We start from the raw sequence: 56,691 nt of genomic DNA, 5'->3' as shown, positions 1-56,691 counted from the left end.
GATCCGGCTCCGTCGGCCACGTCCTGGTCATCGGCTCAGAGAAGATGACCGACATCGTGGATCGTACGGACCGCCAGACGGCCTTCATCTTCGGCGACGGAGCAGGCGCGGTCGTCGTAGGACCGGCCGGCACACCGGGGATCGGCCCCGTGGTGTGGGGAGCCGACGGCAGCCGGCACGGCCTGATCGCTCACAACCGGAGCTGGCTGGAGACACGGGAGCAGCACGCCCCCTGGCCCGTTCTGCGCATGGCCGGACCGGAGGTGTTCCGCTGGGCAGCCCTGAAGGTGCCGGAGATTTCCCGGCAGGCCCTGAACGCCGCCGGCATCGATGCCGGTGATCTTGCCGCGTTCATTCCGCACCAGGCCAATGCCAGGATCGTGGACGTCGCAGCCAGGGCACTGAAGCTGCCCCCTCACGTTGTGGTGGCCAAGGACATCGTCGAGTCCGGCAACACCTCGGCGGCGTCGATCCCGCTTGCCATGGACAGTCTGCTGTCCATGGATGCCGGGTTGTCCGGGGGACATGCCCTCCTGGTCGGCTTCGGCGCGGGCCTGGTGCATGCTGCACAGGTGGTGACGCTGCCATGACGGAGGGACAGATGCCGGCGTCGCCATCGGCGTCGGCGGGAGCGGATAAGAACGGCGGCCTGCACCACGGCAAGGAGACAGTCCAACACGAGTACGGGCAGACCGCGAGCGTTGTACCGGTCGGCGAGAGCATCTTCCTCCCCGCGACCGAGCTCCTTCAGTGCTTCCGCGCTGGGACACTCAGTCCCGTTCAGGTGATCGAGGACTGCATCGCCCGCATCGAGAAGGGCAACGAGGATCTGAACGCGTTCGTCCTCACCCGTTTCACTGCCGCCCGCGAGGCCGCTGATGAGGCAACTCGGCGCTATCGGGACGGCACCGCCCGCCCCTTGGAGGGCGTACCCATCGCCATCAAGGATCTGAGCGACTTCGAGGCGGGCGTCCGCACCACCTTCGGCTCAAGGATCTTCACGGAGGACTTCGAGTTCATTCCCGATGCTCCGTCCCAGCACGTACACCGGCTCCTGGAAGCGGGAGCGATCTCCCTGGGCAAGACCGCGACGCCTGAGTTCGGTCACAAGGGCACCACCGCCTCCCCCGCTTGGGGCGACACCTCCACCCCCTTCCGTATCGGCATCAACGCCGGTGGATCATCCGGCGGGGCTGCAGCAGCAACTGCCGCCTTCATGGTCGCAGCTGCCCAGGGAACCGATGCGGGCGGCTCCATCCGCATTCCGGCCGCCCAGACGGCGACTGTCGGCCTGAAACTCACCCATGGCCAGGTTCCCACCAACGTGGCACCGCTGTCCGTGAACCCCTACCTCCACACCGGCCCGATCACACGCACCGTCGCGGATGCCGCCCTGCTCGGCGACGTGCTGGCACAACCATGGATCGGGGATCCCACCGGCGTCCCCAGGCAGACGCGTCTGTCCGGGGCTCTGAACCGAGGCGCCGAGGGCCTGCGCATCGCCTTCAGCCCGGATCTCGATCTCTACCCAGCCGACCAGGACGTGATGAACCTCGTCCGCGAAGCGGCACATACCTTCCGGCAAGCCGGTGCGGAGGTCGTGGAAACCCCTGTCGGCCTGGGCGGGATCACGATCGGCCCGACCCCGGACCAACAACGCCCGCTCACACAGGACGATCTGTCACGTATGTGGCGGGAGCTGATGGGGGTGATGTACTCCGGATCCGTCGTCGACTTCTTCGCGGAGAACGGCATCGACATGAGACGGCACGCCGACAAGATGACCCCTGAGTTCCGAGAGCTGATCGACCTGGGCGACTCCGTCAGTGGGCGACACATCCGCAACCTCGAAGTCGTCCAGGCCAAGATCGTGGATGCCTTCTACCGGCTCTGGACGGAAAAGGAGTTCGACCTGCTGATCACTCCCACGCTGGCGTGTTCTCCTCATGCCCTTCCCAACGCCGGCGACGGATCCACCCTCGGACCGGCCCGCATCGGCGGCGTTCCGGTGGAGAGGACCATCGGCTGGTGCATGACTGTTCCTTTCAACTACACGGGAGAGCCTGTCGTGTCAGTGCCGGCCGGGTTCCTCGACGGGCTCCCCGTCGGTATGCAGATCATCGGCCCCCGCTGGGCAGACGAGCGAGTCGTCGCGGCAGCGGCCGCCTACGAACGGCTCCGCCCCTGGCATGACCGTTACCCTCGGGACATGGGCTTGTACAGCCTCAGATCTTCGTGATGCGATCAGCCGTTGGTCGCGGGTGCTCGCCGGGGACGGAGGCGGGCGGAAAACCGCCTGCCGGGCCCGCCGGGCGGCCGCGTGCGCAGCTGGTGCGGCCTCGCGGTGAGGTGGCCGGTGTATCCACCGTCGGCCCAGATGCGCGCCAGCCGCCGGAAGTGCTTCTTTGCTGCGGGCAGCAGGATGCGGGCCGCGTCCCGGTCTGTCGTGGAAGCCGGCGTGACCAGCACGGCCAGCAGGAGCCCGAGGGTGTCGGTGAGCACGTGGCGCTTGCGCCCATTGATCTTCTTCCCGGCGTCGTATCCCCGTGAAACGAGGGCGACCGTGGCGTCCGCCTTCACCGACTGCCGGTCCACGACCACAGCACTGGGCTCCACGCTGCGGCCCTCAGCCTCGCGGACGGCCTCGCAGCCGCTCATGCAGCTCGGCCGCCAGCCCCGCATCCCGCCAGCGTGCGAAGAAGGCGTACACCCGCGGCCAGGGCGGGAAGTCGGCGGGCATCGCCCACCATTTGATGCCGTTGTCGACGAGGTAGCGCACCGCGTCGGTCATCTGCCGGTGGCAGTAGCCCGCCGGCCGCCCGCCCGCCAGCCATCCCGGAACCGGCAGCAGGTCCCGCACCGACGCCCACTCCATATCGCTCATGTCCGAGTCGTACCGGGGCCGGCGCTCTGGCCTGTCGGCCGCGTTCCCGAACCGATGGGCGAGTCGGTCACACCCAGGAGTGGACCAACTGGACCCGGCAACCACGTCCACGCGACACTTCGACACCAGGGCCTCTTGCTTCTCGCTGGACTCGACAACCGCGAGCTACTGAGAGGCCCTTCCTTCATGCCCCGATGCCGGCCAACTCACCGTATCCAGGACCCCGTTCGAAGCAGATCGAGCACGCGAACGGATAGAGAACGGCCAGCGAGCAGTTGGGCGGTCCCGGCTCCACCCGGCCTCTCACGGCCTCGAGCAGGGTGAGCCGGAAGGCCGCCACGGTACGCATGGCGGCCTTCCGGCTCACCTTTTCGCAGTTCAGAGCGCTTACGCAGAGGGAAACGCTTCTCCTGGGAGAGGTGAGTGTGGGGCGGGTGGGACTCGAACCCACGGCCGACGGATTATGAGTCCGCTGCTCTAACCGGCTGAGCTACCGCCCCGTAGCGGCGCGTCGCGTACAAGTGTGCGCGCCGTCTGCCGCAGCATAGCCGCTCATACGATCTCCTGCTTCGGATGGTCGGCTACACGTGACCTTGAAGACTCCGCCGCGGGCGTGACGGTTCCTGCGGACATGAAAAAGGACCCCAGAGGGGTCCTCTTCAGACGCTCCCCCGACTGGACTCGAACCAGTAACCTGCCGGTTAACAGCCGGCTGCTCTGCCAATTGAGCTACGGAGGACCGAGCTCCCCCGACTGGACTCGAACCAGTAACCTGCCGGTTAACAGCCGGCTGCTCTGCCAATTGAGCTACGGAGGAATGCCTCGTTGCATCGAACGCACCCACCCGGGTATCCGCCAGGGGGCGCGCGCTCGCTGCGACACATACATTAGCGCAAGCAGAGGGGTGCTCCGCCAATCGGTACCCGCCGCGCCGGGTGCCCACCCGAGGGACGACGCAGACGCAAGGGAAGGATGGCCGCCATGCGCTATCGGCTCACGTTCGCCGCCGGGCTGGTCCTGGGCTATGTGCTCGGCACACGAGCCGGACGCGAACGTTACGAGCAGCTGAAGAAGTCGGCCCGTCAGGTCGCGCAGAACCCGGCCGTGCGCAACACCGCCGAGACGGCGGCCCACCAGGGGCGCGAGATCGCGGGCAAGGCGTTCCACGCGGTGAGCGAGAAGGTCGGCGACCGGATGCCCGACTCGGTGGCGGGCCGGGTGCGCTCGCTGCGGGAGCGGAACACCAACGGCAGCGGCCCGGACGACTGGGGCACCAGCAACACCTGAGACCCGCCGTAGCGGCGGCGAGGTGAGCACACCGGCACATCCCGCACCGTCCGCCACTCGCGCCCCACAGGGCCCCGCAGCCGTCACGGCAGCGGGGCCCTCGCCATGCGGGACGGCCCACCCTCCACCGAGGCAACGCACGACCCCCTCCATACGGCAGAATTTCCGCCATGGGGATAGTCGCCGGGTTGGACAGTTCGCCCGATTTCACTCGTATCGTCGTCTGCGACGCGGACACCGGAGCCGTGCTCAGGCAGGGATATGCACCGCACCCGGTGGAGAGCCCCGAGGGCGGGGCCCGTCCCTCCGACATCGATCCGCAGGCCTGGCTGCTGTCCCTCGGGGAGGCCGCCGGTGGCGGCCTGCTGGAGGGCGTGCAGGCCATCGGTGTCTCGGCGCAGCAGAACGCGCTGGTTCCGCTGGACGCCCAGGGCGCCACCGTGCGGCCCGCGCTGGTCGGCGGTGACCGGCGGGCGCAGGCCGCGGCGGCCGACCTCATCGACGGGCTCGGCGGACGGCAGGCCTGGGCCGAGGCCGTGGGGAGCGTGCCGCAGGCGGCGCAGCCGGTGACCAAACTGCGCTGGCTGGCCCGGGCCGAACCCGAGAACGCGCGGCGCACCGCCCTGCTGCTCCAGGCCCACGACTGGCTGGTGTGGCAGTTGCTCGGGCGCCCCCTGCGCAGGACCACCGATCGCGGTGGAGCCTCCGGGACCGGGTACTGGTCGGCGGCCACCGGCAGCTACCGCACCGACCTCGTCGAGCTGGCGCTCGGCCACCAGGCGGTGCTTCCCGAGGTGCTCGGCCCCTCGGAGGCGGCGGGCACCACACCGGAGGGGCTGCTGATCTCCGCGGGCAGCGGCGAGACCATGGCGGCCGCCCTGGGCCTCGGGATCGGGCTCGGCGACGCGGTCGTCTCGCTGGGCGCCTCCGGGTCCGTGATGGCCGTGCACCCCGAGGCGCTCGTCGACTCCAGCGGAATGATCACCTCGCTGGCGGACGCGACCGGCATGCACCTCCCGGTGGTGACCACGCTCAACGCCGTGCGCACCCTGCGCGGCACCGCCGAACTCCTCGGCCTGCCCGACCTGGAGTCGCTGTCCGAGCTGGCCATGAAGTCCACGCCCGGCTCGCACGGGCTGGTGCTGCTGCCCTATCTGGAGGGCGAGCGGACCCCGAGTCTGCCGCACACCGCGGGCACCCTGGCCGGGCTGCGGCGCGAGTCGATGAAGCCCGAACACCTGGCGCGGGCCGCATTCGAGGGGATGCTGTGCGGGCTCGCGGACGCCCTGGACGTGCTGCGCGGACGCGGGGTGGAGGTGCGGCGGGTCTTTCTGCTGGGCGCCGCCGCGGAGCTGCCCGCCGTCCAGGCCGCCGCGCCCGGGCTGTTCGGGGTGCAGGTGGTCGTGGTGCAGTCCGCCGACTACGCGGCGATCGGCGCGGCCCGGCAGGCGGCCTGGTCGCTCGGGGTGTCGCAGGGCACCCTCGACCCGCGCAACCCGCCGGCCTGGCAGGGCGCGGTGGCCCAGGTCCTGGAGCCCGGCGAGGAGCTGGCCGTGGGCCAGGCCGTACGCCAGCAGTACGTGTCGGTACGCGAACAGACGCATCCGGGAGCCTTCAGGTCGTAGACCCGTCCAGGGGCCAGGTCGTAGACCCGTCCAGGGGCACTGCTCGTAGGTTCACAGGCCGTCGGGCGTGGTCCTCGAGCGCGCCCCGGGGCCGCCCGGGGTCCGGGAGCCGGGAGCCCGCCCGGAGTCGTGGCTTTGTGCGACCGCGGCCCGCCGGGGCGGGTTGGCAGCACGCGCGCCCGGCGGCCACCCGGCCCTCCGCCGCACGCTGGCCCAGCGGTCACGCGGGCCGTCGGCCATCCGCCGCACGCTGGGCCCAGCAGTCACGTGGGCCGTCGGCCCCGAGCGGGCCCCACAGCCGCCCGGAGCACCCCTGGGTGCCCGGGGGCGCTCAGCGCCCCCGGCCCCGGGACCGCCCGGCGTTCAGCGTCGCGACACCTGGTGTAACGCACCTCACACTTCCGGGCGCGCCCCGCGCCGCCCGGCCCTCACCTCTGCCTTTCCCGGACCCCGGGTTGAGGCCATGTCAGCCCGACGGGGCCGCCCGCCGCTAAATCGGTTGAGGTAACACGGGTGGGGTGTCCGACGATAGGGGGTGGTGCATCACCTCCCTCCCCGCCGTCCGTCAGCGACTCCGAGAGATCCCGCGTGCTCATACGACTCCTGAGGGCCCACCTGGCCCCGTACCGGAAGCCCATCGTGCTGCTGGTGCTGCTTCAGTTCCTACAGACCTGCGCCACGCTCTATCTGCCCACCCTCAACGCGCACATCATCGACCACGGTGTCGTGAAGGGGGACACGGGTTACATCCTGACCTTCGGCGGTCTGATGATCGCCGTCTCGCTCGGCCAGGTCCTCTGCAACATGGGGGCCGTCTACTACGGCGCCCGCACCGCGTCGGCGATGGGCCGGGACCTGCGGGCCGCCGTCTTCGACCGGGTGCAGTCGTTCTCGGCGCGCGAGCTGGGTCACTTCGGTGCGCCCTCGCTGATCACCCGCACCACGAACGACGTGCAGCAGGTGCAGATGCTCACCCTGATGACGTTCACCCTGATGGTGTCGGCGCCGATCATGTGCGTGGGCGGCATCGTCATGGCGCTCGGTCTGGATGTGCCGCTGTCCGGTGTGCTGGTGGCCGTGGTGCCCGTTCTCGGTCTCTCGGTGACGCTGATCGTGCGGCGGCTGCGGCCGCTGTTCCGCAGCATGCAGACCCGGCTGGACACGGTGAACCGGGTGCTGCGCGAGCAGATCTCCGGCAACCGGGTGATCCGCGCCTTCGTCCGCGACGAGTACGAGAAGGGCCGCTTCGGGGCGGCCAACACCGAGCTGACCGAGGTGTCCCTGGGCACCGGCCGCACGCTGGCCCTGATGTTCCCGCTGGTGATGACCGTGGTGAACCTCTCCTCGATCGCCGTGGTCTGGTTCGGTGCCCACCGGATCGACAGCGGCGGTATGCAGATCGGCGATCTGACCGCGTTCCTCGCCTATCTGATGCAGATCGTGATGTCCGTCATGATGGCGACCTTCATGTTCATGATGGTGCCGCGCGCCGAGGTGTGCGCCGAGCGCATCCAGGAGGTGCTGGACACCGAGTCCAGCGTCGTGCCTCCCACCGCGCCGGTGGTCGAGCTGCGTCGGCACGGGCATCTGGAGATCCGCGGCGCCGGTTTCCGCTACCCGGGTGCCGAGGAGCCGGTCCTGAAGGGCATCGACGTGGTGGCGCGGCCGGGCGAGGTGACCGCCGTCATCGGGTCCACCGGCAGCGGCAAGTCGACCCTGCTCGGGCTGATCCCCCGCCTGTTCGACGCCACCGACGGCCAGGTGCTGGTGGACGGCGTGGACGTCCAGCAGCTCGACCCCGCGCTGCTGGCCAGGACCGTCGGACTCGTGCCGCAGAAGCCGTATCTCTTCGCCGGGACGGTCGCCACCAATCTGCGCTACGGCAATCCGGACGCCACCGACGAGGAACTGTGGCACGCGCTGGAGGTGGCGCAGGCCAAGGACTTCGTGTCGAAGCTGGAGAACGGCCTGGACTCCCCCATCGCCCAGGGCGGCACCAATGTCTCGGGCGGCCAGCGGCAGCGTCTGGCCATCGCCCGCACCCTGGTGCAGCGCCCGGAGATCTACCTCTTCGACGACTCGTTCTCCGCGCTCGACTACGCCACCGACGCAGCCCTGCGCTCGGCGCTCGGCCGGGAGACGGCCGAGGCGACCGTCGTCATCGTCGCCCAGCGGGTGGCGACCATCCGGGACGCCGACCGGATCGTGGTCCTCGACGAGGGCCGGGTGGTCGGCGCAGGGCGCCACCACGAGCTGATGGCGGACAACGAGACCTATCGGGAGATCGTGCTCTCCCAGCTCACGGAAGCGGAGGCTGCCTGATGGCCGGGCCCATGGGACGCATGATGGGCGGGGGCGGCCCCGACCAGCGCTCAATGGATTTCAAGGGGTCCGGCAAGCGGCTGCTCGCCCAGTTCAGGCCCGAACGCCCCACCATGATCGTGATGCTGGCATGCGGTGTGCTGAGCGTGGCGCTGTCCGTGGTCGGGCCGAAGATCCTCGGCCGGGCCACCGACCTGGTCTTCGCCGGGATCATCGGCCGACAGACCCCGGCCGGGCTCACCAAGCAGCAGGTCCTGGACGCGATGCGCAGGCGCGGCCAGGGCGGCGTCGCCGACATGCTCTCCGGCACGGACTTCACCCCGGGCAAGGGCATCGACTTCGGTGCCGTCGGGAACGTACTGCTGCTGGCGCTGGGGACGTTCCTGGTGGCCGGTCTGCTGATGGCGGTCTCCACCCGCCTCTCCAACCGGGCCATCAACAAGACCGTCTACCGGATGCGGGAGGACGTGCAGGCGAAGCTGTCGCGGCTGCCGCTGTCCTACTTCGACCAGCGGCAGCGCGGTGAGGTGCTCAGCCGCGCCACCAACGACATCGACAACATCGGGCAGACGCTCCAGCAGTCGCTGGGGCAGCTCATCAACTCGCTGCTGACCATCGTGGGCGTGCTCGCGATGATGTTCTGGGTGTCCTGGCTGCTGGCGCTGGTCGCGCTGGTGACCGTGCCGCTCTCGTTCGTGGTGGCGACCCGGATCGGCAAGCGGTCGCAGCCGCACTTCGTGCAGCAGTGGCGCACCACCGGCCAGCTGAACGCGCACATCGAGGAGATGTACACCGGGCACACGCTGGTGAAGGTGTTCGGACGGCAGCAGGAGTCGGCACAGCAGTTCGCCGAGCAGAACGACAAGCTGTACGAGGCCGGGTTCAAGGCGCAGTTCAACAGCGGTGTGATGCAGCCGCTGATGATGTTCGTGTCGAACCTGAACTATGTGCTGGTGGCCGTCGTGGGCGGTCTGCGGGTGGCGTCGGGCTCGCTGTCCATCGGTGATGTGCAGGCCTTCATCCAGTACTCGCGGCAGTTCTCGATGCCGCTGACGCAGGTCGCGTCCATGGCGAACCTGGTGCAGTCGGGCGTCGCCTCGGCGGAGCGGATCTTCGAACTGCTGGACGCCGAGGAGCAGGGCGCGGACCCGGTGCCGGGCCTGCGCCCCGAGGAACTGCGCGGGCGGGTCGCGCTGGAGAACGTCTCCTTCCGCTACGACCCGGAGAAGCCGCTGATCGAGAACCTGTCGCTGACGGTGGAGCCGGGGCACACGGTCGCCATCGTCGGCCCGACGGGAGCCGGGAAGACGACCCTGGTCAATCTGCTGATGCGGTTCTACGACGTCACCGGCGGCCGGATCACGCTCGACGGGGTCGACATCGCACAGATGTCCCGGGACGAACTGCGCGCCGGGATCGGGATGGTGCTCCAGGACACCTGGCTGTTCGGGGGGACCATCGCGGAGAACATCGCCTACGGTGCGGCGCGCGAGGTCACCCGCGGGGAGATCGAGGAGGCGGCGCGGGCCGCGCACGCGGACCGGTTCGTCCGGACCCTGCCGGACGGCTACGACACCGTGATCGACGACGAGGGCACCGGCGTCAGCGCGGGTGAGAAGCAGCTGATCACCATCGCGCGGGCGTTCCTGTCGGACCCGGTGATCCTGGTCCTGGACGAGGCGACGAGTTCCGTGGACACCCGGACCGAGGTACTGATCCAGAAGGCCATGGCGAAGCTGGCGCACGGGCGGACGTCCTTTGTGATCGCGCACCGGCTTTCGACGATCCGGGACGCGGACACGATCCTGGTGATGGAGAACGGCTCCATCGTGGAGCAGGGCTCGCACGGGGAACTGCTGGACGCCGACGGGGCGTACGCCCGGCTGTACAAGGCGCAGTTCGCGCAGGCGGTGGCGGAGGTCGACTGACGGAGGCCGACTGACGGTGGTGGGGCCGCTCCCCGTGAGCGGCCCCGCTCAGTCGAGATAGCCCCGCAACTGGTCGGCGAACGCGTGGTCCCGCAGCTTGTTCAGGGTCTTGGACTCGATCTGGCGGATGCGTTCGCGGGTCACACCGAAGAGGCGGCCGATCTCCTCCAGGGTGCGGGGGCGGCCGTCGGCGAGGCCGTAGCGCAGCTGGACCACCTTGCGTTCGCGCTCGCCGAGGGTGGAGAGGACCGCCTCCAGGTGCTCCCGGAGCAGCAGGAACGCGGCGGACTCCACCGGGCTCGCGGCGTCCCCGTCCTCGATGAGGTCGCCGAGCGCGACATCGTCCTCCTCGCCGACGGGGGCGTGCAGCGAGACGGGCTCCTGGGCGAGCCGCAGCACCTCCACGACCCGCTCGCCGGTGAGTTCCAGCTGGGCGGCCACCTCGTCCGGGGTCGGTTCGTAGCCGCGCTCCTGGAGCATGCGCCGCTGGACGCGGACCACCCGGTTGATGAGTTCGACGACATGCACGGGGACGCGGATGGTGCGGGCCTGGTCGGCCAGGGCACGGGACATGGCCTGGCGGATCCACCAGGTGGCGTAGGTGGAGAACTTGTAGCCGCGGGCGTAGTCGAACTTCTCCACGGCCCTGATCAGGCCGAGGTTTCCCTCCTGGACGAGGTCCAGCATGGTCAGTCCGCGGCCGACATAGCGTTTGGCGACGGAGACGACGAGCCGCAGATTGGCCTCGATCAGCCGCCGTTTGGCCATCCGGCCCATGACCACCAACCGGTCCAGGTCCAGGGCGAGTTCGGTGTCGAGGTCGGGGGTGCGGGCGAGTTTCTCCTCGGCGAAGAGACCGGCCTCGACCCGGCGGGCGAGTTCGACCTCCTCGGCGGCGGTGAGCAGCGGGATGCGGCCGATCTCGCGCAGATACTGGCGGAACAGGTCCGAGGAGGGGCCGCTGGTGTCGGTGTGCTCGCGCGCCGGTGCCACGGGCTCGGGCTCGACCTCGGGCTCGGGCTCGGGCTCGACCTCGGACTCGGGCTCGGCCTCGACGGCCTCTGGGGCGGCTTCCGGGGCGGCTTTCGGGGCGTCTTGCGGACCGGCGGGGGCCGGTGGCTCGGGGTCCGTACCGGGGCGGTGCGCGGGCCTGCTGCGCGGGGGCGCCGCCCCGGGGGCGCCGCTGTCGGCCTCCGGGGCGGCGTGGGCGGTCCCGGTCTCTATCAGGGTCTGGGTCTGCACGGGGGCGACCTCCAGGAATGTCGCTGCCGGGGCGAGCGGCAGCGTTTTGTCGGGGATGGGACCGGTGGTCCGCCCGCCGGTCATCCCGTAGTCGTCGAGCGGAACCGCGGGGATGCCGGGCCCGTCGTGGACGGGCCGGCCGCGCTCCGGGGACTCAGGCACCGCACCCAGTGTGGGGTACGACACATCGCCGCCACGAGGGGCGTGCGTCCACTTTTTGAGTCCGGTGCGTGACCGCCCGGTTACCCGGCCCGAACGGGCAGGGGCCCCGCGGCGCTCAGAGCGCTGCCACGCCGCGTTCCCGCAGGGCCTGGTCGTACTGCTGGAGGACCCACAGTTCGTTCTGCACGGCGGCGAGCTGGGCCGCGTCCGCGTAGGAACCGAGGCGGGTCAGGGTGCTCTGGACGTCGCGGACGCGGCGTTCGACCGCACGGCGGCGGACCGTGACCAGCTGGGCGCCCGCGTACGCCTCGTCCACCTCCTTGCGGAGCAGGATCGCCTCCACCGCCAGCTCGGTGACCATGGCGCGGACCGCGTCGTCGGGTGCCGCCTCGCGGACGCGGACCAGGTACTCCTGCGGGTCCTGGGCGCCGTACTCGGCACCTCCCGCGTCCATGATCGCCTGGCGTACGGCCGCGTAGGGCGCCGCGGTGAACTCGTCGATCCCGTACGCGTCGAACGCCGGGGAGACCAGCTCCGGCCGCTGGAGGGCGAGTTTGAGCAGCTCCCGCTCGGTCGCGTAGACCGGGTTGCGGAGGGTGAGCGCCGGTCCCGACACCGCCGGGCGGGGGGCCGCCTCGTACGGCTGCCGGGTGTGCTGTCCGGCCGGTGCCGGTCCGCGGCCGCCCCGGTCCCGGGCCCAACGGGCCAGCTGCGCCACCCGCTTGACCACGAACTGGGTGTCGAGAATGCCGAGCATTCCGGCGAGCTGGACCGCGACCTCGTGCTGGGCGCCGCTGTTCTTGATCCGGGCGACGACCGGGGCCGCCTCGTCCAGTGCGGCGGCGCGGCCCGCGGGGGTGTCCAGGTCGTAGCGGCCGACGATCTGCCGGAGGGCGAACTCGAAGAGCGGGGTGCGGGGCTGGGCGAGGTCGGCGACCGCTTCGTCGCCCTTGGCGAGGCGCAGTTCGCAGGGGTCCATGCCGTCCGGGGCGATGGCGATATAGGTCTCGGCGGCGAACTTCTGGTCGTCCTCGAAGGCCCGCAGGGCCGCCTTCTGGCCCGCCGCGTCACCGTCGAAGGTGAAGATCACCCGCGCGGATCCGTTGTCCATCAGCAGGCGCCGCAGGATCTTGATGTGCTCGCCGCCGAAGGCGGTGCCGCAGGTCGCGATGGCCGTGGTGACACCGGCGAGATGGCAGGCCATGACGTCGGTGTAGCCCTCGACGACCACCGCCCGGCTCACCTTCGCGATCTCCTTCTTCGCCAGGTCGATGCCGTAGAGCACCTGGGACTTCTTGTAGATCGCCGTGTCGGGCGTGTTCAGGTACTTGGGTCCGTTGTCCGCCTCGTAGAGCTTCCTGGCGCCGAAGCCGACGACGTCCCCGCCGATGTCGCGGATCGGCCACATCAGCCGGCCGCGGAAGCGGTCGATGGGGCCCCGGCGGCCCTCCTGGGAAAGGCCGGAAAGGATCAGCTCCTTGTCGCTGAAGCCCTTGCCGCGCAGAAAGCGGGTGAGGTGGTCCCAGCCCTGGGGGCTGTAGCCGACGCCGAAGTGCACGGCGGCGGCCTGGTCGAAGCCCCGCTCGGCGAGGAAGGCGCGGCCCGTGTCGGCCTCGGGGGCGGTGGCCAGCTGCTCCGCGTACCACTCGGCGGCGAGCCGGTGCGCCTCGACCAGGCGGATGCGCTCGCCGCGCTGGTGGGTGGGGTTGTACCCGCCCTCCTCGTAGCGCAGGGTGATGCCGGCGCGGGCGGCCAGCCGCTCGACCGCCTCGGAGAAGGTGAGGTGGTCGACCTTCATCACGAAGGTGAGGGTGTCGCCGCCCTCCTGGCAGCCGAAGCAGTGGAAGAGTCCCTTGCTCGGGCTGACCTGGAAGGACGGTGACTTCTCGTCGTGGAAGGGGCACAGGCCCTTCAGATTGCCGCCGCCCGCGTTCCGCAGCTGGAGGTACTCGGACACGACGGAGTCGATCGGGACCGCGTCCCTGACCGCCTTCACGTCCTCGTCGTTGATCCGTCCTGCCACGAGGAGATTCTACGGGGACGCCGGGGCGGCGGAGGGCTCGCGGGGCGTCATGGGGCCAGGGTCTCCAGCGGCACCCCGGGATCCGCGAGCGCCTCCGGATCCACCTGGGCCCCCGACCGGATCAGCTTCTGGATCGGCTCTGTGACGTCCCACACGTTCACGTTCATCCCGGCCAGCACCCTGCCCTCCTTCAGCCAGAACGCGATGAAGTGCCGCTTGCCCGCGTCGCCGCGCAGCACCACCTGGTCGTACGAGCCGGGCGGCGCCCACCCCGAGTACTCCATCCCCATGTCGTACTGGTCGGAGAAGAAGTACGGCACCCGGTCGTACCGCACCTCGTGCCCGAGCATCGCGCGGGCCGCGGCCGGGCCGCCGTTCAGCGCGTTCGCCCAGTGCTCCACGCGCAGCCGGGTGCCGAAGAGCGGGAGGTGGAAGGAGGCGATGTCGCCCGCCGCGTGGATGTGGGGGTCCGAGGTGCGCAGCCGCTCGTCGACGACGACGCCCCCGCCCTGCGCCCGGTCGGCGATCTCCAGGCCCGCGGCCTCGGCGAGCGCGGTGCGCGGTGCCGCGCCGATCGCGGCGAGGACGTCGTGGGCGGGGTGTTCCTCGCCGTCGTCGGTGCGGGCGGCCAGCACCACACCGTCCTGGCCGACGATCTCGGTCAGCCGCACCCCGAAGCGGAAGCGGACGCCGTGTTCGCTGTGCAGTTCGGCGAAGAGGTTGCCCAGCTCGGGGCCGAGGACCGGGTACAGCGGGGTCGGCTCGGGCTCGATGACGGTGACCTCCGCGCCGTACTCGCGGGCCGCGGCGGCCACCTCGAGGCCGATCCAGCCCGCGCCCGCGATCACGAGATGGCCGTTGTCCCGGCCGAGGGAGGCGAGGACGCCCCTCAGGCGTTCGGCATGGGCGAGGCGGCGCAGATGGTGGACGCCCGCGAGGTCCGTGCCGGGGACGTCGAGGCGGCGGGGCTCGGCGCCGGTGGCCAGCAGCAGCTTGTCGTAGTGGACCAGGGTGCCGTCGTCGCCGAAGCGCACGGTCCTGGCCTCGCGGTCCAGGGCGTCGACGGTCTGGCCGAGGTGCAGTTCGATGTCGTGGCGCGCGTACCAGGAGGGCTCGTGCACGAAGACGCTGTCGCGCCCCTCCTTGCCCAGCAGATAGCCCTTGGACAGGGGCGGCCGCTCATAGGGGTGGTCGCGTTCGTCGCAGATCAGTATCACCCGGCCGGTGAAGCCCTCCGCGCGGAGCGTCTCGGCCGCCTTCGCGCCCGCGAGACCTCCTCCGACGATGACGAACGTCTGATCCGCGTCGACCACTTGATGCCTCCTCGTAAGGATGTCGCCACATGGGAGCGTCCCGCACGCGGTGTGCTGCGGGAAGGGGGTGTGGCCCGATCAGGCCACACAAGGTCACCTTCACAACCCCGCGTCCCCCTCGTCACGGCCGTCCCGGCGCCCCCGGACCGGGCGCGGCCGGTGAGCGTCAGGCGCGGCCGGTGAACGTCAGGTGCGGCCGGTGAGCCGCGCGTGCAGGGAGTCCGCCGAGGCGTCGGTGAGCGAGGCGATCTGGTCGACGATCACCCGCTTGCGGGCGCGGTCGTCGGCCGCCTCCTGGAACAGCGCGCGGAACTGGGGGTCGAGGCCCTCGGGCGCGCGGGCGGTGAGCGCCTCGGCGAGTTCGGCGACGACGATCCGCTGGTCGGCGCGGAGCCGCTCCTGCTCGGCGCGCTGCATCACATAGCGGTCGGCGACCGCCTTGAGGACCGCGCACTCCATGCGGGTGCCTCTGGGGACGACGAGTTCGGCGGCGTACCGGGTGAGGCGGCCGTGGCCCCAGGCCTCCCGGGTCGCGCTCTCGGCGGCCAGACAGAAGCGTCCGATGAGCTGGCTGGTGGCGTCCTTCAGCCGGGACTGGGCGACCGCGGAGCCGTCGTAGCCGCTCGGCCACCACTCCTGGTCCAGCAGCCGGTCGAGTGCCTCGGCCAGTTCCGCGGGGTCGGTGTCCGCGGACACGTACCGTCCGACGGCCACGGCGAAGACCGCCTGCCGCTCGGCCTCGGCGTGCAGGCAGCCCGGGTCGATGTGGCCGGCGTGCAGTCCGTCCTCGAAGTCGTGCACCGAGTAGGCCACGTCGTCGGCCCAGTCCATGACCTGGGCCTCGAAGCAGGTGCGGTCCTGGGGGGCGCCCTTGCGGAACCAGTCGAAGACGGGGCGGTCGTCCTCGTAGACGCCGAACTTCGGGGAGACGGGGTCGGCGGGGTGGGAGCCGCGCGGCCAGGGGTACTTGGTGGCGGCGTCGAGGGCGGCGCGGGTGAGGTTGAGCCCCACGCTGACCAGTTCGCCGGAGCCCGGGGTGCGCACGAACCGCTTGGGCTCGATCCGGGCGAGCAGCCGCAGGGACTGGGCGTTGCCCTCGAAGCCGCCGCAGTCCTCGGCGAACTCGTTGAGCGCCTGTTCGCCGTTGTGCCCGAAGGGCGGGTGGCCGAGGTCGTGGGAGAGGCAGGCGGCCTCGACGAGGTCGGGGTCGCAGCCGAGGGCGGCGCCCAGCTCCCGGCCGACCTGGGCGCACTCCAGGGAGTGGGTGAGCCGGGTACGGGGGCTGGCGTCCCAGACGGCACTCATGCTGCCCGGGGTGACGACCTGGGTCTTGCCCGCCAGTCGGCGCAGCGCGGCCGAGTGCAGCACCCGGGCGCGGTCGCGCTGGAAGGCGGTGCGGCCGGGGCGTTTGTCGGGCTCGGCGGCCCAGCGCTCGGTGTCCGCGGCGTCGTACGCCCCGGTGGCCGCCGCTCCGTTTTCCTGGCGCGCGGAAGTGCTGTGGGCGTTCGGTGCTGTCCCGTCCATGACCCGACAGTAATCGCAGCCGGTGAGAAGCGGGATATCGGGCTCCGCCCTGCCGCGGAAGGTTTCCCTCCGGGGTTGGGGATGCGCCGGGGGCACCGCTGGGGCGGGGCGTCGCCGGGGTGGGGGCGCGCCGGGGCGCGCCGGGGCCGGGGTGGGGATGCGCCGGGGGCACCGCTGGGGCGGGGCGTCGCCGGGGTGGGGGTGGGGGCTGTGGCCTGGTTGGGGCGTCGCCAGGGCTCGGGTGGGGGCACGCCGGATCCGGGGTGCGGCGTCGCCGGGGGCATCGCCGGGGTGGGGGCTGTGGCCCGGGCGGGGCGTCGCCGGGGGGTTGGGTGGGGGTGCGCCGGGCTGGGCCGTGGTCCGGTCAGGCCGTTGCCAGGGCTTGGGATGCGGGCGGCCCAGGGGGGCGCGAGGCGCCCGGGCGTACGCGACGGCCCGTTCGTAGCGGTGCAGGACGAGGCGGGCCACGGCGGCGTGCGCGCCGAGCGGGGATCCCGGGTCGGGTCGGCGCCGGTGCAGCAGTACGCGGGACGCGGGCGCGGGCGCGCCGGGGCACCTTGCTCGCCCCGCGGCTGGCCCGTCTGACGCGGGCCGCAGGTGCGGGCGCGCCGGTCAGGCTGTCGCCAGGGCATGGGTGGCGGGTGGACCGGGGGTCGCGAGGGCTTCGTCGTAGCGGTGCAGGACGAGGCGGGCCACGGCGGCGTGCGCGCCGAGTGGGGCCGCCGTGATCCACGGTGCCGCCGCGGCGCACTCGGTGGCCAGACGGCCCGGTGCCATGAGATACGGGGCCACGGCGATCCGGTGGTGCCCGCGGGCGCCGAGCGAGCGGACCGCCGCTGCCACGGTGGGCGCGGCACGGCGGGCGTGGGCGGGGACGACGGGCACCCCGAGGCGCTCGGCGAGGAGCAGGGCGGTACGGCGGGTGTCGGCGGCCGCGTCGGGGTCGCGGGAGCCCGCGGCGGCGAGCACCACCGCACTCGCCCGGCGCCGGGCGTCGCTCATCGCGGTCGGCCAGCCCGCCTCGACCAGCCGGGCGTAGAGGGCCTCCACCAGCAGGGGGTGGGGGCCGAGCGGCGCGGCCACCAGGGTGCCCGGCAAGGACGCGGCCACCCGGTCGGGGAGGACCCGCCCGGTGTGGTGGCCGCGGCCGAGGAGCAGCGGTACGAGCACGGCCGGGCCCGTGCCGGGCGGCTCGGGCGGCGCGGTCGGTCCGAGGCGGCACAGGTGCACCGGCAGCCGCGGGCGCAGTTCCCGTACCCGTTCCGCCAGGGCGCGCGCGGTGGCAAAGGCGCGCGGGTCGCGGCCGCCGCGGGCCACGAGGACGAGCGCGGGCGGATCGGGGCGGCGGGTGCCGTCGAGGGCGACCAGACCGAGGCGGCTGCCGAGCCGGCTGGCGATCCGGCCCATGAGCTGCGCCGTGCTGTCGAGGCCGACGCCGTGCAGCGACCGGTCGCCGGGGCCGGGGCAGGACTCGTCGTGGGAGGGGGTCGACGCGGTCATGGACCGATCCTCGCGGTGCAAGGTTGCCGCACCGTTGCGCCGCTGTGACAGGTGGTGTCCGGACGGTCACCGGATCCCCCCGACCGGACGGGGGGACGCCTCCCGTGCCGTCGCGGGCGAACCGGACCGGCTCCCGCCGCGTCCCCCAGAACGACAGCGAGGGCCACCGTCCACGCCACCGACCCCGGGGGGATACGTTTCGATGGACCTGCCACGCCCGAGGATCCGGAGACCGGGGCTGCCGCGCACCCGGAGGAGCCAACGGCACGCCGTTCAGGCCCTGATGCTGCTGTGCGTACTCGCGCTGCTGCCGTCGGCCTGGCTGTTCCTCACCACCGCCGACCGGCTGCGCACGACCGCGGACGTGCCGCGGGCGGACGTCGCCGTGGTCTTCGGCGCGGGTCTGTGGAACGGCGAACCGTCGCCGTATCTCGCCCACCGGCTGGACGCGGCGGCGCTGCTGTACCGGGAGGGCCGGGTCCGGGTCGTGCTCGTCACCGGCGACAACAGCCGCAGTGACTACGACGAACCGGACGCGATGCGCGCCTATCTGACACGGCACGGCGTGCCCGGCGAGCGGATCGTCGGCGACTACGCGGGCTTCGACAGTTGGGACTCCTGCGTGCGCGCCCGCAAGGTGTTCGGTGTGCACCGGGCGGTCCTGATCAGCCAGGGCTTCCACATCCGCCGCGCGGTCGCCCTGTGCCGGGCAGCGGGCATCACCTCCTACGGCGTCGGGGTCGCCGACCGGCGCGACATCACCTGGTACTACGGCTCCACCCGGGAGGTCTTCGCGTCGGGGAAGGCCGCCCTGGACGTGCTGTTCCGCCCGGATCCGCGGTTCCTGGGGCCCCGGGAGCCGGGGGTCCGGAACGCACTGGCGGCGGCGCGAGGGTGAGCCGCCCGCGCCGCCGTCCTCAGGGGGCCGGGGGGCTCGCCGGGCCGGAGGCGCTCGCGGCGCTGTCCGGTGCCGGGGTCCCGGTGGTGCGGGCGGCGCCCGCCGGGGGCGGTGTGGGCTCCCGGGAGGGGTCGATGCCGATGGTCAGTGCCGCGGTGAGCCCGGTGTCGACGTGCCCGGTGACGGCCATCAGCCCGTCCCTGCCGCCGCCCGCGCGGTAGACGGTGTCCTGCGCGAGCCGGGTGCGCGAGCCGGTGTGGGCGGTGTACGGGGACTTCGTGTACACCGCGTCGGTGTACCGGTCCGGGAAGAAGAGCTGCCCGCTCCAGTTGAGCAGGCCGCCCCGGTAGCCGCGGCCGGTCCGGCTGCCGCCGGTGCGGACCCTGATGTTGATGTGCGGGGCCCGGGTCGCACTCCAGCCGGGGAACACGGTCGCGAATTCGGCGCGGCCCCCGGCGTCGGTCGTCTGGCAGCCGCGCAGATAGGTCCTGGACCCGGCCGCGCGGGCGGGGCCGCCCGCGGCGGGGGTCCGGCCGCCCGGGTGCGCCTGGGCGTAGCCGGAGTAGAAGCCCAGGGCGTCGCAGTGCCAGATCTCGACGTCGGCGCCGGTGAGGAGCGCACAGGCGTGGGGGTGGTCGCGCACGGTCAGCCGCAGCCGCAGCGGAACGCCCTGTTCGCCCTCGGTGATGTCCGTGCGCCGGGGCACGCCGTCCAGGTGGTACGGGCCGGGGGTCAGACTCCGGTTGAGTACGCACAGTTCGGCGTCCGGCGCGGTGCCCGGCACCCCTTCCCGGCCGGACCCCGCCCCCTCGCGCCCCGGCACCCGGTCGCGGCCGCCCGTGTCGAGGAAGGCGTAGAACCCGATCCCCAGCCCGGCCCCCGCGGCGGCCCCGGCCAGCGCGAGGACCCGCCGCCGGTTGATGTCGCTGTCGGTCATGGCGGGGACCCTAGGACCGCCGACACCACCACCGCGCGCGGACGCACGGCGCGGTCGCCCGCATGAGGGACGGGGACGGAACCTACCGCGATTGCCCGCGCACACTCGCTACGAGGTTCGGGACAGTCGCGACACCGTCCGATCAGCGCGGCTCCGTTCCCGCCCCGGGGTGGCTGGGACGGCCTTCGCATACGAGTTCTGAGGTTGCACCGATCCGTGTGGCCAGGTTCCTGGGAAGGGGATACGAGGTCTCGGGGGTGATCTTGGTGTCGGCTGTCTCGGTATGGCCGTCGCGCACCAGAGCGTGGACCTCATGGACGAGCGGGGTGACATCCACGATGCCGAGGATCCAGTCGTCGACATAGTGGTGCACTGCCTCGCGGGACAGGCCGATCTGGATGGCGCGGTGCGGCAGCGGGGCCAGGCCGGTGGAGCGCTCGGGGTCCCACTGGATCCGCACCGGGCTGGCTGCCAGTGCGGTTTTCCATTCTTCGGCGGAGGAGTGCCGACCATGCTCGTAGTGGCTAAGGCAGGCGTGGGCGAGGGCCCACTCGAAGCCCTCGCGGCTGATGCGGACGGCGAGCACCCGTTCCTGTCCGGGCTTGGTGGCCCAGCCGGAGCGGTACATCATCCACCGAAAGGACGGCTTGATCCAGGTCATCCGCTCCCGCTTGAACGGGGGTGCGAAGGTGCCGACAGCCAGTGCGGCGTCGGCGATCGCAGCCGGATACGCCTGGTAGACGGTCAGGGCTTGTTCGTCATGAGCGGCCCGGATCTGCCGAAACGGGTACGCGGTCGTCGAATGCTCCGCAGACATGGATGCGATCACCGCTGTGCGGCCTCGGCCAACCACGCGTCCTTGCGCAGGAGGACGGGGCCGGTGACGGATCGGGCCCCGGAGAGGTATGCGGCCCAGCGCAGTTCGTCGCAGGAGAAGAAATCTTCGCCAGCAGCATCGACCCACAGGGACAAGGTGCGGTCATCGGCCCCGGTGAGGTCCCACCAGGACCATCGCCGGAGATCCAGATCGAGGTCGAACCGTTCAAGCCAGCCCCGCAGGTCCCAGCCGGGGCCCAGCCCGGCCGCTGTGAAGTGCTCGCTTCCGCTCCGGGCGAAGTCGGGGAGGGGCCGCTCCGCGCCCGACTCGGCGCAGGCCGCGACGAACCACCCGGGGACTTCCCGCGGGGTGGTCTCCGTATCGATACCAGCCTCGGCCAAGGCGTGGTCCAACGCGGCGCCAAGGACAGACCGTAGACGCTCCGCGTACTCCTGCCGCGAGCCGTCGACCTCCACCCTGAAGCGGCTGAGCCACGGTGGGGCAGATTCCTCAGCCGGAGCGGCATCGATTCTGTCGCGCTCATCCAGGAACGCCTCGTCCTCCTCGTCCAGGAACTCCTGGTCGTTCACCCTTCTACCCCTTCTCGTACTGTGCTCGGGTCAGCGCCTTCTGCCACGGCCACCCGTGGCAGGCTGACTCCGTTCCTGCTCCCGCTCGTGGGCCCACTCCTTCTGCTGTTCGTCCCACGAGAGCGGCCTTCCGTCCTTCTCGGCATGCCAGCCATCCGGCCGGTACGTAGCCTTTTCCAACCTCACGCTGACGTGTGATGAAGGACGAGTACGGCCTGGACGATCGCGGTGATGCGGTTGGTGCTGCAGCGGAGCTTCCGTAGGAGCCGCCAGCCCTTCAGGGTGGCCATGGCCCGTTCGCCGAGGCAGCGGATCTTGGCGTGTCTGCTGTTGTGCCGCCGCTGCCACCGCTTGAGGTGGCGCCCGCGGAAGGGCACCCGGATCGGGCGGTCGGCGCCCTGGTATGCCTGTCCGCCCAGCACTCGAGGTCGGCGGTGACGAGAGCCTCGACGATCCCATGAGTGCGGGCGGCGGTCAGATCGTGCGTGGAGCCTGGCAGTGCGGGCGAAGCCCACAGCAGACGGCCGAACGGATCGGTGAGGACCTGGATGTTCATGCCGTGGCGCTTGTGCTTCCCCGAGTAGTACGGGGTGTCGGCGGCGATCCGGTCGATAGGCAGCAGGGTGCCGTCGTGGATCACGAACGCCTTGGTCCGTGCTACACGCATCGCCTCGGCCAGGGTGGGCGCAAGCGAGGCCGGCACTTCAACGGCCTCGCGTATGTAGCGGTACGCGGTGGCGATGCCGATACCGAACCCGGCCGCGAGCTGGGCGTAGGTGTCACCGCACCGCAGATGTGCCAGGGCGAGGAGGGCTTGCCGGCCGGTGGTGAGCCGCCGCCACCGGGTCCCGACCTCCCCTCGCCGGACGGCGCGGTGTCCGGCCAGGCACCGCAAGCTGCGACTGGACAGGTCGATCGACGACGGGCAGACAAGCACGCGAAGCTCCTGGTGGCTGCGGGCGATCTTGGTCGAGAACCCGTCTACCAGGAGCTTCGCTGTTCTGCAGAGCTGTCCAACACGCGAGCAGCACCGTCAGGTTGGAAAAGGCTCACTGTGTGCGAGGCCTGAACGAGTTCGGCCATATGGCCGTTCGACAACTGAGCCCACTTGGCTAGCAGCGCCTCATAGGACTCCCCCTCGTATGACGCGCCCAGCCTGCCGATCGTCGCTGTCGAGTCCTGGTGCGTCGACTCCACATTCTGCGCGAACTCCCGCACATGCGAGGCGAACTCGCGCACCTTGTCCTCGTTCACCACAGGCCAGTTGATGCCGATGGCTTGCAGGAACAGCTCCACCTCACCAGGCAACTCGATTGCCACTGCCGCCCCCTCCTCGGCGGCGAACACCGCCTCACCAATCCTAGGTGTCACTAATTCCGGGAGTCACTCGCCCTCAGAGCCCGGGAGCACCCCGACAGCGACCCCGCACGCGACGATGCGCCTCTGCGGCGGGGGCAGGGGGAGGCTCAGCGCGGCGGCAGCGTGGGAGCGCGGTGAACATCGACCGACGGCTAAGCCCTGACGGTCCGCCGCTGCCCTCCCCGGCCGGGACGCGGGTTCTGTGACTCCGTCACCCGTTCATCGCCGCCCCTCCCCCCTTTGTGATCTTTTTCGTGGCGGGCCAGGCGTACGGCTGTGACCTGCTGGAACATCGGTCACTCCGGGCCGTGCGCGGCTGCTTGCGTCACCCGTTCGCCGCCGGGCTGACGCGGTCTCGGCAAGCGCCCGGCCGCCCGGGGCCTTTTCCTCGGAAGGGCAGGGGTACGGCCGACGCAGCGGCATGCTGGGGATGTCGCGGGCCGGGTCCCTCGGAGGAGCACACGCCATGCGACGTACCGCCCGTCTGCTGACCGGTACCGCCCTCGCCCTCGGCGCCGCGGGGCTCGCCACCGTGCCCGCGTACGCCGGTGACACCGGGGGGCTGGAGATCTCGCCCTCCGCAGTCGTACCGGGCGCCCAGGTCACCGTGGACACGGCGGCGTGCGGTGCGCAGCACGCGGCGGCGGGCGACGCCAGCGCGGTCGGGGCCGGGCAGTTCGTCCTGGCGCCCGGCGCCCATCAGCCGGGCGCGACCGGGCGGTTCCGTGTGCCGCCGGGCGCCCAGCCGGGCACGTACGAGATCGTCGCCCGGTGCTCCGGCGCCGGGCACGCCACCGTGACCGGCGATCTGACGGTCACTCTCACCGCGGCCAAGGAGCAGACCCTGCCGCGGGGCAGTGTGAAGACGGGGGTCGGGGGCGCACTGGGCCCCGACCCCGTGAAATCCGCGGCCGGTGTGGCGGCTCTCGCCGTCGCCGCCGCGGGCGGTACCTGGCTCCTGCACCGCCGCCTCCGCGGCGACGGGTTCTGACGGACGCGCCGCGCCGTCGGCGGGCCGGTACCGCCTCTCCCATCCCCCTCCGGGTCCGACTGCCCCTCGCGGCCCGGAGGGGGTCCCCGAGGCCCCTCCCGGGTCGGCGGGGACCCCCGGTCCCGAAGGAGGGCCACGTGCGCAAGGTCGGCAGGTCCGGCACGCTCGGCGACGTCGTCATAGCCTCCGTCACCATGGTTGCCCTGTGCGCCGGGGTGTGGCTGCTGCACGGCGCCGCCGAGACCCGCACACCCCCGCAGCCCTCGCTCGCCCAGGCCTCCACGGCTCCCGTCCCGCTGCGGTCCCGCACGGTGGCCGCGCTGCCGCCCTCGCCCCCCGACCGGATACGCATCCCCTCGATACGGGTGAACGCCCCGCTGATGGGACTCGAACTCACCCCGTCCGGAAGCCTGGACGTGCCGCCCGCCGAGGAGAAGAACCTGGCCGGCTGGTACGAGGCCGGGACCATGCCCGGTGAGACGGGCACCGCGATCGTCGCCGGGCATGTCGACAACGCCGAGGGTCCGGCGGTCTTCTACGATCTCGGCGCCCTGGACCGGGGCAGCACGGTCGAGGTCGACCGGCGCGACGGCACGACGGCCGTCTTCACGGTCGACGCGGTCGAGGTGTACCAGGCGAAGAACTTCCCCGACCAGAAGGTCTACGGCGCCGCGCACCGCCCCGAGCTGCGGGTGATCACCTGCGGCGGCGGCTACTCCCGGACGACGGGCTATCAGGGGAACGTCGTGGTCTTCGCCCATCTGACGGGCAGCCACTGACGCCCGCGGCACCGGAAAAACGGGACATGCGGGACCGGAGACACACGAGGAGAGGGCGGCACCCCCCGCACAGGGGTGCCGCCCTCCTCGTGGTCCGGGCCGTCCTCGGGTCGGTGAGGGTGAGGATGACCGGGGACGGTCCGGTGGTTCCGGGGCCGGTCAGCGGTGGTCGCTGCCCGCGGACCTGGAGGCCGCCCGGCCCGCCTCCAGGCGGGCCACCGGGATGCGGAACGGTGAGCAGGACACGTAGTCCAGTCCCACCTCGTGGAAGAAGTGCACCGACTCGGGGTCGCCGCCGTGCTCGCCGCAGACGCCCAGCTTCAGGTCGGGCCGGGTCTCCCGGCCCGCCTTCGCGGCGTCGCGCACCAGCTTGCCCACGCCGTCCCGGTCGATGGTCTCGAACGGGGAGACACCGAAGATGCCCCGCTCCAGGTAGGCCGTGAAGAAGCTCGCCTCCACGTCGTCCCGGCTGAAGCCCCACACCGTCTGGGTGAGGTCGTTGGTGCCGAAGGAGAAGAACTCGGCGGCCTCCGCGATCTGCCCGGCCGTCAGGGCGGCGCGCGGCAGCTCGATCATGGTGCCGATGGCCAGCTTCAGCTGCGTCCCGGTGGCCTCCTCGACCTCGGCGATGACATGGTCCGCCTCCTCGCGCACGATCTCCAGTTCCTGGACCGTGCCGACGAGCGGGATCATGATCTCCGCGCGGGGGTCGCCCTTGGCGGCCTTGCGCTCGGCCGCCGCCTCGGCGATCGCCCGTACCTGCATGGTGAACAGGCCCGGGATCACCAGTCCGAGGCGCACACCGCGCAGGCCCAGCATCGGGTTCTGCTCGTGCAGCCGGTGCACGGCCTGGAGCAGGCGCAGCTCGTTCTCGTGCGGCTCCTGGCGGGACTCCGCGAGCGCCACGCGCACCGACAGCTCGGTGATGTCGGGCAGGAACTCGTGCAGCGGCGGGTCGAGGAGGCGGACGGTGACCGGCAGTCCGTCCATCGCCTCGAACAGCTCCACGAAGTCCTGCTTCTGGAGCGGCAGCAGCTCCTTCAGCGAGTCCTCGCGCTCGGTCTCCGTGTCCGCGAGGATCAGCCGCTCCACCAGCTCACGGCGGTCGCCGAGGAACATGTGCTCGGTGCGGCACAGGCCGATGCCCTGGGCCCCGAAGCGGCGGGCGCGCAGCGCGTCCTCTGCGTTGTCGGCGTTCGCCCGCACCCGCAGACGGCGCTTGCGGTCCGCGAAGGCCATGATCCGGTGCACGGCAGCGACCAGTTCGTCGGCGTCGTCCGCACCGGCGTGCATCCGGCCCTCGAAGTACTCGACGACCGGCGACGGTACGACGGGTACCTCACCGAGGTACACCTTGCCCGAGGAGCCGTCGATGGAGATCACGTCGCCCTCTTCGACGACATGCCCGCCGGGCACGGTCATCCGGCGCCGCTTGGTGTCGACCTCCAGCTCCTCGGCGCCGCAGACACAGGTCTTGCCCATGCCGCGGGCGACCACGGCCGCGTGCGAGGTCTTGCCGCCGCGGGAGGTGAGGATGCCCTCGGCCGCGATCATGCCGTCCAGGTCGTCGGGGTTGGTCTCCCGGCGGACCAGGATGACCTTCTCGCCGGAGCGCGACCACTTGACTGCGGTGTACGAGTCGAAGACCGCCTTGCCGACGGCCGCGCCCGGCGAGGCCGCGATGCCCCGGCCGACCTGCTCGACCCGGGCGGCCTCGTCGAACCGGGGGAACATCAGCTGGGCGAGCTGGGCGCCGGTGACGCGCTGGAGCGCCTCGGCCTCGTCGATCAGGCCCTGGTCCACCAGCTGGGTCGCGATGCGGAAGGCGGCGCCCGCGGTGCGCTTGCCGACGCGGGTCTGGAGCATCCACAGCCGGCCGCGCTCGATGGTGAACTCGATGTCGCAGAGATCCTTGTAGTGGTTCTCCAGGGTCTCCATGATCTGCATCAGCTGGTCGTACGACTTCTTGTCGATCCGCTCCAGCTCGGCGAGCGGCACCGTGTTGCGGATGCCCGCCACCACGTCCTCGCCCTGCGCGTTCTGGAGGTAGTCGCCGTAGACGCCCTGGTGGCCGGAGGCGGGGTCGCGGGTGAAGGCGACGCCGGTGCCGGAGTCGGGGCCCAGGTTGCCGAAGACCATCGAGCAGACGTTGACCGCCGTGCCCAGGTCGTGCGGGATGCGTTCCTGGCGCCGGTAGAGCTTGGCGCGGTCGCCGTTCCAGGAGTCGAAGACGGCCTTGATGGCGAGGTCCATCTGCTCGCGCGGGTCCTGCGGGAAGTCCCGTCCGGCCTCGGTCTTGACGATCTTCTTGTACTTGGTGACCAGCTTCTTCAGGTCGGCCGCGTCGAGCTGGGTGTCGTCGGTGACCTTCTTGGTCTCCTTGGCCTTGTCCAGGGCGTCCTCGAAGAGTTCGCCGTCGACGCCGAGCACGGTCTTGCCGAACATCTGGATGAGGCGGCGGTAGGAGTCCCAGGCGAAGCGCTCGTCGCCGGCCTGCTTGGCCAGGCCCTGCACCGACTTGTCGGAGAGCCCGATGTTCAGGACCGTGTCCATCATGCCGGGCATGGAGAACTTGGCTCCGGAGCGGACCGAGACCAGCAGCGGGTCGTCGGCCTGGCCGAGCTTCTTGCCCATGCGCTGCTCAAGGGCGGCGAGGTGCGCACTCACCTCGTCGCGCAGGGCCGCGGGCTCGTCACCGCTGTCCAGGTAGACCTTGCAGGCCTCGGTGGTGATGGTGAAGCCCGGCGGAACGGGGAGACCGAGGTTGGTCATCTCGGCGAGGTTCGCGCCCTTGCCGCCGAGGAGGTCCTTGAGGTCCTTGTTGCCCTCGGTGAAGTCGTAAACGAACTTCACGTCCTCCATGCCGTTTTCTGTGACGTGCTGATCTTTGTTTTCCGACACGGTCTCGACTCCTCGAGGACGCGGTGGCTGCCCTGACGGCCAGGAACATACCCAGATCGAAGGCGCGTGGGTACGTCCACTTGCGCGTCATGCGCATGTAACCACTCGTCCGCCACTGGATCGAAAGTCAAAGCTTCGCAAGCGCCAACCGGGCGATGTTTTCACTTCTTGAACGCATCGCCGCCCAAAGACCAGGCCGTCCCGCTCATATGAGCGACTATCGGCACGATTGATTTCGATCGATGAACGATCAAAGGATGGCACTGAGTGCCACCCTTTGAGAAGTGCAATCGCCGATGATCCGCTCATCTGAGCGCAACCCCTATCAGGGGTGGCGAGAATCACGCTATGCGAGACAGTCCGTTTTCACCAGGTAGAGGGGAGTACGGACGGTTTTGCCCGTCCGCCGTCACACCCCGAGCGCGAGCAGCCTCTCTTCCGCCCGTTCCGGGGCATAGAGGTGCTCGACGACCAGGGCACCGGCCCCGGCCAGCGCCGCCCGCTCCCCGAGCCGGGAGGCCACCACCTCCAGATGAGCGGTGGACCGCGGCAGCGCCCGCTGGTAGAGCAGCTCCCGCACCCCGGTCAGAAAGGGGGTTCCGGCCAGATCTCCGGCGATCATCAGCACTCCCGGGTTCAGCAGGGTCACCACCGTCGCCAGGACGTCCCCGACGCGCCGCCCGGCCTCCCGGGCGAGCGCCGCGGCCTCCGGATGCCCAGCGGCCAGCAGGTCCCGGACATCCGAACCGGAGGCCGCCGGCACCCCCGCCTGCGCGAGCCGCCGGGCGACCGCGCCGCCGCTCGCCACCGCGGCCAGACAGCCGGAGGATCCGCACCGGCAGGGCACGCCCGCCCCCTCCGGGACCCGGATATGGCCGATGTCCCCGGCGCCGCCGTCGACACCCCGGTAGATCCGGCCTTCGACCACCACGCCCGCGCCGATTCCGGTGGACACCTTCACCAGGACGAACGCCGAGCAGTCCGGGTGTCCGGCGCGCTGTTCGCCGTACGCCATCAGATTCGCGTCGTTGTCCACGAGCACCGGCACGCCCGCGGTGCCACCGGTGCGCTCGGCGACGGCCCGGCCGAGGCGGCCCCGTATGTCGTAGCCGTCCCAGCCGGGCATGATCGGCGGCTGCACCACCCGCCCGGTCTCGCTGTCCACGGGGCCGGGCACGGCGAGCCCGATCCCGCAGACCGCCTCCGCCGGGCGCCCCGTCCGCTCCAGCAACCGGCCGAACCAGCCGCCCAGTTCGCCCAGCACGGCGTCCGGCCCGTCCTCGACCGCCAGGGTCCCGGAGTGCTCGGCCAGAGTCTCCCCGGTCAGGGAGAGGACGGCCGCGCGGGCGTGCCGGGTGTCGAGGTCGGCGGCGAGCACCACGGCATGGGCGTCGTCGAACTCCAGCGTGATGGAAGGGCGGCCCCCCAGCGGGGAACCGACCGGCTCGCCCGCGCCCTCGCGCAGCCAGCCCGCCCGGAAGAGCCGGTCGAGCCGCTGGCCGACCGTGGCCCGGGACAGGCCCGTGGCCTGCTGAAGGGCTCCCCGGGTGGTGGCGCGGCCACTGCGCACCAGGGCCAGCAGCTCTCCCGCGCCCGTCCGTTGGCCCGGCCTTCCGGCCCTCCCGCTCATGCGCACCCCCTTGCGTTCACCAACACCGCATTACATAGTGAGTTTTGCGTGTTAAATAGACGTAACTCTACGGTAGCTGCCGCCGAACCTCCCGGCCGGACGTCTTTCGGGGAGACCTGAATGGACCGCACTGCCCCTCTTGCCGCCCGCCGCACGGAAGGCGCCGGTCCCGTCCGCACCCCCGGCACCCCGCCGACGCCCCCTGCGCGAGGGACGGACCGGGCGGGGGCCGTCGTATACGATCCGTCCCCGGCCCGGGAGTCGCTGCACGTCAGGGCCGCACAGGTGCTCGACGGAAACTGGACGGGCACCTCCACGGTGCCCTCGCGCGGGCTGTACCCCCACCAGTGGTCCTGGGACTCCGCGTTCATCGCGATCGGGCTGCGCCATCTGTCGGCGGCCAGGGCGCAGACGGAGCTGGAGACGCTGCTCGGCGCCCAGTGGGCGGACGGGCGTATTCCGCATATCGTCTTCAACCCCTCCGTGCCGCTCGACGCCTACTTCCCGAGCCCCGACTTCTGGCGCTCCGCCACCGCGGGGCGCGCGGCGGGCGCCCCGCGCACCGTACAGACCTCGGGCATCGTGCAGCCACCGGTCCACGCGCTGGCCGCCTGGCTGGTGCACCGGGCGGACCCGGCGCTGTCCCGGGCTCGCGGCTTCCTCCCCCGGGTCCATCCACGGCTCGCCGCCTGGCACCGCTATCTGCTGCACCGCCGGGACCTGGGCGGCGGCGGGCTGGTCTCGGTGGTGCACCCCTGGGAGCAGGGCATGGACAACAGCCCCGCCTGGGACGCTCCGCTGTCCCGGATCACCCCCGCCCCGGCCCGCTCCTTCCGCCGCGCCGACCTGGACCACGGCGCGTCCGAGGACCGTCCGACGGACCTGGACTACGGGCGCTATGTGCGGCTGGCGGCGGACTACCGGGACGGCGGATACGCCGACGGGGCGGGCGGGTTCGCGGTGGAGGACCCGGCGTTCAACGCGCTGCTGATCCTGTCGGAGCACGCACTGGCCCGCATGGCCAGGGAGTTGGGTGCGACGGGGACGGCCCGCCATGCCCGCGCCCAGCGGCTGACGACGGCCCTCGTCGAACGCCTCTGGGACCCCGCCGAGGGCATGTTCTTCTGCCGGGATCTGCGGGCGCCGGGGCGACGGGCGGGAGCCCGCATGCCCGGCGCCGATCCCCGCACCCCCGGCGCCGGTGCCACTGGTGCCGGTGCCCGCGCCCCCGGTGCCGGTGACGTCGTTCCCGGTGCCGGTGCCCGCGTCCCCGGTGCCGGTGCCCTCGTACCCGAGCGCGGGGTGTCCGGGCTGGTCCCGCTGCTGCTGCCCACGCTCCCCCACGAGATCGCCGCCGCGCTCGTACGCACCCTGCACGGCCCCCACTTCGGGCTCGGCGGCCCCGCCCGGCTGGTCCCGAGCTATGACCTGCTCGGCGAGGCGTTCGACCCGCACCGCTACTGGCGCGGTCCGGCCTGGTTCAACACCGGCTGGCTGCTGGAGCGCGGTCTGCGGACCCACGGGGAGGAGGAGGCGGCCGACGCGCTGCGCCGGGACCTGCTGGAGACGGCGGACGCCTCGGACTTCGCCGAGTACGTCGACCCGTACACCGGCGAGGGGTGCGGGGCCCGGGGCTTCGGCTGGACCGCCGCACTCGCCCTGGATCTGCTGCACCACCACCCACGTCCACGGGGGGCTGCGAACCGAGGGGACTCCTTTACCGGAAACGGCGTATCCCCGCAGGCCACCGGCACGTTCGAGTAGGAGTGACAAGGGAGAGGACCGGGGATGACGGACCGGAACCATCTGCTCGTGCACGGCGGCACGTTCGCCGCCGTGGGAGACGGCGGTGACATCAGCGGGGTGCGCGGCGGCACCTCCCCGACCGGGCTGTTCGTACAGGATGCACGGCATCTGAGCCGGTGGCAGCTCACCGTCGACGGAGCCGTCCCCGAGACCCTGGTGCCCGTCGCCGGGGGAGACACGGCCCGCTGCGTCCTGGTGCCGCGCGGCAGCCGCCAGGAGCCGCCCGCGCACACCCTCTTCCGCGAACAGGCCGTGCTGGAGGGCGCGTTCGTGGAGTCGCTGCGGGTCACCAGCAACCGCCCGGTGCCGACCACCGTACGGGTGGCGGTCACCGCGGACGCCGACTTCGCGGACCAGTTCGAGCTGCGCTCCGACCACCGCACCTACGCCAAGTCCGGTGCGGTGCGCTCCCGCCAGGTGCTCGACGAGGGAGTCGGGTTCGGCTACCGGCGGGGCGAGTGGCGCTCCCGTACCACCGTCACGGCCGAGCCCCCGCCGGAGGGCGTGGAGGAGACCGGCACCGGCGCCCGGCGTCTTGTCTGGACCCTGCACCTCGCACCGCACGGCTCCACGGAACTGCTGCTCCGGGTCGCCGCCCGGACGCACACGGCCGCACAGGACCCGGCGGTCCCAACCTCCCCCGCCGCCGCCCACGAGGAACTGCGCGCCCGGGAGGGCTCGTTCCTGGAGGGCGTGGCCTTCCCCACCGGCTGGCCCGAGCTGGCCACGGCATGTGTGCGAGGGCTCTCCGACCTGGCCTCGCTCCAGGTCCCGGCGACCGGGCCGGACGGCGAGGAGCTGCTCGTGCCCGCCGCGGGCGCCCCCTGGTTCCTCGCGCTCCTGGGCCGGGACGCGCTGCTGACCTCCCTCTTCGCGCTGCCCTACCGCCCCCGGCTGGCGGCGGCCACCCTGTCCGCGCTCGCCGCGGCCCAGGCGACCGAGGTCTGCACCCGCTCGGTGGCCCAGCCGGGGAAGATCGTGCACGAGCTGCGCCACGGGGAGCTGGCGCACTTCGGGCAGGTGCCCTACGGGCGGTACTACGGTTCGGTCGACGCGACACCCCTGTTCCTGGTGCTGCTGGGCGCCTACGTCGAGCAGACCGGCGACCGGGCACTGGCCCGCCGACTGGAGTCCCACGCCCGGGCGGCGGTCGGCTGGATGCTGGACCACGGCGGGCTCACCTCCCGCGGCTATCTGGTCTACCGCGCGGACCGGGGCGGCCTCGCCAACCAGAACTGGAAGGACTCCCCCGGCGCGATCTGCTGCGCCGACGGCAGCCGTCCGCAGGGCCCGGTGACGGCTTCGGGGGCGCAGGGATACGCCTACGACGCGCTGCGCCGCACCGCTCAACTGGCGCGCACGGTATGGGACGACGAGGTCTACGCGGCTCTGCTGGACCACACGGCCCGGGACCTGCGCGACCGCTTCCAGCGCGACTTCTGGATGGCGGAGCGTTCCTTCCCCGCGCTGGCGCTGGACGGCGAGGGCCGCCAGGTGGACGCGCTCGCCTCGGACGCGGGGCATCTGCTGTGGTCGGGCCTGCTGGACAAGGAGTACGGCGAACTGGTCGGCCGACGGCTGCTGGAGCCTGACTTCTTCTCCGGCTGGGGCGTGCGCACCCTGGCCGCGGGTCAGGCGGCGTACCACCCGCTGTCGTACCACCGCGGCTCGGTCTGGCCGCACGACAACGCCCTGATCACGCTGGGCCTGGCGCGCTACGGGCTGCACGACGAGGCCCGTACGGTGGCGCACGCGCTGGTGGAGGCGGGGACGGCGACGGGCCACCGGCTGCCCGAGGTGCTCGCCGGGTACGGCCGCGACACGCACCCGGAGCCGGTGCCGTACCCCCATGCCTGCGCCCGGGAGTCCCGTGCGGCGGCCGCCCCGCTCGCGCTGCTGACCGCGGTGGGGGGCGGGTAGCCGGGGCGTGCGGAGTGCGTCCGGCGGGGCGCCCGAGCATCCGTGCAGGGCCGGTTGACCTCGCATTTGCCGGGTGTTTGCCGGGCGCTGGGGCGACGGGGCTGAACGCGGACCCGCGGCCGCCCGTACGGGAGGGCGGCGGGTCGGCCTCCCCAGCGCGGCCCGCCGCTCCACACCACGGGCTTCGCACGGAAGGACCCTCGGGTTGCCTCTCAACACACGCCAACAACAGACGCCGGACAAGGCTGAGGCGGTCACCGACGGGGTCCAGCCGACGGAGGAGGAACGGCCGGACACGGAGGACGGCCCGACCACCCCGGCCGACGAAGTCCAGGAGGAGGGCACCCCTTCGGACGAGGGCACCCCTTCGGACGAGAGCGCCCCTTCGGACGAGAGCACCCCTTCGGACGAGGGCGCCACCGAGGCCGCGGCCGAGCGCGAAGGCATACCCGAGGCGGCGGCCGAGCGCGACGGCACAGCCGAGGCCGAGGCCACGGGCGCGACCGAAGCCGTAGCCCCACCCGTGGACGTAGCCGTAGACACGCCCGCGCCCGTTCCCGAAGCCGCATCCGGTGATGAAGGCACGCCGCCCGCCCGGCCGGGCTGGCGGGGGCGGCTGCGGGGCTGGCGGGAGGAGCATCCGGTGGCCGTGCGGGCCATCGGCGCCGGGGTGAGCGTGCTCGCCGGAGCCTTCGTCGTCGCCTCGCTCGTCCTGCCCAACCGGCCCGAGAACCTGCGGATCGCCGAGTTCGTCCGGATCCCGGTGGAGGCGCTCATCGGCGCCGTCGTACTGACCGCGCTGCCCCGGCGGCCCCGGCTGGTCGCGGCCTGGCTCTGCGGTGCCGTGCTCGGCGCGCTGACCGTGCTGAATCTGCTGGACATCGGCTTCTACCAGTACCTCGGCCGCGGCTTCAACGTCATCCTCGACTGGCCGCTGTTCACCGACGCCTACTCCTACCTTCAGGACACCCTGGGCGGCTCGGGAGCCCTGGGGACACTGCTCGCGGTGCTGGCCCTGGTCGTCGTGCTGCTCGGGGTCTCGGCGCTCGCCGTCGTCCGCCTCAGCAATCTGATGGCCCGTCACCGCTCCACCACCACCCGTGCCGTGCTCGTCCTGAGCATGGTGTGGATGAGCTGCCAGTCCCTGAGCCTCCAGTTCAGCGGGGTGCCGCTGGCGTCGGAACGCACGGTCACCATGGTCCAGTCCCGCACCGACGCCATCGGCCAGACGGTCCGCGACGAGCGGGAGTTCTCCAAGACCGCCAAGGTGGACGCCTACGGCAACACCCCGGGCTCCCAGCTCGTGCCCGATCTGCGCGGCAAGGACATGATCTTCACCTTCATCGAGAGCTACGGGCGCAGCGCCGTCGAGGACCCGATCGAGGCACCCGGTGTCGACAAGACCCTCGACACCAGCACCCAGGCCCTGGCGAAGGCCGGTTTCCACGCCAAGAGCGGCTGGCTGACCTCGGCGACCTACGGCGGCAGCAGCTGGCTCGGCCACTCCACCTTCATGTCGGGCCTGTGGGTCAACAACCAGAACCGCTATCGCACGGTCACCGCGAGCAACCACCTCACCCTGACCGACGCGTTCAAGAAGACCGGCGCCTGGGACACCGTCGGCGTCATGCCGGGCGTACAGAAGGGCTGGCCGGAGGCGAAGTGGTACGGCCTGGACAAGGTCTACAACGCCTTCCAACTGGGCTACAAGGGGCCGAAGTTCAGCTGGTCGACGATGCCGGACCAGTATGCGCTGGAGCAGTACCAGCAGCGGGTGCACAGCCAGAAGCACGACAAGCCGCTGATGTCGTTCCTCATCCTGACCTCCAGCCACCAGCCCTGGGCGCCCATCCCGAAGATGGTCGGCTGGGACCAGCTGGGCGACGGCTCGGTCTTCAACGCCATCGAGAAGGCGGGCAACAAGCCGGCGGACGTCATCGCCGACTCCACCCGCTCGAAGCAGGAGTACGGCAAGACCGTCCAGTACTCGGTGACCGCCCTGACCCAGTGGCTCGAGCGCTACGGCAACAAGAACACGGTCCTGGTCTTCCTCGGCGACCACCAGCCGATCTCGCGGGTCAGCGGGAACCACGCGAGCCGTGATGTGCCGTGCGCGATCGTCGCCAAGGACCCGAAGGTGTTCGACAAGATCGCCAACTGGGGCTGGTCGGACGGTCTGCGGCCCGCGCACAACGCGCCGGTGTGGAAGATGAGCGCCTTCCGCGACCGCTTCCTGTCGGCGTACGGCTCGACCCCGCACCCGTCGAAGGGCTAGGGCCTCTCGTTTCGATCACGCCGGGCTCGCGGGCCGGGCCGGAGACCGCACGGGCCCGGGGCCCGCCACCCTACGGGGGGGTGGCGGACCCCGGGCCCGTGCTCTGCCAGCCTCCGTGCTCTGTCAGCCTCCGGAGGTGTCCAGCTCCGCGTCCTCGCCGATGCCCGCGCAGTCGTAGGGGTCCCTCAGCCAGCCGTCGGGGAGCACCACCCGGTTGTTGCCGGACGTCCGGCCGCGCGGCCCGTCGGCGCCGGACGGCCAGGGCTGGTCGAGGTCCAGCTCGTCGAGTCCGGCCCGCAGCTCCTCGAGCGAGGAGGTGACGGCGAGCCGCTTGCGCATCTCGGAGCCGACCGAGAAGCCCTTGAGATACCAGGCCACATGCTTGCGGAAGTCGATGACACCGCGTGCCTCGTCGCCGAGCCACTCGCCGAGCAGGGTGGCGTGCCGGACCATGACGTCCGCCACCTCCCGCAGGGCGGGGCGGGCCAGCTCGTCCGTGCGTCCCTCGAAGGCCGCCACCAGGTCGGCGAACAGCCAGGGCCGCCCCAGGCAGCCCCGGCCGACCACCACCCCGTCGCAGCCCGTCTCGCGCACCATGCGCAGCGCGTCCTGGGCCGACCAGATGTCGCCGTTGCCGAGGACCGGGATCTCCGGCACATGCTCCTTCAGCCGGGCGATCGCGTCCCAGTCCGCCGTGCCGCCGTAGTGCTGCGCGGTGGTGCGGCCGTGCAGGGCGATGGCCGTCACACCCTCCTCGACGGCGATCCGGCCCGCGTCGAGGGCGGTGAGGTGGTCGTCGTCGATGCCCTTGCGCATCTTCATCGTGACCGGGAGGTCGCCCGCCCCGCTCACGGCCTCGCGCAGGATCGCCCGCAGCAGGTTCCGCTTGTAGGGCAGCGCGGACCCGCCGCCCTTGCGGGTCACCTTGGGCACCGGACAGCCGAAGTTCAGGTCGATGTGGTCGGCCAGGCCCTCTTCCGCGATCATGCGGACGGCCTTGCCGACGGTCGCCGGGTCGACGCCGTACAGCTGGATCGAACGCGGCTGCTCGCTGGCGTCGAACCGGATCAGCTGCATGGTCTTCTCATTGCGCTCGACCAGCGCCCGGGTCGTGATCATCTCGCTCACGAACAGGCCCTTGCCGCCGCTGAACTCCCGGCACAGCGTGCGGAACGGCGCGTTGGTGATGCCCGCCATGGGGGCGAGCACGACGGGCGGCGTGACGGCGTGCGGGCCGACCTTCAGCACCGAGTCCGGCCGCGCCGCCGGGTCCGCGGGGCCGCCGGGGGCCGCCTGGTTCGCCGGGGGCACCTGTTTCGTCGGGGTCATCGTGGGCGTGGGCATTTCCCCATTGTCACGCACCCGGGTGGGTACTCGGCACAGGATCCGGCGGCCGGGGTTCCGGGAGCCGGTGACCAAGTATCGGTATCGGTCATTAGTTAACCGCACTATTGAAATCGTCTACGATGGGTGCCATGCCCGAGCTGAGCCACCGCCGGCGTCTGCTGGTGCTCGCGATCTGCTGCATGAGCCTGCTGATCGTGAGCCTCGACAACACCGTCCTCAACGTCGCCCTGCCGTCGATGCAGCACGAACTGCACGCGACCACCTCGGGGCTCCAGTGGACCATCGACGCCTACACTCTGGTCCTGGCCTCGCTGCTGATGCTCGCCGGGTCCACGGCCGACCGGATCGGCCGCAAACGCGTCTTCATGGCCGGTCTGGTCGTCTTCGGCGTCGGCTCGCTGCTGTGCTCCCTCGCGCCCAACCTGGAACTGCTGGTCGTGTTCCGGATGGTGCAGGCGGTCGGCGGTTCGATGCTCAACCCGGTCGCCATGTCGATCATCACCAACACCTTCACCGACCCCCGTGAGCGGGCCCGCGCGATCGGCGTGTGGGGTGCCGTGGTCGGCATATCGATGGCCGCGGGCCCGCTGGTCGGCGGGCTGCTGGTGGAGTCGGTCGGCTGGCGCTCGATCTTCTGGGTCAACCTGCCGGTGGCCCTCGCCGCGCTGCTGCTCACCCTGCGCTTCGTCCCGGAGTCCCGGGCGCCCCGGGCCCGGCGCCCCGACCCGGTCGGCCAGGTGCTGGTCATCGCCCTGTTCGGCGCCCTGACGTACGCGATCATCGAGGCCCCGGACGCCGGTGCCGCCCGGGTCGTGCCCTTCGCGGCAGTCGCGCTCGCGGCCCTGGGCGCGCTGCTGTGGTACGAGCCGCGCCGCACCGAACCCCTGATCGACCTGCGCTTCTTCCGCTCGGCTCCGTTCAGCGGCGCCACCGTGATCGCGATCAGCGCCTTCGCGGCCCTGGGCGGCTTCCTCTTCCTGTCCACCCTGTACCTCCAGAACGTCCGCGGTCTGGACGCCCTGCACGCCGGGCTGTGGATGCTGCCGATGGCGGCCCCGACCTTCCTGTGCGCGCCGCTGTCCGGCCGCCTGGTCGGCAGCCGCGGGCCGCGGCTGCCGCTGCTGATCGCGGGCTGCGCGATGACCGCGAGCGCCGTGCTGTTCGCGGGGTTCGAGGCGGAGACCTCGGACGTCACGCGGTTCATCGGCTATGTGCTGTTCGGCATCGGCTTCGGCTTTGTGAACGCCCCCATCACCAACACCGCCGTCTCCGGCATGCCGCGCGCCCAGGCCGGTGTCGCCGCCGCGGTCGCCTCCACCAGCCGCCAGCTCGGCCAGACCCTGGGCGTCGCGGTGGTCGGCGCGCTGCTGGCCGCGGGCGTGGGCTCCGGGACGTACCGGGACACCTTTGTCTCCGCCGCCCGTCCCGGCTGGTGGGTCCTCACGGTGTGCGGTGCCGCGGTGCTGTCCCTGGGCGCCCTCACCACGGGCCGCTGGGGCAGGGGAACCGCGGAACGCACCGCGGAACGCCTCCAGGAGGCCGAGATCCGCGAGGCGGCCGGGGTGGGCGCGGGACACTGAGCCGGGCAGCGGCGGCCGGGGGCCCGGGACCAGGGCCAGGGGCCCGGCGGGCGGGGGCTCTAGGCCGCGCCCCGCTCCCGTCCGTGCTCCCGCTCCGCGCCCCGCTCCCGCTCGCGGGCCACCGCTAGCAGTCGGTCCAGGCCCGCGCGGGAGCTTTCGTCGGCCGGTGCGTAGGTCACCATCCGCGGTCCGTCGTGCGGGCCCAGCCACAGGTCCGTGTGGTCCAGCGACAGCAGGCCCACGTGGGCGTTGCGGAACTGCTTGCGCTTGCTGCGGGCGCTCACCACCTCGTGCCGCTCCCATGCCTCGCGGAACGCGGCGGACTCCGCCGTCAGCCGCTTGAGCAGCATCTTCCACGCGGGCTCGCCGAGATGACCGGCCATCGAGGCGCGGAACTTGGCGGCCATCAGCCGCATGGTCTCCTCCGGCCGGACGAGCGAGGCCTGCCAGTCGGGGTGGGTGTAGCAGAGCACCATGCAGTTGCGGTCGGCGGGCGGCACGGCGTCGAGGTCGCACAGCAGCAGCCCGTAGGTGCGGTTGAAGGCGAGAATGTCGTAGCGGCTGTTCTGGATGCAGGCCGGTATCGGCTCCAGCTGCTCGAGGAGGGCCCGCTGCGCCTCGGTGACGGACGGGCAGTGCGCCCCGGGCGCCGGGTCCACGGCTCCGGCCAGGTTGAACAGATGCGCCCGCTCGCTGGCGTCCAGCAGCAGGGCGCGGGCGAGGGCGTCGAGGACCTGGACGGAGACCTGGATGTCCCGGGCCTGCTCCAGCCACGTGTACCAGGTGACACCGACCGCCGAGAGATGGGCGACCTCCTCGCGGCGCAGCCCCGGTGTGCGGCGGCGTCGGCCGCGGACCAGACCCACCTGCTCGGGGGTGATGTGCTCGCGGCGGTGGCGCAGGAACGCGGCCAGCTCGTACCGCCGGATCTCGGAGGCGGGCGCCGCCAGCGCCGTCCGGCCGGTCTCCGCAACCGCCGCGGTCTCCTGCACCATGGTCGTCATGCCTCCAGACTGCCGTCCGCCGGACCCTGTTGCCAGGTAGTGGCTGTACCAGGATAAGGACACTCTGGTACCACGCTGGGAGTCGGTCCAGGCTCGGTGGTGTGACCGAGACTCTCACTTCCCGTACCGTCCGCTCCCCGGTGGAGACACCGCGGCTGGGCGGGCTCGGACTGTTCACGGTGCTGCTGGGTGCGGCACTTCCCCTGATCGACTTCTTCATCGTCAATGTGGCCCTGCCGACGATCGGCGCGGACCTGCACGCGAGCGAGCCCGTCCTCGAACTCGTCGTGTCCGGGTACGGACTGGCCTACGCCGTCCTGCTCGTCCTCGGCGGGCGACTGGGCGACCTCTTCGGACGCCGCGAGTTCTTCCTCGCCGGGATGGCGGCCTTCGGCGTCACCTCGCTGGCGTGCGGGCTCGCCCCGAACGCCTGGACGCTGGTCGCGGCGCGGGCCGCCCAGGGCGCGGCGGCCGCGGCAATGCTCCCCCAGGTGCTCGCCACCATCCAGGCCGCGACCAGCGGACAGCGGCGCGCCCGGGCGATGAGCCTGTACGGCGCGACCGCCGGACTCTCCATGGTCGCCGGGCAGATCCTCGGCGGTGTGCTGGTGGCCGCGGACATCGCGGGCACCGGCTGGCGCTCGGTGTTCCTCGTCAATGTCCCGGCCGTGATCCTCGGCCTGGTCCTGGCCGTGCGGGCGGTCCCCGAGACCCGCTCGCACCACCCCGAGCCGGTGGACGGCCCCGGCACGGTCCTGCTCGCCGTGTCGCTGGTGACGCTGCTCGCCCCGCTGACCGAGGGCCGGGCGACGGGCTGGCCGCTGTGGACCTGGCTCTCGCTGGCCGCCTTCCCCTTCGCCGCCTGGGCGTTCTACGCGGTGGAGCGCCGGGCGGACCGCCTGGGCCGTACGCCGCTGGTGCCGCCGAGCCTGCTCGCGCTCACCTCGCTGCGGCGCGGTCTGATCATGCTGGTGCCGTTCTCGATCGGCTTCAGCGGTTTCATGTTCGTGATCGCGGTGGCCTTGCAGCAGGGTGCCGGGCTGAGCCCGGTCTCCGCGGGGCTCGCGCTCACGCCGATGGCGGTGGCGTTCTTCGCGGTCTCGCTGTGCGGGCCGCGGCTGGTGGCCCGCTTCGGCACCCGGGTGGTGACGGCGGGCGGCCTGGTGCAGGCGGTCGGTGTGGCCCTGATGGCGCTCGCCGCCTGGCGTACCTGGCCCCATCTGGGCGTCGTGGAGCTGCTGCCGGGTGCGGCGGTGGCCGGTGCGGGGCAGTCGCTCCAGCTCCCGATCCTGCTGCGGATCATCCTCTCCGAGGTGCCGCCCGCCCGGGCGGGCGTCGGCGGGGGCGTCATGATCACCACCCAGCAGTCGGCCCTGGCCCTGGGCGTGGCGACGCTCGGCTCCCTCTTCCTCTCCCTGATCCCCGGCTCGGGCATGCGGGACGCCCTGGTGACCACACTCCTGGTCCAACTGGCCGGAATAGCCCTGACCGTGGCGCTGAGCCTGCGACTGCCCCGCACGATCAGCTGACCGGGGCCGACGCCTCAGGGAGGGACTCAGGGGTGGATCTTCCGGCCCTCCGCCAGCATCGCCACATAGGTCTCGATGCGGCGGGCCCTGGTCTCCGGCTTCTTGGCCTCCTGGACGCGGTAGAGGATCGCATAGCGGTTGCCGCTGTCCAGGGTGGCGAAGAACTGCTCCGCGGCCGGGCGGGCCGCCAGGGCCCGGGCCAGGTCGTCCGGTACCGAGGCCGTCCTCGCGCCGTCGTAGGTGGCGTCCCAGCGGCCGTCGGCCTTGGCGCGTTCCACCTCGGCCAGGCCCGCGGGACGCATCCGCCCCTGGGCGATCAGGGCCTCGGCCTTCTCCCGGTTGACCTTGGACCATCTGCTCCGGGACGTCCGGGGGGTGAAGCGCTGGAGCCAGTGCCGGTCGTCGTACGACCGCTTCTGGCCGTCGATCCAGCCGTGGCACAGCGCCACGTCGAGCGCGCGGGGGTAGTCGAGGGCGGCCACCCCCGGCGTCTTCTTCCGGAGGCGCAGCCAGATGCCGGGCGTGGACGCGTGGTGGGCGCCGAGCCACTCCTCGAAGTCCTCGGCGGATGCGAAGGCGACGATCTCCAGGTCTTCAGCCACCCCCACAGCCAATCATGGGACGGGGGCGGCCGGTCGTGTTCCGGGGAACGTTCCCGGAACGGGACACACCTCGGCGGGGCCCACCGAGCACCGGTGGACCCCGCCAGGGACCAGAAGCTAGCCCGCGTCCCCCCGCAGCCCCCGCAGCAGGAGGCCCACCACCGCGTCGAACTCCTGCTCGATGCCGGGCCGGGCCCACTCCCCCGCGTAGGCCGGATCGTGGAAGCGGCCGGTGGCGTGGAAGACCGCGCGGGCCGTGACCGCCGGGTCGGGGCCGGTCGTGAAGGCGCCGGTGGCGGCGCCGTCCCGGAGGATCCGGGTGAGCTGGGCGGTGAGGTCGTCGATGTGCTGGTCGACCACCCGGCTGTTCTCGTCGGTCAGCACGGTGAAGGTGGCGAACAGCTCCGGGTCGTCGCCCGCCTTGTGCCGCTTGGCCTCGAACAGGGCCGACAGCCAGGCCCGCAGCCGCTCCTCCGGCGCACCCTCCTGCTCCACGATCCCGGAGAGCCTGCCCGAGGTGCGGTCCAGCCACCGCTGGGTGACCGCCTCGCGCAGTGCCGCCTTGGTGCGGAAGTGGCGGTACACACTGCCATGGCTGACGCCGAGCGCGCGGGCCACGTCCACCACGGTGGCCTTGGCCGGGCCGTGGCGGCGCAGCACCTCCTCGGTCGCTTCGAGGATGCGCTCGGCGGTCAGGGTCTCGGTGGTCGGTGACATGACTCAGACCGTACCCGGCGGCCCGGTCAGTGCTCGCTGTCGAGGTGGTTCATCTGCGCCTCGGGGTAGCGGGCACCGGCCGCCGCGTCAGCCGGCACGGCCGCCTCGATGGTCGCGAGGTCCGTCTCGTCCAGGGTGACGTCGAGGGCGCCGAGCGCCTCGGACAGCCGCTCCCGGGTACGGGCGCCGACCAGCGGCACGATGTCCGCGCGGAACTTCGGGCCCCGGGAGAGCACCCAGGCGATGGCGAGCTGTGCGACGCTCACGCCCTTCTGCTCGGCGATCTTGCGCAGCGCCTCGACCAGAGTGAGGTTGTGGTCCAGGTTCGCGCCCTGGAAGCGCGGCGAGAAGGCGCGGAAGTCCTGGGCGCCGAGCTGCCGTTCGCGGGTGAAGTGGCCGGAGATCAGGCCGCGGGAGAGCACCCCGTAGGCGGTGACGCCGATGCCCAGCTCGCTCACGGTGGGCAGGATGCGGTCCTCGATGCCGCGCGAGATCAGGGAGTACTCGATCTGGAGGTCCGAGATCGGGGCGGTGGCGGCGGCCCGGCGAATGGTGTCGGCGCCGACCTCGCTGAGGCCGATGTGGCGGACGTACCCCTTCTCGACCAGTTCGGCGATGGCGCCGACCGTCTCCTCGATGGGGACGTCGGGGTCTAGCCGGGCGATGCGGTAGACGTCGATGTGGTCGACGCCGAGCCGCTGGAGCGAGTACGCGGCGAAGTTCCTGACGGCGGCGGGACGGCCGTCGTAGCCGGTCCAGCCTCCGTCGGGGTCGCGGAGGGCACCGAACTTCACGCTGATGAGCGCCTGTTCGCGGCGGGCGGCGGGCGCGGTGCGCAGGGCCTCGCCGATCAGCATCTCGTTGTGGCCCATGGCGTAGAAGTCGCCGGTGTCCAGGAGGGTGACGCCCGCTTCCAGGGCGGCGTGGACGGTGGCGATGGACTCGGCCCGGTCGGCCTCGCCGTAGAGAGCGGACATGCCCATGCAGCCGAGGCCGAGGGCGGAGACCTGGGGGCCGGTGGCCCCGAGCTGGTGGGTGCGCATGAGAAGGCTCCTTCGTGGTTCTCGTCGAGCGTGACTCCAGCATGACATGACAGCTGACAGATTTCAATATCTGTCAGCTGTCATCTGTCAGTCGTCTCGCCCGGCGGGCCTCCAGCACCCCCGGACACGGCGAAGCCCCCGGTTCCCGCAGGGGGGAGCCGGGGGCTTCGATCCCGTGACGACCGTCGGGTGCCGCGGTCAGCAGCCGAGCAGGCGGCTCGCGAGGTAGCCCTCGATCTGGTCCAGCGAGACGCGCTCCTGCTTCATCGAGTCGCGCTCGCGCACCGTCACCGCGTTGTCCTCGAGGGTGTCGAAGTCGACCGTGACGCAGTACGGCGTGCCGATCTCGTCCTGGCGGCGGTAGCGGCGGCCGATGGCGCCCGCGTCGTCGAACTCGATGTTCCAGTGCGCGCGCAGCGCCTGGGCCAGCCCCTTGGCCTTGGGGGACAGCTCCGGGTTGCGGGACAGCGGCAGCACGGCGACCTTCACCGGCGCGAGGCGCGGGTCCAGGCGCAGCACGGTGCGCTTCTCCATCTTGCCCTTGGCGTTCGGGGCCTCGTCCTCGACGTAGGCGTCCAGCAGGAACGCCAGCATCGTGCGGCCGACGCCCGCCGCGGGCTCGATGACGTAGGGGGTCCAGCGCTCACCGGCCTCCTGGTCGAAGTAGGACAGGTCCTGGCCGGAGGCCTTGGCGTGGGCGCCCAGGTCGTAGTCGGTGCGGTTGGCGACACCCTCCAGCTCGCCCCACTCGTTGCCGCCGAACTGGAAGCGGTACTCGATGTCGGCGGTGCGCTTGGAGTAGTGGGAGAGCTTCTCCTTCGGGTGCTCGAACCAGCGCATGTTCTCCTCGCGCAGACCGAGGCCCGTGTACCAGTTCCAGCGCTCCTGCATCCAGTACTCCTGCCACTTCTCGTCCTCGCCCGGCTTGACGAAGAACTCCATCTCCATCTGCTCGAACTCGCGGGTGCGGAAGATGAAGTTGCCGGGCGTGATCTCGTTGCGGAAGGACTTGCCCATCTGCGCGATGCCGAACGGCGGCTTGCGGCGCGAGGTCTGCTGGACCTGGGCGAAGTTGGTGAAGATGCCCTGCGCGGTCTCCGGGCGCAGATAGGCGATCGAGCCGCTGTCCTGCGTCGGGCCGAGGTGGGTGGAGAGCAGACCCGAGAACTGCTTGGGCTCGGTGAACATGCCCTTGTTGCCGCAGTTGGGGCAGTTGATGTCCGCGAGACCGTTCTCCGGCTGGCGGCCGTGCTTCGCCTCGTAGGCCTCTTCGAGGTGGTCGGCGCGGAAGCGCTTGTGGCAGGAGGTGCACTCGGTGAGCGGGTCGGTGAAGGTGGCGACGTGGCCGGAGGCCGTCCAGACCTCGGTCGCCAGGATCACGGACGAGTCGATACCGACGACGTCCTCGCGGGACGTGACCATGTAGCGCCACCACTGGCGCTTGATGTTCTCCTTGAGCTCGACACCCAGCGGTCCGTAGTCCCAGGCGGCGCGCTGGCCGCCGTAGATCTCGCTGCACGGGAATACGAAGCCACGGCGCTTGCTCAGGCTGACGATGGTGTCGATCTTGTCGGCGGCCACGGTGCTCTCTTCATTACGACGACGGGCGACGAAGCGACTGCTTCAGAGCATTGCTTCAGAGCGAATGCTTCAGGTTACCGGCGGGGGCTCCCCTCCAATCAAATCGGTAGGGCTCCTGAAGCGGGTCCCCGGGGGTGCCGGACCATTGCCGGGGGTTTGTTGACAACGGTTTCCATCTTCGTTGAAAATGACTGTCATGAACGTACGTCGACGCCTCATACCCGCCACCACCCTCGCGGCCGTCACCGCACTGGGCCTCGGAGCCCTCTCCGCCTGCTCCTCCACCAGTGCCGCCGGTCACAGCGGGAAGTTCGACGTCGTCGCGTCGTTCTATCCCATGGCCTTCCTCGCCGAGCAGATCGGCGGGGACCACGTCCATGTCACCAGTCTCACCCAGCCCGGCCAGGAGCCGCACGACCTGGAGATCAGCGCCCGGCAGACCGCGCGGCTCCAGGAGTCCGACGCGGTGCTCTACCTCAAGAACCTCCAGCCCTCCGTCGACGACGCGGTCGCCCAGTCCGAGATCAAGACGAAGATCGACGCGGCCTCCCTCACCACCCTGGAGCGGCACGGCAACGAGGTCGGCGGCCACGCGGCCGCGCACGACACCCACCAGGGCGAGGAGTCCGGCGGCAACGACCCCCACATCTGGCTCGACCCGGTGCGCTACGCCCAGGTCGCCCAGGGCGTCGGCAAGGCCTTCGAAAAGGCGGACCCCAAGCACGCGGCCGACTACAAGAAGAACACCGCGGCCCTGGTCAAGAAGCTCGACAGCCTCGACGCGCAATACGCGAGCGGGCTGAAGGACACCCGGAGCAAGGTCTTCATCACCACCCACGCCGCCTTCGGCTACCTCGCCGAGCGCTACGGTCTCACCGAGGAGGCGATCAACGGTCTGGACCCGGACTCCGAGCCCAGCGCGGCCCGGGTGCGGCAGCTGGAGACCATGGCGAAGGCCGACGGCGTCTCCACCGTCTTCTACGAGACGCTCGTCAGCGACAAGACCGCGAAGACCGTCGCCCAGGACGCGGGGCTGAAGACGGACGTCCTCGACCCGATCGAGGGCATCACCGCCAAGTCCCGCGGCGACGACTACTTCCAGGTCATGCAGTCCAACCTCAGGGCCCTGCGGACAGCGCTGGGGGCCAAGTGACATCGGAGGGTACGGCCATGAGCGAGCCCGTCATACGCCTGCACGGCGTCCGTGCCGACCTGGGCTCCCGCCCGGTCCTGCGCGGCATCGACCTGACCGTGCGCCGCGGCGAGGTCGTCGCCCTGCTCGGCGCCAACGGCTCGGGCAAGTCGACGGCCGTGCGCACCGTCATCGGACAGGTGCCGGTGAGCGCGGGCGAGGTCGAGCTGTTCGGCTCCCCGCGCCGGGAGTTCCGCGACTGGCGGCGCATCGGTTATGTGCCGCAGCGCACCACGGCCGCGGGCGGGGTGCCCGCCACGGTGACCGAGGTGGTCTCCTCCGGGCGGCTGTCCCGGGCCCGCTTCGGCATCCTGCGCCGGGCCGACCACCAGGCCGTGCGGCGCGCGCTGGAACAGGTCGGCATGGCGGACCGGGCCAAGGACTCGGTCAACGCCCTCTCCGGCGGCCAGCACCAGCGGGTGCTGATCGCCCGCGCCCTCGCCTCCGAGCCCGAACTGCTGATCATGGACGAGCCGATGGCGGGCGTCGACCTGGCGAGCCAGGAGGTGCTGGCGCGGACCCTGGAGGAACAGGTGTCCGCCGGTGCGACCGTGCTGCTGGTGCTGCACGAACTCGGGCCGCTGGAGCCGCTGATCGACCGGGCGGTGGTGCTGCGCGACGGCTGCGTCCTGCACGACGGGCCGCCCCCGCGGGCCGTGGGCCAGCACGCGCTGCCCGGCCACGACCATGTCCACCCGCACGACGCGGCGGGCGCCGAACCGATCCGGACGGGACTGCTGAGCTGATGGACTTCCTGAACTACGCCTTCATGCAGCGGGCCCTGCTCGCGGCCGTCCTGGTCGGCATCACCGCCCCGGCCGTCGGGATCTACCTGGTGCAGCGCCGCCAGGCACTGATGGGCGACGGCATCGGGCATGTGGCAATGACCGGCGTCGGCCTCGGCTTCCTGCTGTCCACGTCCCCGGTGTGGATGGCGACGGCCGTCTCCGTGCTCGGCTCGGTCCTGATGGAGCTGATCCGCTGGTACGGCAGGACCCGCGGCGACATCGCCCTCGCGATGCTGTTCTACGGCGGCATGGCGGGCGGCGTGATGTTCATCAACCTCGCGCCCGGCGGCTCCAACGCCAATCTGACCTCGTACCTGTTCGGCTCCCTGTCCACCGTCTCGCCGTCGGACGTCACGGCCATATGCCTGCTGGCCGCCTTTGTGGTCCTGGTCACCATCGGTCTGCGCCGCCAGCTCTTCGCTGTCAGCCAGGACGAGGAGTTCGCCCGGGTCACCGGACTGCCGGTGCGGGCGCTGAACCTGCTGACCGCGGTCACCGCGGCGGTGACGGTCACGGTCGCCATGCGGGTGGTCGGTCTGCTGCTGGTGTCCGCCCTGATGGTGGTCCCGGTGGCGGCGGCCCAGCAGCTCGGCCGCAGCTTCGCGGCGACCTTCGCGATCGCGGTCGCCATCGGCGTGGCCGTCACCCTGGGCGGCACGGTCACCTCGTACTACCAGGACGTGCCGCCGGGAGCGACCATCGTGCTGCTCACCATCGGCACGTTCTTCGTGCTCACCGCGCTGGCGGCCCCGCTGGCCCGGCGACGCGCGCGGGCGGCGGCCGCCGCGCTGTCCGCACCCGACCCGCTGGAGTGCGCGATTCCGGCCAACCGGGAAGCGGCCGACGAGGTCGGAGTCTGACCGCGCCGGGCCCGGACTGGCACAATGGGCCCGGCAAGGCGCAGACGTGAGCCGTGAGAGAGCCGGTGGGGACTCCCGGGGCCCCGCGGGCGAGCGAGTCATCAAGGAGGAGGCAACGGTGACGACCGCCGGCCAGCCCGTACGGGGACGATCCACCCGCCAGCGTGCCGCCGTGGCGGCGGCGCTCGACGAGGTCGAGGAGTTCCGTAGCGCGCAGGAACTCCACGACATGCTCAAGCACAAGGGTGACTCGGTCGGGCTCACCACGGTCTACCGCACGCTCCAGTCCCTCGCCGAGGCGGGCGAGGTGGACGTCCTGCGCACCTCCGAGGGCGAGTCCGTGTACCGCCGCTGCTCGTCGGGCGAACACCACCACCATCTGGTGTGCCGCCTGTGCGGCAAGGCCGTCGAGGTCGAGGGCCCGGCGGTGGAGAAGTGGGCGGAGGCCATCGCCGCGGAACACGGCTATGTCAACGTCGCCCACACCGTGGAGATCTTCGGCACCTGCGCGGACTGCGCGGCGGCCGGCAACTGACCCGGGAGCCCGCTCAGACGCGGGACAGGCGGCCGTCCAGCAGGGCGCGCAGCCGGTCGGCGTCGGCGGGGTCGGCCGCGCCCGCCTTGGCGATCACCGTCGCACAGCGTCCCGCCCGGTCGGGGCTGCGCAGCACGAACACCCGCTCGCTCTCCCCGTAGCTGCCGAAGTTGCCCCAGGCCATGGTGGACTCGGCCTGCGCGCCCGCCATCCGTACGCCCGTACCGCCCACCGTGACCCGCACCCGGCCCTGGTGCTGGAGCGCCTTCAGCGACCCCCGGGCCGCGAGGTGCGGCCAGAGGTACAGCACCACCGCGTAGGCGGCGACCGCCAGGCCGAAGGTCCCGCCCCCGTCGCCGTTCACCGCGTCCAGCACCGCCAGGGCCACGCCCAGCAGGCCGAGGACGATGACGAACGGCGGCCGGAAGATGAGGCCCGACCGGCGCTTGCGCAGAATGAGCCGGACGGCGTCCACGAGGTCCGCGCGCCGGAGTTCGTACTCCAGCACGACGTCGGCCTCTCTCTTCTCCACGGCCTGCTCTGCGGTCTGTTCCGCGGCCTGTTCTGCGGTCACGACCCCTCCCCGGGTCATGTCATGGGTGACGAGCCGTGATCGTAGAGCAGGTACGGGCCGGGCGGCCTCGCGGCTATGCGCCGCCGTTCTCGGGGGCGGTGGGCTGCTCGTTGGGGATGGCGCCGCCGAAGCGGCGGTCGCGGGAGGCGAACTCCAGGCACGCCCGCCACAGGTCGCGGCGGTCGAAGTCCGGCCACAGCACGTCCTGGAAGACCATCTCGGCGTAAGCGCTCTGCCAGATCAGGTAGTTGGAGGTCCGCTGCTCTCCGCTCGGCCGCAGGAACAGGTCCACGTCCGGCATGTCCGGGTAGTAGAGGTACTTCGCGAGGGTCTTCTCGCTGACCTTCGACGGGTCGAGCCGGCCCGCCTTCACATCCTCGGCCAGGGCCTGCGCCGCGTCGGCGATCTCGGCACGGCCGCCGTAGTTCATGCAGAAGTACAGCGTGAGCCGGTCGTTGTCCTTGGTCTGCTCCTGGGCGATCTGGAGCTCCTTGGCCACCGACTTCCACAGCTTGGGCATACGGCCCACCCACCGCACCCGGATGCCGAGTGCGTCGAGCTGGTCGCGGGTCTTGCGGATGAAGTCGCGGTTGAAGTTCATCAGGAAGCGCACCTCGTCCGGCGAGCGCTTCCAGTTCTCGGTGGAGAAGGCGTACAGCGAGATGCTTCCGACGCCCATCTCGATCGCGCCCTGGAGCACGTCCAGCACCCGTTCGGCACCGACCTTGTGGCCCTCGGTGCGGGGCAGTCCGCGTTCCTTGGCCCAGCGGCCGTTGCCGTCCATCACGATCGCCACATGGGTCGGGACCAGTTCGCCCGGAAGCTTCGGCGGACGGGCCCCGGACGGGTGCGGCTCCGGCGTCATGTACTCGCGGCGCTGGCGCCCCAGAAACCCGCGTACGGCCATGTGCTTGTCGCTCCTCGATCTGCTGTGACTGTGCCTGTGCCTGTCTACTGTTCCACGTACCGGAGCGAGCGCAGTCCGCGCTCCAGGTGCCAGTGCAGATATGCCGACACCAGTCCGCTGCCCTCCCGGGCATGGCGCGGCTCGCACGCGTCCGCGGTCCCCCAGTCCCCGGTCAGCAGCGCGCCGAGCAGCTCCAGGGCCCCGGGCGAGGGTACGACACTGCCGGGCACCCGGCAGTCGCCGCACACCACACCGCCCGAGGCGACCGAGAAGAAGCGGTTCGGCCCGGGCATGCCGCACTTGGCGCAGGCGCCGAAGCTGGGCGCGTAGCCGTTGACGGCGAGGGAGCGCAGCAGGAAGGCGTCCAGGACCAGATGCGGGGCGTGCTCACCGCGGGCGAGCGTGCGCAGGCCGCCGACCAGCAGCAGGTACTGCTGGACCGCGGGCTCCCCCTCGTGGTCGGTGAACCGCTCCGCGGTCTCCAGCATGGCGGTCCCGGCGGTGTAGCGCGCGTAGTCGGTGACGATCCCGCCGCCGTACGGGGCGATGGTCTCGCTCTGGGTGCACAGCGGCAGCCCGCGCCCCACCAGCTCGCTGCCGCGAGCGAAGAACTGCACGTCGACATGGGAGAAGGGCTCCAGCCGGGCCCCGAACTTCGACTTGGTGCGGCGCACCCCGCGGGCCACGGCACGCACCCGCCCGTGTCCCCGGGTGAGCAGGGTGATGATCCGGTCCGCCTCGCCCAGCTTCTGGGTGCGCAGCACGATGCCGTCGTCGCGGAACAGACTCATGCCCCCCATTCTCGCCTACGGCACCCGCGCCCCGGGCCCGGGCGGCCCGCCCGGTGCCTGTCGCCACCCTCGGCCGAGGTCACCGGGCCCGGGTGCCGCGGCCTTCGGGGCTACGGGGGCCGGTGGTGCGGGGGCCGGTGCGGTCGTCTTCGGTGCGGCCGTCTTCGGGCGTACGGCCTCCCGTGCTGCGGGCCCAGGTGCCGCGGCCGCGGTCGCCCGAGGGGTCCGGGACCGGGCCCGGTGCAGCAGGATCAGGTGGGCCGTGGTGAGCAGGAGCAGGATCCCGGTGTTGAGGAGGGCCGCGGTGTGGAGTCCGGCGGTGAACGCGGTTCTGGCGGAGCCGAGGAGTTCGTCGCCGAGCCGCTCGGGAAGCCCGGCGGCCGCCTCGGCGGCTCCGGCCAGGGTCGTCCGGGCGGCCTCGCCGGGGCCGGGCGCCATGCCGTCCGGGAGCGGGACGCCGTCCAGCTTCGCGCGGTAGACGGCGGCGGCGACGGATCCGGCGACGGCCACGCCCAGCGCCTCGCCCAGGTTGGCGCCGGTCTCTCCGATGCCCGAGGCGTTTCCGGCGCGCTCGGGCGGGGCGCTACCGATGATCATGTCGTTGGTGAGGGCCAGCGCCGCCTGCACGCCGAAGGACAGGACGGCGAAACCGGCGACGGCGGGGAGCGGCCCGGACTGCGGCCCGGCCCGGGCGAGCAGCACCGGCCCCGGTACGGCCAGCAGGAAGCCGCCCGCCACCACCCGGAGCGGTCCCGTGCGGTGCGCCACGGCGGGGGCGAGCAGCGCGCCCGCCACACCCGCCCCCACCGCGGGCAACGCCCACAGTCCGGCCGCCCGCGGCGACAGCCCCAGGACGAGCTGGAAGTACTGGAGGAGCAGGAACTGCATCCCGGTCACCGCGAAGAGCCCCAGGGTCAGTCCGCCCAGCGAGACCCCGAACACCGGGCGGGCAAAGAGCCTGAGGTCGAGCAGGGGGTCGGGGAGCCTCAGCTGTCTGCGGACGAAGACGGCACCGAGGCAGAGCCCGGCGGCGACGCACAGCAGCGGCAGCGCCCGGAACCCGTGCTGGGCCGTCTCCTTGAAGCCGTAGACGACCGGCAGCACCGTGGTGACCGACAGCGCGACACTGACGGGGTCCGGGCGGCCCGCCCCCGGGTCGCGGTACTCGGGCAGCAGCAGCGGACCGGCGATCAGCAGGACGGCGCCCACGGGCACGCCGAGCAGGAAGACCGAGCCGTACCAGAAGTGCTCCAGGAGCATCCCGCCGACCAGCGGGCCGATCATGCCGCCGATGCTGAAGTTGGTCATCCAGACCGCGACCGCCAGCCGTCGCTGCCCCGGGTCGCGGAACATGTTGCTGATCAGGGAGAGGGTCGACGGCATCAGGGTCGCCCCCGCGATCCCCAGCAGCGCGCGCGAGGCGATGAGCGTTCCCGCTCCTGCCGAGGAGGCGGCGAGCAGTGAGGCCGCGGCGAAGGCGGCGGCTCCCGTCAGCAGGAGCCGGCGGCGGCCGATCCGGTCGCCGAGGGTGCCCATCGGCACGAGGAAACCGGCCACCATGAAACCGTAGATGTCGACGATCCAGAGCAGTTGCGTCCCGCTCGGGTGCAGTCGTTCGCCAAGCGCGGGCGCGGCCAGGTGCAGCACGCTCATGTCCAGGCCGATGAGCAGGGTCGGCAGCGCGAGGACCGCGAGCCCGGTCCACTCCCGTCGCCCGGCCCGCGCCGCAAGCCCGGGGGCGGGGCCGGGACGGATGCTCCGCCGGTTGTTCCGCCGGGTGCTCCCGGTGCGGCGGGCCATCGGGGTCAGCCGGTGGTGCGGGAAGGGGCCGGTGCGCCCCGGCAGGCGCCGAGCAGCTGGCGGACGGCGGGGGTCAGCGGGTGGTCCCGCGCCTCCTCGGGGGTGAGCCACAGCGCCGTGGTGCCCTCCGGGCCGAGTTCCACCGCGAGGTCCGCCTCCACCGCGTCCGCGGTGCGGTAGACGTGCCACAGATGGGCGTCGGCGCCGCGGCGGCAGCCGTCGCCGGGAACCGGGGTGCTGGCCAGCCGTTCCAGCCGGAGACCCGAGATGCCGGTCTCCTCCCGGAGTTCGCGCACCGCGGCCGCGTCGGGGTCCTCGCCGCTCTCGACGTGCCCGGCGGGGACGGTCAGGCCGAAGGGGAAGGCCGTGCGGTCGAAGAAGAGGAGGCGGCCGCGCACATCGCGGACGAAGACGCCCGCCGTCTCGTGCCAGTACTCGCCCTCGTCGTCCGTCCACCACCGCAGGGCGGGGTCCAGCACCAGCGCCCGGTCGGCGGTGTGGCCGCAGGCGCGGCAGACGCAGTCGCAGCGGGCACCCGCCGTACGCCACTCGACCGCTGCGCGGTGGCACCGCAGGCAGTAGTGGCGCACGGTGGTGTCCCGCAGCGCGCCGGGCGGAAGGAAGTCGAGTTTCATGCGGTGCTCCGGATCTGACGGCACCCCGTCCAAGGCGTCCCGGCCGCCGGGGCGCACCTCCGCGCGGCGGACAGCGAGGTGTCCGCCGCGCAGACCGGGTGTGCGGGACCTGGCGGAACGCTCAGGCGTCCAGGCCGTACCGGACGAACAGCTCCTTGTCGCCCGCGACATAGGAGGTGTCGGTGACCACCGTCTGGTCGGACGGGCCCCGGCTGCACATGCACATGTGCCGTCCGGTGGAGACCACGCGCACCGCGCGGGCGCCGCCCGAGGACATGATCTCCTCGGCGATGTCCTTCACCAGGTGCTCCTGGATCTGGAACCTGCGGCTGAACGCCTGTACCAGGCGGGGGAACTTGCCCAGGCCCAGGATCTTGCTGCCGGGCACGTAGGAGATCCCGACCTTCCCGTAGAAGGGGAGGAAGTGGTGCGCGCAGATGGAGTAGTAGTTGATGTCGTGCACGCGGACCACACCGGCGTGCTCGCCCGGGACCTCGACCGTGGTCTTGAGGATTGTCGACGTGTCGGTCTCGTAGCCGCTGAGCAGGTGGCGGTAGGCGCGGACGATACGGGGTTCGCACTCCGGTTCGCGGTACCAGTCGAGCGCGCGCTTGTCGGTGGTGACGTTGTCTTCGAGCCACTCGGCGATGGTGCTCATCAAACACCTCCTGATGGACGCTTGCCGCGCCCCGTCTGCTGCTGTCTCACACCCCGTCTGCGGCCGGTCCCGCGTCCGCGGCTGCCCGGGGCTCATGCCGCTCGGGGAGCCGCCCGGAATCCCGTCGCGGGATCCGCAAGCACGTACGTTCGTGCCGAGGTCAGCAGCTTCGTGTCGATGACGTCATGCTGCCCGCCGCCCGCCAGGGTGCGCAAATTGTCTGATATATACGAGTGATACGCCGTGCGGACCATGCCGACGGGTTCAGAAGCCGCCGGACGGCTCGCCGTACTCCCGGGCCGTGCGGTCCTCGATACCGCGGAAGTGGTCCGCCATCGCCCGCTCCGCCCCCTCGACGTCCCGCGCCCGCAGGGCCCTGACGATGTCGCGGTGGCGGCGCGCCGTGAGTTGCGGGGTCGCCCCGTCCGGCCAGTCGCGGGCCCGGGCCACCCGCCGGAAGACCATCCAGAAGGCGTTCAGCAGCTGCGGCACCAGCGCGTTGCCCAGTGAGCCGTAGAGCAACTCATGGAACTCGCGGTCCAGTTCGGCGAAGGAGCGCCCCTCCGCACCCGCCTCCTCCATCCGTGCGACCACCGACTCCAGCCGCTCCAGCTCCGGTTCGGAGAGCGTCAGGGCGGCCCGTCGGATCAGCCCCTCCTCCAGCACCTCGCGGACCTGGAGGATCTCGTTCAGGGCGTCCATCTCGTCGTCGGGCCGGGCGAGCGCCCGGAAGGTGAGGCCGTCGACGAAGGGGGTCAACGAGGCCTGCCCGACATAGGTGCCGTAACCGTGCCGGATCTCCACGATGTCCAGCGCCTGGAGCGCCTTGAGCGCCTCCCGTACGGAGTTGCGGCTCACCCCCAGGTCCTCCATCAACTCGGACTCCGTGGGGAGCGCCGCACCGGGCCGGAGTTTGCGATCGAGGATGAGTTGCATGACCTCGCGCTGAATCCGGCCGCTCAGGCGCCGCTCGGTCCTGCGCACGATCCCGGGGTCGTCGGACATGCGCCGCATCGTACGCGCGTACCCCTTCGGCGTCGCACCCCCCGGGAGCCGGGAAAACGTCAACTACCCGTATTTCTCGCCGTCATTGGTCGCACCTCTGGCGGCTGGGCCATTCGTGTGGGTCCCCTTGACCGCCCCCGTGCCCCCACTTATGGTCGCGCTGCCGCCCATGACGTAGGACGTCGTATCTCCTTGTCCTCTTGCCTCAGCCTTACGCCCCGCCCCGAACGCATTTGCTGGAGGAACCGTGCGCGACGTGACCACCGACGTACCGGCGCCGGGCCGCCGGGCGTTTCTGACGTACTCCGGCGCGCTCGGCGCGGCCGCCGCCCTGTCCTCCTCGCTGGCCGCCTGCTCCTCGGGCCCGGAGTCCACCAACGACACCGGCGGCGGGGGCGGCAGGGACCGGACCCTGACGGCGGTCATCGGCTACGGCAACGACGGCAGCTGGGATCCCACCCAGACCGCCTCGGCCTTCAGCATGGCCGCCAACCACCACATCTACGAGGGGCTCCTCGACACCGACCCCATCACCCGGGAGCCGTACGCGGCGCTCGCCACCGAGGTGCCCCGGGACCTCTCCGCCACCTCCTGGAGGTTCACCCTGCGGGAGGGGGCGACGTTCCACGACGGGCACCCGGTCACGGCCGATGATGTCGTTTTCGTGTTCGACCGGATCCTGGATCCGGGCACCCAGACCCTCGCCAAGGGGTTCTTCGCGAGCTGGCTGAGCCAGGTCCGCAAGGTCGACGCGCGCACCGTGGAGCTGGTCCTCAAGTTCCCCTTCCCGGACGGCGCCGCGCGGCTGACCCTGGCGAAGATCATGCCCCGCCACGTCTTCTCCCGGCCCGGCGCCTGGGACGACGCGATCAAGGGCCTGGCGGTGGGCTCGGGACCGTACCGCCAGACCGCCCACCACCCGAAGTCGAACACCACCTTCGAGGCCTTCGCGGGCTACAACGGGCCGCGCAGGCCCGCGTTCAAGAAGATGAACTGGCTGACGATCGTCGACGCCGCACCGCGGGTCGCCCGGATCTCCGGCACCGCCGCCGGGGCGCAGATCGCCGACAACATCCCCTACGCCAACATCCGGCAGCTCACCGGCGGCGGCCTCGCGGTGCGGGGCGGGGCCGGGATGAACAACCTGTTCCTGATGTTCAACACCCGGCACAAGCCCTTCGACGACGTCCGGGTGCGGCAGGCGCTCCACTACGCGATCGACACGGACAAGATGGTCGAGGTGGCCCTGAAGGGGCACGGGAAGCCTTCGTCCTCCTTCCTCAACGAGGCCAACCCCGCCTACCGCAGGGCGAAGACGGTCTACGGCCACGACCCCGAGAAGGCGAAGGCGCTGCTGAAGGAGGCCGGGGTCGGCGGACTGCGGATCGAGGTCCTCGCGGTCGACGTGAGCTGGATCGTGGACTGCCTGCCCACCCTCAAGGCCTCCTGGGACGCCATCGGTGTGCACACCACCCTGGCGCCGCAGGAGACCACGGCGGTCTTCACCAAGATGGACCAGAAGCAGGACTACCAGGTCGTCGCCGCCGCCTCGAACCCCAACCAGTTCGGTCTGGACGCCGATCTGATCATGCATTACAACTACGGCCCGCAGAACCTGTGGATGCAGTACGCCCGCTGGACCGACGACCCCGTGGCCAGAAAGCTCTTCGCGGACATGGACCGGGCGACCCGCGAGCCCGACCCGGACCGCAAGAAGGCGATGATCCAGGACTACATCGACGTCGTCGCCGAGCAGGCCGTGCTCTACCCGGTCGTCCACAACGAGCTGATGACCGCCTGGAATCCGCGGGAACTCACCGGGATAAGGGCGCAGCCCTACCCGGGCGTCAACCTCCTCCAGGCCAAGTGGGTCTAGCCGGAAGGGGAGTTGGCCCATGGTCGCCGTCGCCAGGATCCTGGCCCGCCGCCTGCTGCTGCTCGTGCCGCTGATGCTCGGCATCGTGCTCTTCGTGTTCCTGGTGATGCGCTTCTCGGACGTCGACCCGGCGTCCGCGTTCTTCCAGGGCGCGAACCCGACACCGCGGCAACTGCACGACTTCCGCGAACGCAACGGCCTGCTCGACCCGCTGCCGGTGCGCTACGTCCACTTCGTGGGCGCCCTGCTCCACGGGGACCTGGGCACCAGCGCCCTGACCCGGGCGCCGGTCGTCGACCAGGTCACCACCGCGCTGCCGCTCACCCTCCAGCTCACCTTCCTCGGGCTCGGCATCTCACTGGTGCTGGCCCTGGCCGGCGGGGTGACGGCCGCCGTCCACCGGGACCGGCTGCCGGACCAGGTCATCCGGGTGGTGTCCCTGACCGGGGTCGCGGCCCCCGGCTTCTGGCTGGCGCTGCTGCTGATCCAGTATCTGGCGGTCGGCCGGGGCTGGTTCCCCACCGGCGGCTACATCAACCCGGCGGACTCCCTCACCGGCTGGCTGAAGACGATGACACTGCCCGCCCTCGCGATGTCGCTGCCGGTGGCCGCGCAGCTGACCCGGATCGTGCGCACGGCCGTGGTGGAGGAACTGGACAAGGACTATGTGCGCACGGCGATCGGCAGCGGGCTGCCGCCCCGGGTCGTGGTCGGCCGGAACGTGCTGCGCAACGCACTCGTCAACCCGCTGACCGTGCTGGGCCTCCGGGTCGGCTATCTGCTGGGCGGCGCGGTCGTCATCGAGACCGTCTTCTCGCTGCCCGGGATGGGCAAGCTGATGATCGACGCCGTCCAGAACGGCGACCCGGCCGTCGTCCAGGGCGTCGTCCTGACCACGGCGACCGGTTTCGTCGTGGTCAACCTCGTCATCGACCTGCTGTATCTGCTGGTCAA

At 71.7% G+C, this 56,691-nt stretch carries 47 protein-coding genes, 3 tRNA genes and 1 pseudogene (2 of these 51 only partly in view); 20 read left to right on the top strand and 31 right to left on the bottom strand.

Annotated features, from left to right (window positions below; genetic code table 11):
- Positions 1–590, top strand: the 3' portion of a protein-coding gene (locus ACIHAA_RS08275) for a beta-ketoacyl-ACP synthase 3 (RefSeq protein ID WP_399814435.1). 415 nt of this gene lie to the left of the window's left edge; only the last 590 of its 1,005 coding nucleotides appear in the window; the start codon falls outside the window, past its left edge; the stop codon is at positions 588–590.
- The gene (locus tag ACIHAA_RS08270; protein ID WP_399814433.1) at positions 587–2,239 is read left to right on the top strand and encodes an amidase; all 1,653 of its coding nucleotides are present in this window, start codon (positions 587–589) and stop codon (positions 2,237–2,239) included. Before ACIHAA_RS08275 ends, ACIHAA_RS08270 begins: the two co-directional genes overlap by 4 nt.
- Positions 2,240–2,244: 5 nt before the next feature.
- Here the strand turns inward: ACIHAA_RS08270 and ACIHAA_RS08265 are convergent, their stop codons facing one another.
- The 6 genes from ACIHAA_RS08265 to ACIHAA_RS08240 form a co-directional block, all read right to left on the bottom strand.
- Positions 2,245–2,616, bottom strand: a complete 372-nt coding sequence (locus tag ACIHAA_RS08265; RefSeq protein WP_399814431.1) for a transposase — start codon at positions 2,614–2,616, stop codon at positions 2,245–2,247.
- Positions 2,617–2,626: 10 nt separating this feature from the next.
- On the bottom strand, positions 2,627–2,884 hold the full coding sequence (locus ACIHAA_RS08260) for a transposase (RefSeq protein ID WP_399814429.1): 258 nt from the start codon (positions 2,882–2,884) through the stop codon (positions 2,627–2,629).
- A gap of 184 nt (positions 2,885–3,068) precedes the next feature.
- Positions 3,069–3,233, bottom strand: coding sequence for a hypothetical protein (locus ACIHAA_RS08255; RefSeq protein WP_399814427.1), 165 nt, complete (start codon positions 3,231–3,233; stop codon positions 3,069–3,071).
- A gap of 77 nt (positions 3,234–3,310) precedes the next feature.
- Positions 3,311–3,384: transfer RNA gene (locus ACIHAA_RS08250), tRNA-Ile, on the bottom strand.
- Between the two features lie 166 nt (positions 3,385–3,550).
- Positions 3,551–3,623: transfer RNA gene (locus ACIHAA_RS08245), tRNA-Asn, on the bottom strand.
- Positions 3,624–3,628: 5 nt separating this feature from the next.
- A tRNA-Asn gene (locus ACIHAA_RS08240) sits at positions 3,629–3,701 on the bottom strand.
- Positions 3,702–3,865: 164 nt separating this feature from the next.
- Here ACIHAA_RS08240 and ACIHAA_RS08235 point away from each other — a divergent pair.
- From ACIHAA_RS08235 to ACIHAA_RS08220, 4 genes are all read left to right on the top strand, one after another.
- The gene (locus tag ACIHAA_RS08235; protein ID WP_399814425.1) at positions 3,866–4,171 is read left to right on the top strand and encodes a YtxH domain-containing protein; all 306 of its coding nucleotides are present in this window, start codon (positions 3,866–3,868) and stop codon (positions 4,169–4,171) included.
- 170 nt (positions 4,172–4,341) lie between these two features.
- Positions 4,342–5,796, top strand: coding sequence for an FGGY family carbohydrate kinase (locus ACIHAA_RS08230; protein WP_399814424.1), 1,455 nt, complete (start codon positions 4,342–4,344; stop codon positions 5,794–5,796).
- Between the two features lie 588 nt (positions 5,797–6,384).
- Positions 6,385–8,118 (top strand): ABC transporter ATP-binding protein, encoded by a 1,734-nt coding sequence (locus tag ACIHAA_RS08225; protein ID WP_399814422.1) that lies wholly within the window; start codon positions 6,385–6,387, stop codon positions 8,116–8,118.
- Complete coding sequence (locus ACIHAA_RS08220) at positions 8,118–10,046, top strand: ABC transporter ATP-binding protein (RefSeq protein ID WP_399814419.1); 1,929 nt, start codon at positions 8,118–8,120, stop codon at positions 10,044–10,046. The genes ACIHAA_RS08225 and ACIHAA_RS08220 overlap by 1 nt, the downstream gene beginning before the upstream one ends.
- A gap of 48 nt (positions 10,047–10,094) precedes the next feature.
- Here ACIHAA_RS08220 and ACIHAA_RS08215 read toward each other — a convergent pair whose 3' ends face one another.
- From ACIHAA_RS08215 to ACIHAA_RS08195, 5 genes are all read right to left on the bottom strand, one after another.
- Entirely contained in the window at positions 10,095–11,450 is a 1,356-nt protein-coding gene (locus ACIHAA_RS08215) for an RNA polymerase sigma factor (protein ID WP_399814418.1), read from the bottom strand.
- Positions 11,451–11,565: 115 nt separating this feature from the next.
- Positions 11,566–13,473 carry a DNA primase gene (gene dnaG / locus ACIHAA_RS08210; protein WP_399814416.1) on the bottom strand — a complete coding sequence of 636 codons (1,908 nt, stop codon included), beginning with the start codon at positions 13,471–13,473 and terminating at the stop codon, positions 11,566–11,568.
- Between the two features lie 47 nt (positions 13,474–13,520).
- Entirely contained in the window at positions 13,521–14,786 is a 1,266-nt protein-coding gene (locus ACIHAA_RS08205) for an NAD(P)/FAD-dependent oxidoreductase (RefSeq protein WP_399814414.1), read from the bottom strand.
- A gap of 186 nt (positions 14,787–14,972) precedes the next feature.
- Complete coding sequence (locus ACIHAA_RS08200) at positions 14,973–16,310, bottom strand: deoxyguanosinetriphosphate triphosphohydrolase (protein ID WP_399814412.1); 1,338 nt, start codon at positions 16,308–16,310, stop codon at positions 14,973–14,975.
- A gap of 612 nt (positions 16,311–16,922) precedes the next feature.
- Positions 16,923–17,810 carry a sirohydrochlorin chelatase gene (locus ACIHAA_RS08195; RefSeq protein WP_399814410.1) on the bottom strand — a complete coding sequence of 296 codons (888 nt, stop codon included), beginning with the start codon at positions 17,808–17,810 and terminating at the stop codon, positions 16,923–16,925.
- Positions 17,811–18,012: 202 nt separating this feature from the next.
- Here ACIHAA_RS08195 and ACIHAA_RS08190 point away from each other — a divergent pair, with 202 nt between their 5' ends.
- Positions 18,013–18,708, top strand: coding sequence for a vancomycin high temperature exclusion protein (locus tag ACIHAA_RS08190; RefSeq protein WP_399814409.1), 696 nt, complete (start codon positions 18,013–18,015; stop codon positions 18,706–18,708).
- Between the two features lie 19 nt (positions 18,709–18,727).
- On the opposite strand, the gene ACIHAA_RS08185 is transcribed toward ACIHAA_RS08190, so the two are convergent.
- The 5 genes and pseudogenes from ACIHAA_RS08185 to ACIHAA_RS08165 all read right to left on the bottom strand — a co-directional run bounded on the left by ACIHAA_RS08185 (position 18,728) and on the right by ACIHAA_RS08165 (position 22,399).
- Positions 18,728–19,645 (bottom strand): protocatechuate dioxygenase, encoded by a 918-nt coding sequence (locus tag ACIHAA_RS08185; RefSeq protein WP_399814407.1) that lies wholly within the window; start codon positions 19,643–19,645, stop codon positions 18,728–18,730.
- A 142-nt stretch (positions 19,646–19,787) separates the two neighbouring features.
- The gene (locus tag ACIHAA_RS08180; RefSeq protein ID WP_399814405.1) at positions 19,788–20,462 is read right to left on the bottom strand and encodes a DUF4291 domain-containing protein; all 675 of its coding nucleotides are present in this window, start codon (positions 20,460–20,462) and stop codon (positions 19,788–19,790) included.
- 8 nt (positions 20,463–20,470) lie between these two features.
- The gene (locus tag ACIHAA_RS08175; protein ID WP_399814403.1) at positions 20,471–21,052 is read right to left on the bottom strand and encodes a hypothetical protein; all 582 of its coding nucleotides are present in this window, start codon (positions 21,050–21,052) and stop codon (positions 20,471–20,473) included.
- 182 nt (positions 21,053–21,234) lie between these two features.
- Positions 21,235–21,845: pseudogene (locus ACIHAA_RS08170) on the bottom strand (transposase family protein).
- 188 nt (positions 21,846–22,033) lie between these two features.
- Complete coding sequence (locus tag ACIHAA_RS08165) at positions 22,034–22,399, bottom strand: WXG100 family type VII secretion target (RefSeq protein ID WP_399814401.1); 366 nt, start codon at positions 22,397–22,399, stop codon at positions 22,034–22,036.
- A gap of 478 nt (positions 22,400–22,877) precedes the next feature.
- Between ACIHAA_RS08165 and ACIHAA_RS08160 the strand changes: the two genes are divergently transcribed.
- Both ACIHAA_RS08160 and ACIHAA_RS08155 read left to right on the top strand, forming a co-directional pair.
- Entirely contained in the window at positions 22,878–23,402 is a 525-nt protein-coding gene (locus tag ACIHAA_RS08160; protein WP_399814399.1) for a hypothetical protein, read from the top strand.
- A 194-nt stretch (positions 23,403–23,596) separates the two neighbouring features.
- A complete protein-coding gene (locus ACIHAA_RS08155; protein ID WP_399814541.1) occupies positions 23,597–24,181 on the top strand; it encodes a class F sortase in 585 nt (194 codons plus the stop codon).
- Positions 24,182–24,340: 159 nt separating this feature from the next.
- On the opposite strand, the gene ppdK is transcribed toward ACIHAA_RS08155, so the two are convergent.
- Together ppdK and ACIHAA_RS08145 are read right to left on the bottom strand one after the other, a co-directional pair.
- Positions 24,341–27,082: a pyruvate, phosphate dikinase gene (ppdK, locus tag ACIHAA_RS08150; protein ID WP_399814397.1), complete on the bottom strand. Its 2,742-nt coding sequence runs from the start codon at positions 27,080–27,082 to the stop codon at positions 24,341–24,343.
- A 409-nt stretch (positions 27,083–27,491) separates the two neighbouring features.
- A complete protein-coding gene (locus ACIHAA_RS08145; protein ID WP_399814395.1) occupies positions 27,492–28,712 on the bottom strand; it encodes an ROK family protein in 1,221 nt (406 codons plus the stop codon).
- A 120-nt stretch (positions 28,713–28,832) separates the two neighbouring features.
- Between ACIHAA_RS08145 and ACIHAA_RS08140 the strand changes: the two genes are divergently transcribed.
- The 3 genes from ACIHAA_RS08140 (at position 28,833) to ACIHAA_RS08130 (ending at position 34,713) form a co-directional block, all read left to right on the top strand.
- Positions 28,833–30,476 carry an MGH1-like glycoside hydrolase domain-containing protein gene (locus ACIHAA_RS08140; protein WP_399814393.1) on the top strand — a complete coding sequence of 548 codons (1,644 nt, stop codon included), beginning with the start codon at positions 28,833–28,835 and terminating at the stop codon, positions 30,474–30,476.
- 24 nt (positions 30,477–30,500) lie between these two features.
- Positions 30,501–32,438, top strand: a complete 1,938-nt coding sequence (locus ACIHAA_RS08135; protein WP_399814392.1) for a glycogen debranching N-terminal domain-containing protein — start codon at positions 30,501–30,503, stop codon at positions 32,436–32,438.
- Positions 32,439–32,643: 205 nt separating this feature from the next.
- Positions 32,644–34,713 (top strand): sulfatase-like hydrolase/transferase, encoded by a 2,070-nt coding sequence (locus ACIHAA_RS08130; protein WP_399814391.1) that lies wholly within the window; start codon positions 32,644–32,646, stop codon positions 34,711–34,713.
- Between the two features lie 123 nt (positions 34,714–34,836).
- Here ACIHAA_RS08130 and dusB read toward each other — a convergent pair whose 3' ends face one another.
- Positions 34,837–36,075: a tRNA dihydrouridine synthase DusB gene (gene dusB, locus ACIHAA_RS08125; protein WP_399814390.1), complete on the bottom strand. Its 1,239-nt coding sequence runs from the start codon at positions 36,073–36,075 to the stop codon at positions 34,837–34,839.
- Between the two features lie 113 nt (positions 36,076–36,188).
- Here dusB and ACIHAA_RS08120 point away from each other — a divergent pair, with 113 nt between their 5' ends.
- Complete coding sequence (locus ACIHAA_RS08120) at positions 36,189–37,640, top strand: MFS transporter (protein ID WP_399814388.1); 1,452 nt, start codon at positions 36,189–36,191, stop codon at positions 37,638–37,640.
- A gap of 59 nt (positions 37,641–37,699) precedes the next feature.
- Here ACIHAA_RS08120 and ACIHAA_RS08115 read toward each other — a convergent pair whose 3' ends face one another.
- The gene (locus ACIHAA_RS08115) at positions 37,700–38,644 is read right to left on the bottom strand and encodes a helix-turn-helix domain-containing protein (RefSeq protein ID WP_399814386.1); all 945 of its coding nucleotides are present in this window, start codon (positions 38,642–38,644) and stop codon (positions 37,700–37,702) included.
- 101 nt (positions 38,645–38,745) lie between these two features.
- Here ACIHAA_RS08115 and ACIHAA_RS08110 point away from each other — a divergent pair, with 101 nt between their 5' ends.
- On the top strand, positions 38,746–40,173 hold the full coding sequence (locus tag ACIHAA_RS08110; RefSeq protein ID WP_399814384.1) for an MFS transporter: 1,428 nt from the start codon (positions 38,746–38,748) through the stop codon (positions 40,171–40,173).
- A gap of 26 nt (positions 40,174–40,199) precedes the next feature.
- On the opposite strand, the gene ACIHAA_RS08105 is transcribed toward ACIHAA_RS08110, so the two are convergent.
- The 4 genes from ACIHAA_RS08105 to ACIHAA_RS08090 form a co-directional block, all read right to left on the bottom strand.
- Complete coding sequence (locus ACIHAA_RS08105; RefSeq protein WP_399814382.1) at positions 40,200–40,775, bottom strand: YdeI family protein; 576 nt, start codon at positions 40,773–40,775, stop codon at positions 40,200–40,202.
- A gap of 117 nt (positions 40,776–40,892) precedes the next feature.
- A complete protein-coding gene (locus tag ACIHAA_RS08100; protein WP_399814380.1) occupies positions 40,893–41,492 on the bottom strand; it encodes a TetR family transcriptional regulator in 600 nt (199 codons plus the stop codon).
- Positions 41,493–41,518: 26 nt separating this feature from the next.
- A complete protein-coding gene (locus ACIHAA_RS08095) occupies positions 41,519–42,535 on the bottom strand; it encodes an aldo/keto reductase (RefSeq protein ID WP_399814378.1) in 1,017 nt (338 codons plus the stop codon).
- 198 nt (positions 42,536–42,733) lie between these two features.
- Positions 42,734–44,116, bottom strand: coding sequence for a glycine--tRNA ligase (locus ACIHAA_RS08090; protein ID WP_399814376.1), 1,383 nt, complete (start codon positions 44,114–44,116; stop codon positions 42,734–42,736).
- A gap of 196 nt (positions 44,117–44,312) precedes the next feature.
- Between ACIHAA_RS08090 and ACIHAA_RS08085 the strand changes: the two genes are divergently transcribed.
- The 4 genes from ACIHAA_RS08085 to ACIHAA_RS08070 all read left to right on the top strand — a co-directional run bounded on the left by ACIHAA_RS08085 (position 44,313) and on the right by ACIHAA_RS08070 (position 47,491).
- A complete protein-coding gene (locus tag ACIHAA_RS08085) occupies positions 44,313–45,269 on the top strand; it encodes a metal ABC transporter substrate-binding protein (protein ID WP_399814374.1) in 957 nt (318 codons plus the stop codon).
- Between the two features lie 17 nt (positions 45,270–45,286).
- Positions 45,287–46,054, top strand: a complete 768-nt coding sequence (locus ACIHAA_RS08080; protein WP_399814372.1) for a metal ABC transporter ATP-binding protein — start codon at positions 45,287–45,289, stop codon at positions 46,052–46,054.
- Positions 46,054–46,956, top strand: a complete 903-nt coding sequence (locus ACIHAA_RS08075) for a metal ABC transporter permease (protein WP_399814370.1) — start codon at positions 46,054–46,056, stop codon at positions 46,954–46,956. The genes ACIHAA_RS08080 and ACIHAA_RS08075 overlap by 1 nt, the downstream gene beginning before the upstream one ends.
- 118 nt (positions 46,957–47,074) lie before the next feature.
- Positions 47,075–47,491 (top strand): Fur family transcriptional regulator, encoded by a 417-nt coding sequence (locus ACIHAA_RS08070; protein ID WP_399814368.1) that lies wholly within the window; start codon positions 47,075–47,077, stop codon positions 47,489–47,491.
- Between the two features lie 13 nt (positions 47,492–47,504).
- On the opposite strand, the gene ACIHAA_RS08065 is transcribed toward ACIHAA_RS08070, so the two are convergent.
- The 7 genes from ACIHAA_RS08065 to ACIHAA_RS08035 all read right to left on the bottom strand — a co-directional run bounded on the left by ACIHAA_RS08065 (position 47,505) and on the right by ACIHAA_RS08035 (position 53,870).
- A complete protein-coding gene (locus ACIHAA_RS08065; protein ID WP_399814367.1) occupies positions 47,505–48,065 on the bottom strand; it encodes a hypothetical protein in 561 nt (186 codons plus the stop codon).
- A gap of 73 nt (positions 48,066–48,138) precedes the next feature.
- The gene (locus tag ACIHAA_RS08060; protein WP_399814365.1) at positions 48,139–48,972 is read right to left on the bottom strand and encodes an isoprenyl transferase; all 834 of its coding nucleotides are present in this window, start codon (positions 48,970–48,972) and stop codon (positions 48,139–48,141) included.
- Positions 48,973–49,016: 44 nt separating this feature from the next.
- Positions 49,017–49,763: a DNA repair protein RecO gene (gene recO / locus ACIHAA_RS08055; RefSeq protein WP_399814363.1), complete on the bottom strand. Its 747-nt coding sequence runs from the start codon at positions 49,761–49,763 to the stop codon at positions 49,017–49,019.
- A gap of 15 nt (positions 49,764–49,778) precedes the next feature.
- On the bottom strand, positions 49,779–51,563 hold the full coding sequence (locus tag ACIHAA_RS08050; RefSeq protein ID WP_399814361.1) for an MFS transporter: 1,785 nt from the start codon (positions 51,561–51,563) through the stop codon (positions 49,779–49,781).
- Between the two features lie 5 nt (positions 51,564–51,568).
- Entirely contained in the window at positions 51,569–52,198 is a 630-nt protein-coding gene (locus tag ACIHAA_RS08045; RefSeq protein WP_399814359.1) for an NUDIX hydrolase, read from the bottom strand.
- A 121-nt stretch (positions 52,199–52,319) separates the two neighbouring features.
- Positions 52,320–52,856, bottom strand: a complete 537-nt coding sequence (folE, locus tag ACIHAA_RS08040) for a GTP cyclohydrolase I (RefSeq protein ID WP_399814357.1) — start codon at positions 52,854–52,856, stop codon at positions 52,320–52,322.
- Positions 52,857–53,120: 264 nt separating this feature from the next.
- The gene (locus ACIHAA_RS08035; RefSeq protein WP_399814354.1) at positions 53,121–53,870 is read right to left on the bottom strand and encodes a FadR/GntR family transcriptional regulator; all 750 of its coding nucleotides are present in this window, start codon (positions 53,868–53,870) and stop codon (positions 53,121–53,123) included.
- A 238-nt stretch (positions 53,871–54,108) separates the two neighbouring features.
- Between ACIHAA_RS08035 and ACIHAA_RS08030 the strand changes: the two genes are divergently transcribed.
- Together ACIHAA_RS08030 and ACIHAA_RS08025 are read left to right on the top strand one after the other, a co-directional pair.
- A complete protein-coding gene (locus tag ACIHAA_RS08030; RefSeq protein WP_399814352.1) occupies positions 54,109–55,737 on the top strand; it encodes an ABC transporter substrate-binding protein in 1,629 nt (542 codons plus the stop codon).
- A gap of 19 nt (positions 55,738–55,756) precedes the next feature.
- A protein-coding gene (locus tag ACIHAA_RS08025; RefSeq protein WP_399814350.1) for an ABC transporter permease crosses the window boundary here: on the top strand, positions 55,757–56,691 show its 5' portion. The gene runs 28 nt beyond the window's last position; the window shows 935 of its 963 coding nt (coding positions 1–935); its start codon is at positions 55,757–55,759; its stop codon lies off the right edge, out of view.

The sequence above is a fragment of the Streptomyces sp. NPDC052040 genome (assembly GCF_044548405.1).
In the GTDB taxonomy this organism is placed as follows: Bacteria; Actinomycetota; Actinomycetes; order Streptomycetales; family Streptomycetaceae; genus Streptomyces.
This window is presented reverse-complemented; position numbering and strand designations above follow the sequence as displayed.

What these genes read in the sequence shown, in the direction of transcription:
- ACIHAA_RS08100 (WP_399814380.1), bottom strand. Translation starts at nt 41,492, where the DNA reads ATGTCACCGACCACCGAGACCCTGACCGCCGAGCGCATCCTCGAAGCG.
- ACIHAA_RS08155 (WP_399814541.1), top strand. Translation starts at nt 23,597, where the DNA reads ATGGTTGCCCTGTGCGCCGGGGTGTGGCTGCTGCACGGCGCCGCCGAG.
- ACIHAA_RS08060 (WP_399814365.1), bottom strand. Translation starts at nt 48,972, where the DNA reads ATGGCCGTACGCGGGTTTCTGGGGCGCCAGCGCCGCGAGTACATGACG.
- ACIHAA_RS08180 (WP_399814405.1), bottom strand. Translation starts at nt 20,462, where the DNA reads ATGTCTGCGGAGCATTCGACGACCGCGTACCCGTTTCGGCAGATCCGG.
- ACIHAA_RS08140 (WP_399814393.1), top strand. Translation starts at nt 28,833, where the DNA reads ATGGACCGCACTGCCCCTCTTGCCGCCCGCCGCACGGAAGGCGCCGGT.
- ACIHAA_RS08095 (WP_399814378.1), bottom strand. Translation starts at nt 42,535, where the DNA reads ATGCGCACCCACCAGCTCGGGGCCACCGGCCCCCAGGTCTCCGCCCTC.
- ACIHAA_RS08085 (WP_399814374.1), top strand. Translation starts at nt 44,313, where the DNA reads ATGAACGTACGTCGACGCCTCATACCCGCCACCACCCTCGCGGCCGTC.
- ACIHAA_RS08270 (WP_399814433.1), top strand. Translation starts at nt 587, where the DNA reads ATGACGGAGGGACAGATGCCGGCGTCGCCATCGGCGTCGGCGGGAGCG.
- ACIHAA_RS08135 (WP_399814392.1), top strand. Translation starts at nt 30,501, where the DNA reads ATGACGGACCGGAACCATCTGCTCGTGCACGGCGGCACGTTCGCCGCC.
- ACIHAA_RS08120 (WP_399814388.1), top strand. Translation starts at nt 36,189, where the DNA reads ATGCCCGAGCTGAGCCACCGCCGGCGTCTGCTGGTGCTCGCGATCTGC.
- ACIHAA_RS08035 (WP_399814354.1), bottom strand. Translation starts at nt 53,870, where the DNA reads ATGCGGCGCATGTCCGACGACCCCGGGATCGTGCGCAGGACCGAGCGG.
- ACIHAA_RS08220 (WP_399814419.1), top strand. Translation starts at nt 8,118, where the DNA reads ATGGCCGGGCCCATGGGACGCATGATGGGCGGGGGCGGCCCCGACCAG.
- ACIHAA_RS08075 (WP_399814370.1), top strand. Translation starts at nt 46,054, where the DNA reads ATGGACTTCCTGAACTACGCCTTCATGCAGCGGGCCCTGCTCGCGGCC.
- ACIHAA_RS08185 (WP_399814407.1), bottom strand. Translation starts at nt 19,645, where the DNA reads ATGACCGACAGCGACATCAACCGGCGGCGGGTCCTCGCGCTGGCCGGG.
- ACIHAA_RS08235 (WP_399814425.1), top strand. Translation starts at nt 3,866, where the DNA reads ATGCGCTATCGGCTCACGTTCGCCGCCGGGCTGGTCCTGGGCTATGTG.
- ACIHAA_RS08190 (WP_399814409.1), top strand. Translation starts at nt 18,013, where the DNA reads ATGGACCTGCCACGCCCGAGGATCCGGAGACCGGGGCTGCCGCGCACC.
- ACIHAA_RS08195 (WP_399814410.1), bottom strand. Translation starts at nt 17,810, where the DNA reads ATGACCGCGTCGACCCCCTCCCACGACGAGTCCTGCCCCGGCCCCGGC.
- ACIHAA_RS08050 (WP_399814361.1), bottom strand. Translation starts at nt 51,563, where the DNA reads ATGGCCCGCCGCACCGGGAGCACCCGGCGGAACAACCGGCGGAGCATC.
- ACIHAA_RS08255 (WP_399814427.1), bottom strand. Translation starts at nt 3,233, where the DNA reads ATGCGTACCGTGGCGGCCTTCCGGCTCACCCTGCTCGAGGCCGTGAGA.
- ACIHAA_RS08145 (WP_399814395.1), bottom strand. Translation starts at nt 28,712, where the DNA reads ATGAGCGGGAGGGCCGGAAGGCCGGGCCAACGGACGGGCGCGGGAGAG.
- recO (WP_399814363.1), bottom strand. Translation starts at nt 49,763, where the DNA reads ATGAGTCTGTTCCGCGACGACGGCATCGTGCTGCGCACCCAGAAGCTG.
- ACIHAA_RS08230 (WP_399814424.1), top strand. Translation starts at nt 4,342, where the DNA reads ATGGGGATAGTCGCCGGGTTGGACAGTTCGCCCGATTTCACTCGTATC.
- ACIHAA_RS08045 (WP_399814359.1), bottom strand. Translation starts at nt 52,198, where the DNA reads ATGAAACTCGACTTCCTTCCGCCCGGCGCGCTGCGGGACACCACCGTG.
- ACIHAA_RS08200 (WP_399814412.1), bottom strand. Translation starts at nt 16,310, where the DNA reads ATGGACGGGACAGCACCGAACGCCCACAGCACTTCCGCGCGCCAGGAA.
- ACIHAA_RS08115 (WP_399814386.1), bottom strand. Translation starts at nt 38,644, where the DNA reads ATGACGACCATGGTGCAGGAGACCGCGGCGGTTGCGGAGACCGGCCGG.
- ACIHAA_RS08260 (WP_399814429.1), bottom strand. Translation starts at nt 2,884, where the DNA reads ATGAGCGATATGGAGTGGGCGTCGGTGCGGGACCTGCTGCCGGTTCCG.
- ACIHAA_RS08160 (WP_399814399.1), top strand. Translation starts at nt 22,878, where the DNA reads ATGCGACGTACCGCCCGTCTGCTGACCGGTACCGCCCTCGCCCTCGGC.
- folE (WP_399814357.1), bottom strand. Translation starts at nt 52,856, where the DNA reads ATGAGCACCATCGCCGAGTGGCTCGAAGACAACGTCACCACCGACAAG.
- ACIHAA_RS08080 (WP_399814372.1), top strand. Translation starts at nt 45,287, where the DNA reads ATGAGCGAGCCCGTCATACGCCTGCACGGCGTCCGTGCCGACCTGGGC.